The 57,671-nt window shown below is 30.8% G+C and carries 62 protein-coding genes and 1 other annotated feature (2 of these 63 cut by a window edge); of the genes, 12 read left to right on the forward strand and 50 right to left on the reverse strand.

Annotation, left to right across the window (positions count from 1 at the left end):
- The 6 genes from C661_RS0110245 to C661_RS0110270 all read right to left on the reverse strand — a co-directional run.
- Positions 1-154, reverse strand: partial view of a nucleotidyltransferase family protein gene (locus tag C661_RS0110245; RefSeq protein WP_017415220.1) — the start only. The gene continues 398 nt to the left of window position 1, outside the view; 154 of the gene's 552 nt are visible here — the first part of the coding sequence; it begins with the start codon at positions 152-154; its stop codon lies beyond the left edge, outside the window.
- A gap of 20 nt (positions 155-174) precedes the next feature.
- The gene (locus tag C661_RS0110250) at positions 175-858 is read right to left on the reverse strand and encodes a pseudouridine synthase (RefSeq protein WP_017415221.1); all 684 of its coding nucleotides are present in this window, start codon (positions 856-858) and stop codon (positions 175-177) included.
- Between the two features lie 177 nt (positions 859-1,035).
- The gene (locus C661_RS0110255) at positions 1,036-1,494 is read right to left on the reverse strand and encodes a PH domain-containing protein (RefSeq protein ID WP_017415222.1); all 459 of its coding nucleotides are present in this window, start codon (positions 1,492-1,494) and stop codon (positions 1,036-1,038) included.
- Positions 1,495-1,559: 65 nt separating this feature from the next.
- Positions 1,560-2,303: a YoaK family protein gene (locus C661_RS0110260; protein WP_017415223.1), complete on the reverse strand. Its 744-nt coding sequence runs from the start codon at positions 2,301-2,303 to the stop codon at positions 1,560-1,562.
- A 140-nt stretch (positions 2,304-2,443) separates the two neighbouring features.
- A complete protein-coding gene (locus C661_RS0110265) occupies positions 2,444-3,559 on the reverse strand; it encodes a helix-turn-helix domain-containing protein (RefSeq protein ID WP_017415224.1) in 1,116 nt (371 codons plus the stop codon).
- Positions 3,560-3,903: 344 nt separating this feature from the next.
- Positions 3,904-4,353: an Lrp/AsnC family transcriptional regulator gene (locus C661_RS0110270; RefSeq protein WP_017415225.1), complete on the reverse strand. Its 450-nt coding sequence runs from the start codon at positions 4,351-4,353 to the stop codon at positions 3,904-3,906.
- Between the two features lie 341 nt (positions 4,354-4,694).
- On the opposite strand from C661_RS0110270, the gene C661_RS0110275 reads away from it, so the two are divergent.
- Entirely contained in the window at positions 4,695-5,123 is a 429-nt protein-coding gene (locus C661_RS0110275) for a carboxymuconolactone decarboxylase family protein (protein ID WP_017415226.1), read from the forward strand.
- A gap of 104 nt (positions 5,124-5,227) precedes the next feature.
- Here the strand turns inward: C661_RS0110275 and C661_RS0110280 are convergent, their stop codons facing one another.
- Positions 5,228-5,497, reverse strand: a complete 270-nt coding sequence (locus C661_RS0110280) for a CD3324 family protein (protein ID WP_017415227.1) — start codon at positions 5,495-5,497, stop codon at positions 5,228-5,230.
- Positions 5,498-5,866: 369 nt separating this feature from the next.
- Here C661_RS0110280 and C661_RS0110290 point away from each other — a divergent pair, with 369 nt between their 5' ends.
- The gene (locus tag C661_RS0110290) at positions 5,867-6,250 is read left to right on the forward strand and encodes a L,D-transpeptidase (protein ID WP_017415229.1); all 384 of its coding nucleotides are present in this window, start codon (positions 5,867-5,869) and stop codon (positions 6,248-6,250) included.
- A gap of 123 nt (positions 6,251-6,373) precedes the next feature.
- Here C661_RS0110290 and C661_RS0110295 read toward each other — a convergent pair whose 3' ends face one another.
- From C661_RS0110295 to C661_RS0110370, 16 genes are all read right to left on the reverse strand, one after another.
- Entirely contained in the window at positions 6,374-6,997 is a 624-nt protein-coding gene (locus tag C661_RS0110295; protein ID WP_157785686.1) for a nucleoside/nucleotide kinase family protein, read from the reverse strand.
- Positions 6,998-7,099: 102 nt separating this feature from the next.
- The gene (locus C661_RS0110300) at positions 7,100-7,879 is read right to left on the reverse strand and encodes a DUF5694 domain-containing protein (RefSeq protein WP_017415231.1); all 780 of its coding nucleotides are present in this window, start codon (positions 7,877-7,879) and stop codon (positions 7,100-7,102) included.
- Between the two features lie 113 nt (positions 7,880-7,992).
- Entirely contained in the window at positions 7,993-8,322 is a 330-nt protein-coding gene (locus C661_RS0110305; RefSeq protein WP_017415232.1) for a hypothetical protein, read from the reverse strand.
- A gap of 188 nt (positions 8,323-8,510) precedes the next feature.
- The gene (locus C661_RS0110310; RefSeq protein ID WP_017415233.1) at positions 8,511-9,086 is read right to left on the reverse strand and encodes a P-loop nucleotide/nucleoside kinase family protein; all 576 of its coding nucleotides are present in this window, start codon (positions 9,084-9,086) and stop codon (positions 8,511-8,513) included.
- A 97-nt stretch (positions 9,087-9,183) separates the two neighbouring features.
- Positions 9,184-9,729, reverse strand: a complete 546-nt coding sequence (locus C661_RS0110315) for a GNAT family N-acetyltransferase (protein ID WP_017415234.1) — start codon at positions 9,727-9,729, stop codon at positions 9,184-9,186.
- A gap of 36 nt (positions 9,730-9,765) precedes the next feature.
- Entirely contained in the window at positions 9,766-10,236 is a 471-nt protein-coding gene (locus C661_RS0110320; protein WP_017415235.1) for a GNAT family N-acetyltransferase, read from the reverse strand.
- Positions 10,237-10,273: 37 nt separating this feature from the next.
- Positions 10,274-10,717, reverse strand: a complete 444-nt coding sequence (locus C661_RS0110325; protein ID WP_017415236.1) for a hypothetical protein — start codon at positions 10,715-10,717, stop codon at positions 10,274-10,276.
- Between the two features lie 288 nt (positions 10,718-11,005).
- Complete coding sequence (locus tag C661_RS0110330) at positions 11,006-11,905, reverse strand: AraC family transcriptional regulator (protein WP_017415237.1); 900 nt, start codon at positions 11,903-11,905, stop codon at positions 11,006-11,008.
- 110 nt (positions 11,906-12,015) lie between these two features.
- On the reverse strand, positions 12,016-12,480 hold the full coding sequence (locus tag C661_RS0110335; protein ID WP_017415238.1) for a GNAT family N-acetyltransferase: 465 nt from the start codon (positions 12,478-12,480) through the stop codon (positions 12,016-12,018).
- A gap of 11 nt (positions 12,481-12,491) precedes the next feature.
- Complete coding sequence (locus tag C661_RS0110340; protein WP_242825992.1) at positions 12,492-13,367, reverse strand: aminoglycoside 6-adenylyltransferase; 876 nt, start codon at positions 13,365-13,367, stop codon at positions 12,492-12,494.
- Complete coding sequence (locus C661_RS23955) at positions 13,364-13,561, reverse strand: hypothetical protein (RefSeq protein ID WP_192812658.1); 198 nt, start codon at positions 13,559-13,561, stop codon at positions 13,364-13,366. Before C661_RS23955 ends, C661_RS0110340 begins: the two co-directional genes overlap by 4 nt.
- 27 nt (positions 13,562-13,588) lie before the next feature.
- The gene (gene dnaN, locus C661_RS0110350; protein WP_017415241.1) at positions 13,589-14,683 is read right to left on the reverse strand and encodes a DNA polymerase III subunit beta; all 1,095 of its coding nucleotides are present in this window, start codon (positions 14,681-14,683) and stop codon (positions 13,589-13,591) included.
- Positions 14,684-14,999: 316 nt separating this feature from the next.
- Positions 15,000-15,497 (reverse strand): NUDIX hydrolase, encoded by a 498-nt coding sequence (locus C661_RS0110355; protein WP_017415242.1) that lies wholly within the window; start codon positions 15,495-15,497, stop codon positions 15,000-15,002.
- Positions 15,498-15,896: 399 nt separating this feature from the next.
- Complete coding sequence (locus tag C661_RS21675) at positions 15,897-16,229, reverse strand: NUDIX hydrolase (protein WP_017415243.1); 333 nt, start codon at positions 16,227-16,229, stop codon at positions 15,897-15,899.
- A gap of 82 nt (positions 16,230-16,311) precedes the next feature.
- Positions 16,312-17,091 (reverse strand): GNAT family N-acetyltransferase, encoded by a 780-nt coding sequence (locus C661_RS0110365; RefSeq protein WP_017415244.1) that lies wholly within the window; start codon positions 17,089-17,091, stop codon positions 16,312-16,314.
- A gap of 100 nt (positions 17,092-17,191) precedes the next feature.
- Entirely contained in the window at positions 17,192-18,247 is a 1,056-nt protein-coding gene (locus C661_RS0110370; RefSeq protein WP_017415245.1) for a DUF5700 domain-containing putative Zn-dependent protease, read from the reverse strand.
- A gap of 379 nt (positions 18,248-18,626) precedes the next feature.
- Positions 18,627-18,874: a binding site (T-box leader), on the forward strand.
- A 107-nt stretch (positions 18,875-18,981) separates the two neighbouring features.
- Here C661_RS0110370 and asnA point away from each other — a divergent pair.
- Positions 18,982-20,007, forward strand: coding sequence for an aspartate--ammonia ligase (asnA, locus tag C661_RS0110375; protein WP_017415246.1), 1,026 nt, complete (start codon positions 18,982-18,984; stop codon positions 20,005-20,007).
- A gap of 261 nt (positions 20,008-20,268) precedes the next feature.
- Here asnA and C661_RS0110380 read toward each other — a convergent pair whose 3' ends face one another.
- From C661_RS0110380 to C661_RS21695, 7 genes are all read right to left on the reverse strand, one after another.
- Entirely contained in the window at positions 20,269-20,739 is a 471-nt protein-coding gene (locus C661_RS0110380; protein ID WP_017415247.1) for a GNAT family N-acetyltransferase, read from the reverse strand.
- Between the two features lie 28 nt (positions 20,740-20,767).
- A complete protein-coding gene (locus C661_RS24490; protein WP_017415248.1) occupies positions 20,768-21,511 on the reverse strand; it encodes a MazG-like family protein in 744 nt (247 codons plus the stop codon).
- Between the two features lie 257 nt (positions 21,512-21,768).
- Positions 21,769-23,184 (reverse strand): histidine phosphatase family protein, encoded by a 1,416-nt coding sequence (locus tag C661_RS22745; protein WP_017415249.1) that lies wholly within the window; start codon positions 23,182-23,184, stop codon positions 21,769-21,771.
- 124 nt (positions 23,185-23,308) lie between these two features.
- Entirely contained in the window at positions 23,309-23,815 is a 507-nt protein-coding gene (locus tag C661_RS0110400; RefSeq protein ID WP_017415250.1) for a GNAT family N-acetyltransferase, read from the reverse strand.
- Between the two features lie 175 nt (positions 23,816-23,990).
- The gene (locus C661_RS0110405; RefSeq protein ID WP_017415251.1) at positions 23,991-24,464 is read right to left on the reverse strand and encodes a GNAT family N-acetyltransferase; all 474 of its coding nucleotides are present in this window, start codon (positions 24,462-24,464) and stop codon (positions 23,991-23,993) included.
- A gap of 40 nt (positions 24,465-24,504) precedes the next feature.
- Positions 24,505-25,065, reverse strand: coding sequence for a non-canonical purine NTP pyrophosphatase (locus C661_RS0110410; protein ID WP_017415252.1), 561 nt, complete (start codon positions 25,063-25,065; stop codon positions 24,505-24,507).
- A 54-nt stretch (positions 25,066-25,119) separates the two neighbouring features.
- Positions 25,120-25,599 carry an NUDIX hydrolase gene (locus C661_RS21695; RefSeq protein WP_017415253.1) on the reverse strand — a complete coding sequence of 160 codons (480 nt, stop codon included), beginning with the start codon at positions 25,597-25,599 and terminating at the stop codon, positions 25,120-25,122.
- 467 nt (positions 25,600-26,066) lie between these two features.
- Between C661_RS21695 and C661_RS0110420 the strand changes: the two genes are divergently transcribed.
- Both C661_RS0110420 and C661_RS0110425 read left to right on the forward strand, forming a co-directional pair.
- The gene (locus C661_RS0110420; protein WP_017415254.1) at positions 26,067-27,044 is read left to right on the forward strand and encodes a helix-turn-helix transcriptional regulator; all 978 of its coding nucleotides are present in this window, start codon (positions 26,067-26,069) and stop codon (positions 27,042-27,044) included.
- A 73-nt stretch (positions 27,045-27,117) separates the two neighbouring features.
- Positions 27,118-27,567: a GyrI-like domain-containing protein gene (locus C661_RS0110425; protein ID WP_017415255.1), complete on the forward strand. Its 450-nt coding sequence runs from the start codon at positions 27,118-27,120 to the stop codon at positions 27,565-27,567.
- A 43-nt stretch (positions 27,568-27,610) separates the two neighbouring features.
- On the opposite strand, the gene C661_RS0110430 is transcribed toward C661_RS0110425, so the two are convergent.
- Positions 27,611-29,113 carry a serine hydrolase domain-containing protein gene (locus C661_RS0110430; protein ID WP_017415256.1) on the reverse strand — a complete coding sequence of 501 codons (1,503 nt, stop codon included), beginning with the start codon at positions 29,111-29,113 and terminating at the stop codon, positions 27,611-27,613.
- A 590-nt stretch (positions 29,114-29,703) separates the two neighbouring features.
- Between C661_RS0110430 and C661_RS0110435 the strand changes: the two genes are divergently transcribed.
- Positions 29,704-30,153, forward strand: a complete 450-nt coding sequence (locus tag C661_RS0110435) for a staygreen family protein (RefSeq protein WP_017415257.1) — start codon at positions 29,704-29,706, stop codon at positions 30,151-30,153.
- A gap of 444 nt (positions 30,154-30,597) precedes the next feature.
- Here the strand turns inward: C661_RS0110435 and bioA are convergent, their stop codons facing one another.
- Genes bioA through C661_RS0110455 form a run of 4 tightly spaced genes read right to left on the reverse strand, consistent with a single transcriptional unit; the run spans position 30,598 to position 34,251 of the window.
- Positions 30,598-31,950, reverse strand: a complete 1,353-nt coding sequence (bioA, locus tag C661_RS0110440; protein ID WP_017415258.1) for an adenosylmethionine--8-amino-7-oxononanoate transaminase — start codon at positions 31,948-31,950, stop codon at positions 30,598-30,600.
- A gap of 16 nt (positions 31,951-31,966) precedes the next feature.
- The gene (gene bioD, locus C661_RS0110445) at positions 31,967-32,695 is read right to left on the reverse strand and encodes a dethiobiotin synthase (protein ID WP_017415259.1); all 729 of its coding nucleotides are present in this window, start codon (positions 32,693-32,695) and stop codon (positions 31,967-31,969) included.
- Complete coding sequence (gene bioB / locus C661_RS0110450; RefSeq protein ID WP_017415260.1) at positions 32,688-33,671, reverse strand: biotin synthase BioB; 984 nt, start codon at positions 33,669-33,671, stop codon at positions 32,688-32,690. Before bioB ends, bioD begins: the two co-directional genes overlap by 8 nt.
- A complete protein-coding gene (locus C661_RS0110455) occupies positions 33,655-34,251 on the reverse strand; it encodes a biotin transporter BioY (RefSeq protein ID WP_017415261.1) in 597 nt (198 codons plus the stop codon). The genes bioB and C661_RS0110455 overlap by 17 nt, the downstream gene beginning before the upstream one ends.
- Positions 34,252-34,569: 318 nt before the next feature.
- On the opposite strand from C661_RS0110455, the gene C661_RS21700 reads away from it, so the two are divergent.
- The 3 genes from C661_RS21700 (at position 34,570) to C661_RS0110470 (ending at position 37,112) form a co-directional block, all read left to right on the forward strand.
- Positions 34,570-35,187 (forward strand): DUF6143 family protein, encoded by a 618-nt coding sequence (locus C661_RS21700; protein ID WP_017415262.1) that lies wholly within the window; start codon positions 34,570-34,572, stop codon positions 35,185-35,187.
- Positions 35,174-35,743 carry a DUF6143 family protein gene (locus tag C661_RS0110465; RefSeq protein ID WP_017415263.1) on the forward strand — a complete coding sequence of 190 codons (570 nt, stop codon included), beginning with the start codon at positions 35,174-35,176 and terminating at the stop codon, positions 35,741-35,743. Before C661_RS21700 ends, C661_RS0110465 begins: the two co-directional genes overlap by 14 nt.
- Before the next feature lie 379 nt (positions 35,744-36,122).
- A complete protein-coding gene (locus C661_RS0110470) occupies positions 36,123-37,112 on the forward strand; it encodes a GNAT family N-acetyltransferase (RefSeq protein ID WP_017415264.1) in 990 nt (329 codons plus the stop codon).
- Between the two features lie 196 nt (positions 37,113-37,308).
- On the opposite strand, the gene C661_RS0110475 is transcribed toward C661_RS0110470, so the two are convergent.
- Together C661_RS0110475 and C661_RS0110480 are read right to left on the reverse strand one after the other, a co-directional pair.
- Positions 37,309-39,228, reverse strand: a complete 1,920-nt coding sequence (locus C661_RS0110475) for an ABC transporter permease (protein ID WP_017415265.1) — start codon at positions 39,226-39,228, stop codon at positions 37,309-37,311.
- The gene (locus C661_RS0110480; protein ID WP_017415266.1) at positions 39,215-39,982 is read right to left on the reverse strand and encodes an ABC transporter ATP-binding protein; all 768 of its coding nucleotides are present in this window, start codon (positions 39,980-39,982) and stop codon (positions 39,215-39,217) included. The genes C661_RS0110475 and C661_RS0110480 overlap by 14 nt, the downstream gene beginning before the upstream one ends.
- Positions 39,983-40,363: 381 nt before the next feature.
- Here C661_RS0110480 and C661_RS0110485 point away from each other — a divergent pair, with 381 nt between their 5' ends.
- Together C661_RS0110485 and C661_RS0110490 are read left to right on the forward strand one after the other, a co-directional pair.
- Positions 40,364-41,038: a response regulator transcription factor gene (locus tag C661_RS0110485; RefSeq protein ID WP_017415267.1), complete on the forward strand. Its 675-nt coding sequence runs from the start codon at positions 40,364-40,366 to the stop codon at positions 41,036-41,038.
- A 14-nt stretch (positions 41,039-41,052) separates the two neighbouring features.
- Entirely contained in the window at positions 41,053-42,057 is a 1,005-nt protein-coding gene (locus tag C661_RS0110490; RefSeq protein ID WP_017415268.1) for a sensor histidine kinase, read from the forward strand.
- 479 nt (positions 42,058-42,536) lie between these two features.
- Here C661_RS0110490 and C661_RS21705 read toward each other — a convergent pair whose 3' ends face one another.
- On the reverse strand, positions 42,537-44,486 hold the full coding sequence (locus tag C661_RS21705; protein ID WP_017415269.1) for a carbohydrate-binding domain-containing protein: 1,950 nt from the start codon (positions 44,484-44,486) through the stop codon (positions 42,537-42,539).
- Between the two features lie 297 nt (positions 44,487-44,783).
- Between C661_RS21705 and C661_RS0110505 the strand changes: the two genes are divergently transcribed.
- Positions 44,784-45,524 (forward strand): DUF4184 family protein, encoded by a 741-nt coding sequence (locus tag C661_RS0110505; protein ID WP_017415270.1) that lies wholly within the window; start codon positions 44,784-44,786, stop codon positions 45,522-45,524.
- A gap of 309 nt (positions 45,525-45,833) precedes the next feature.
- Here the strand turns inward: C661_RS0110505 and C661_RS0110510 are convergent, their stop codons facing one another.
- The 12 genes from C661_RS0110510 to uvrA form a co-directional block, all read right to left on the reverse strand.
- The gene (locus C661_RS0110510; RefSeq protein ID WP_017415271.1) at positions 45,834-46,739 is read right to left on the reverse strand and encodes a sensor histidine kinase; all 906 of its coding nucleotides are present in this window, start codon (positions 46,737-46,739) and stop codon (positions 45,834-45,836) included.
- 26 nt (positions 46,740-46,765) lie between these two features.
- The gene (locus C661_RS0110515; RefSeq protein ID WP_017415272.1) at positions 46,766-47,509 is read right to left on the reverse strand and encodes an ABC transporter permease; all 744 of its coding nucleotides are present in this window, start codon (positions 47,507-47,509) and stop codon (positions 46,766-46,768) included.
- A complete protein-coding gene (locus C661_RS0110520) occupies positions 47,502-48,425 on the reverse strand; it encodes an ABC transporter ATP-binding protein (RefSeq protein WP_017415273.1) in 924 nt (307 codons plus the stop codon). The genes C661_RS0110515 and C661_RS0110520 overlap by 8 nt, the downstream gene beginning before the upstream one ends.
- A gap of 12 nt (positions 48,426-48,437) precedes the next feature.
- The gene (locus C661_RS0110525; RefSeq protein ID WP_017415274.1) at positions 48,438-49,142 is read right to left on the reverse strand and encodes an ABC transporter permease; all 705 of its coding nucleotides are present in this window, start codon (positions 49,140-49,142) and stop codon (positions 48,438-48,440) included.
- A gap of 16 nt (positions 49,143-49,158) precedes the next feature.
- Positions 49,159-49,899: an ABC transporter permease gene (locus tag C661_RS0110530; protein ID WP_017415275.1), complete on the reverse strand. Its 741-nt coding sequence runs from the start codon at positions 49,897-49,899 to the stop codon at positions 49,159-49,161.
- Positions 49,900-49,903: 4 nt separating this feature from the next.
- Positions 49,904-50,803, reverse strand: coding sequence for an ABC transporter ATP-binding protein (locus tag C661_RS0110535; RefSeq protein WP_017415276.1), 900 nt, complete (start codon positions 50,801-50,803; stop codon positions 49,904-49,906).
- A 211-nt stretch (positions 50,804-51,014) separates the two neighbouring features.
- The gene (locus C661_RS0110540; RefSeq protein ID WP_017415277.1) at positions 51,015-51,710 is read right to left on the reverse strand and encodes a response regulator transcription factor; all 696 of its coding nucleotides are present in this window, start codon (positions 51,708-51,710) and stop codon (positions 51,015-51,017) included.
- Positions 51,711-52,039: 329 nt separating this feature from the next.
- Positions 52,040-52,825, reverse strand: coding sequence for an ECF transporter S component (locus C661_RS22750; RefSeq protein WP_017415278.1), 786 nt, complete (start codon positions 52,823-52,825; stop codon positions 52,040-52,042).
- 386 nt (positions 52,826-53,211) lie between these two features.
- Positions 53,212-54,570 (reverse strand): DUF6179 domain-containing protein, encoded by a 1,359-nt coding sequence (locus C661_RS0110550; RefSeq protein ID WP_017415279.1) that lies wholly within the window; start codon positions 54,568-54,570, stop codon positions 53,212-53,214.
- A complete protein-coding gene (locus C661_RS0110555) occupies positions 54,570-55,070 on the reverse strand; it encodes a DUF6323 family protein (protein WP_017415280.1) in 501 nt (166 codons plus the stop codon). The genes C661_RS0110550 and C661_RS0110555 overlap by 1 nt, the downstream gene beginning before the upstream one ends.
- Before the next feature lie 215 nt (positions 55,071-55,285).
- Positions 55,286-56,044, reverse strand: a complete 759-nt coding sequence (locus C661_RS0110560) for an N-acetyltransferase (RefSeq protein WP_017415281.1) — start codon at positions 56,042-56,044, stop codon at positions 55,286-55,288.
- A gap of 205 nt (positions 56,045-56,249) precedes the next feature.
- Positions 56,250-57,671, reverse strand: the 3' end of a protein-coding gene (uvrA, locus tag C661_RS0110565; protein WP_017415282.1) for an excinuclease ABC subunit UvrA. 1,446 nt of this gene lie beyond the right edge of the window; only the last 1,422 of its 2,868 coding nucleotides appear in the window; the start codon falls outside the window, past its right edge; the stop codon is at positions 56,250-56,252.

Consider the following 57,671-nt stretch of genomic DNA (forward strand, 5'->3'; position numbering starts at 1 on the left):
CTTTTTCAATGTCTTTTATGTGAACCATAATATCTATATCATTTGGTTTATCAACTAAGCCATAATGGTTTAATAAAATGGATGCTCCTACAGCCCAAGTAATGTTTTCTCCATTTAATTTGCTACCTATATAACTTAATGTATCTAATAACACTATGCAACACCTCTACTTATTTAATTATAACTTCTTAACTCACTTACTTCTTCTTCAGTTAGGTTTCGCCACTTACCTATTTCCAAATCTTGAAGCTCTACATTCATAATTCGAACCCTTTCTAAGTGGATAACCTCATATCCAAAAGCTTTTGTCATTCTCCTAATTTGTCTATTTAACCCTTGGGTAAGAATAATAGAAAAGGTATCTTTACTTATTCTTTTTACAATACAAGGCCTAGTTTTAACTCCTAAAATTTCAACACCTTCACTCATCCCATTTATGAAATTATCATGAAAAGGTTTATTTACAGTTACTATATATTCCTTTTCATGCCCATTATCAGATTCTAAAATTTTATTTCCAAGGTCTCCATCATTAGTCATTAATATTAACCCTTGCGATTCCTTATCTAGTCTTCCCACTGGAAATATATAGTCTGGATAACTCATAAAATCAATTATGTTATCTTTAACGTCCCTTGCTAAAGTGCATGTAATTCCTACTGGTTTATTTAAAACAATATAAACCTTCTCCTTTGGTTTAATAGGTTCATTGTCCAATAGAATGCTATCATATTCTTCTACCCATTGACCAGGTTCACAAAGCTGTCCGTTTACAATTATTCTTCCCTGTTTTATTATTCTATTGGCATCTTTCCTTGAACAAATTCCGTAATTACTAAGTAGTTTATTTATTCTCATATTTAAATTGTTATCCTTTCAACTCTTTGAACCTATAGAAGGCATCTTTTCCCATTATCTTTAACTGATATAGACTTTTTAGGTAACTCTGTACTTTATTCTTGTGTAAAGCCTTAAAGCAGCCAATATCACTCATATATAAATAAGTTCTAATTATAATTTCAATATTCCTATTTTTTACATAGGATCAAAGTCTATGTTTACTACTATACTAGGTAATTTTTCATTTAATAATTCAACTATCTTATCATAGTTCTCTTTTTCAAAGCAAAGATTATGATGAAATCCTTCTCCACTATATGAAACCTTTATGGTTTCGCCTTTATTTATGTTAATATTTCTTACCTTATTCCAAGAAATAAACTGTGCACCCCTATACATAGAAGCAAATCCCTTTAGAGTTATTCCTTCTTTTAAATAACCAGCTATAATTAAAACCACACTTAATATTCCCATAAAATAGTGTATTTGAATCTTTGCAAACCTGTAAGTAATATATAGTAACACACCAATACATATTAAAAGAAATATTTTATCAATGTTTTTTTTCTTAGCTCTTATTAATAATTCTTTAGTAATTTTAAAGTCCCTTACAATAATTGTAATAAATAAAATACTCAAAACCCAATTTAACATTAACTCACCCCTAAAACATAAAATTACTTCGCTACCTTTTTAAGTGCAAATACTTCTTATCGCTTTTAGTCACTTAACGCATTACTTCCAGTAGTGCTTCTTTTAACTTCACTTATGCTAAGTAAAGTAACAGCAAGAACTAACACAATAGCAGCACCCCATATTGCTTTAACACCCATATATGAGGTTGTTAATCCCCCTAGAAAAGCTCCTACTATAAAAGAAAAAATAATAGTAAAATACTCTAGTGCTTTTAAAGCTGATTTTTTATCTTTATTCACTACAGCAACATAAGCTGCTTGTGAGGCAAAATATAAATTTCCTGTGGACATGGTGGTGCTATATGGGTAAGCATGAAGTTTTCTAAAGGTAGCTACCTGAACAGAGGCTACAAAAGAAATAGTAACAGTTACAAAGCTATTAGGTACCGTATTGGGAACAAATCCTATGATAAAAAGTACTACTATCTCCAGTAATAAAATAGTTCTTACAGAATCCCTTATAAAAAACCTTGGTGGAGACTTCTTTATAGTCTCAGCAACCACTACCCCAGCTATAAATGCTAAAATAGGAGGCATATGAAGAAGTGCCTGAATCCATTGTCCCTTTGAAATCTCTATGCTCACTAGTACAATGTTTCCTGTTTGAGCATTAGCAAAAATTCCTCCCCTACCAACGTAAGTGTATGCATCCAAAAATCCTCCTACAATAGCTAGAAGTATTCCTAACCTAAGAGATTCTGTAGTTACTTTATTCATACTCATCTTTTCTTTAATCTTATTAGTTATTTTTATGTCTAAATTCTCCAATTTCAATCCCCCACATATTAGTATACTAATAAAATTATATCACTTTAGTAAAATATAAACTAACTACAAGAATAGCAATAAAAGCACTTCCTAGTAGAAATGCTTTTATCTTATAAATCTATTTATTGTTTTTATAGATTTTAACCACAACTTAAAGAGATTTTCTCTAAACTCTTCAACTCCTTAAGTATCTTAGTAAATTCTTCTTTATCGCTAATTAAATCAAATTCTTTTCCTTCAAGGATTTTAAACATATTCTCATACAAATTCATAGTTATTGTACGCTTACCTTGGGGAATCTCATTAAAGCACCAAATTGTAGAAAACTCCCTCCTCTTATTAATATCATTTCTTTTCATATCTTCTACCATGCGCTCAAGCATTTCAATTGCCTTAGAGGTTTCATTAAACTTTAAATAATTTATAGCATAATATAAATACTCATTGGATAATCCTATTACTGAATCTCCTTCCGGTGATAAAGCTTTTTTCACATTAAGAGCTAAGTTATGATATTTTTCTATAATATTTAAATCTTTTTTCTCCTCTTTCATGTAGGAATTTATAAGGCCTAAACAAATTAGAGAAATTTCATTAATATTCTTATATAAATTACTCTGTAATATTTCCCTTGCCTTTTTTAACTCCTTCTTTTCAATATAGATGTTTGTAAGTATTAAATTAGGATCAAGTTGGCTTTTTCTAATTTTATTTAAGCACTCTACGGCCTTATCCTCCTCTTCTACTGTTGGATATAATGCACCTAATTGGAATAGGGCTTGCTCACACAATTCTACGTTAGAACAATTTTTAGAAACATCTTCAAATAGTTCAATAGACTCGCCAATCATCTTCATACCCTGTTCTTCACTTGAACTTTTCCAAGAATACATAGTAAAGAGAAAGCCTATTCTTAGCTTTAAATAATAGCTATTAGGATATTTTGATAGATAACCCTTACTCTTATATATAGCCTCATCTAGCTTCCCACTACTAAATAATTTCTCACATTCACTAAACAAGTTCTTAACTTCATCTTCTGAAAGTTCAACTTTAAAATTTAAAAGGGTATCAATTGTAATATTAAAGAAGGTGGCTAAAACTGGCAGTAAAGTAATGTCAGGATAGGAAATTCCGCTTTCCCACTTTGATACCGCTGCTGTAGATACACCAATAAAGTTTGCAAGTTGATCTTGAGTAACTCCCTTTTCTTTTCTTAACCTGTAGATAACTTCTCCTACTAATAACTTTTCCATTTATTATCACTCCATAAATTTACTCTAGGATCCTATAGTTTTAGTATATATCACTTTAATCTATATACCAATGGACCCCTAGTTTAATACCATCCTTAAAACTTAACTAGTAGTTAAATTTAATTTGCAAAAATAAATGTATAGTATGTTACCTTATATGTCACTGCATTAATAGGAGGCATATTTTATCCAATATTATTTCAAGTTCCTATGTTTATAGTTTCTTGTTTCTTAATAACCTACGTTATTAGCTTTAAGTACTATAACAGGAAAATGTAAGAGTGTTTATCTAGATAATTATTAAAATTCACCTAGACAACTGACTTCAGTTTTCTAGGTGAATTTTATTTTTCTACGAACTTAACAATACTGTTGTTAATATCCACTTCAGAAAAAGCTACTATGGTTTGTGTTGTAGCATATTCAGAAACACTATTTATAAAATCTTCTATTTCATTTAGCTCACCAACTGATAACTTAACTAAAAAACACCCATCCCCAGCAATCCTATAACACCATTCACTTCTTTTATAATCCTTGATAAACCTCTTAAATCTTTCATAGCCTCCATTTTTCATGGTAACCTTGATTATGCAGTCTATAGATAATCCTAGCTTCTTTTTGTTTACTTTGATTGTGTATCCTTCAATTATGCCTTCATCCTCAAGTTTTCTAACCCGCTCAGTAACTGACGGTGGTGATAGGTTAATTCTTTTTGCTAACTCCCTTATAGATAATCTACTATCCTCTTGTAGTTCCTTCAAAATTAGCATATCAATTTCATCAAATTTCATTTGTAATTTATTCTCCTAAAATTTATTTTACTTGATATATTTATTTTTAAATTATATTCTACTTGAAATACAATATTATTTCCATAGCAACTATAATTTTATTATAGGTTAGCAAAATTAAGATTTGCCTTTTACATGAAACTGTATTGATTTTTTTAATTCTACAAAATATTTGTAGGATAATATGGTCTTAATTTTGAAGCCCATGGAAAAACTTTATAAGTTATACCGTTATAGTGACAATGTTCACTTAGAAGTTATGTTAACTATCTTTGAGTTAATTTTTATCGAAGTACTCTTAGAAAATTAATTATTCATATGTCTATTTAAGGAGGATTATCATGGCAAGAATAAATTATTCACAAGAAGGATTAACACCTTTTCAACAATTGTTAGGACATAATAAAAATATACTTGAAAATTGGTCAGCTTTAGAAGAATGTTTTTTTAAAAGTAACACCTTTAGCTCTCAGTTAAAAGAAGAGGTACGACGTACCCTTGCCTTTAATAATGGCTGTGAGTATTGTATGGCTAAGGGTAAGCCTTCAGACGGTATAACGGACTCTAAAATTATTATAGCTACTAAAATTGCAGATATAATTTCAAGAAGTTCTATTATCGATGATGAAGCCTTTCATTCATTAAAATCTCAATTTAGTGATGAAGAAATCTCTGAACTTCTAGCTTTTATATGTTTTATAACAGCTTCTCAAAAATTTGGAGCATCACTGGATTTGAAGCCAAGCTACCAACTTGAATTTTTAAAATAGTAACCTATGTAGCCTAGCCTTAGGTTATAAAAATGTTATAAACACTTCCATATTTTTCCTAACACAAAAAGCTACCACTCTAAATTTGAGTAGTAGCTTTCATCTTATGAACTTTTTTTATATACAATTCTCTTAATACTTTCAACTGAAAGATAATATTCTTCTGCTAAATCTTTAATCTTACATCCACTGCAATATTTATTGTATATATCTTCATTTCTCTTTCTTATATACTCACGATTACCTGAGCTCTCTCCCCACTTTTTTCGTGTATTTGGTGGAGATGGAATATAAATATATTCACCTTGAATATACTTTTGAATTTCCTTAATTAAATTATCAGGTAAAACACTTTCAACTTTTACATATTTCACAAAGCTCAGCTCCTTAAATCTTTATTTAAATTAAGGAAACAAAGCCCGTAAAGGTATTAATTTTACTTAGGCATTTTCAAAAACAAATAAATCAGTATCTTCATTTATTTTATTTATACTTAGAAATATGCTTTAGTAAGAGCGACTATATTACTTGTCTCTGTGCAAATTGCCGCCAAAAGTCATACCTACAGACTTTGCACAGAGTATTTTGAGTTGTTCCTTTACAGCTAATTCAAATCTCATTTTATCACCTCCAATAAATCTTATAGTAAATTATAAGAACAGCCTCCTACATATATGCATAAAATGTATTGATAATTGTCAAATATCAACATCTTTCTCAAATCAATACTAGGAGGTATTTTAATGCTAAAAAACTACCCTTACGAGTACTACTCAGAAGGCTTTCGAGCAGACTATCGAATAACTATTAAGCCAAACGAAAAGCGCCTTTATTTGATAAAAGACAATAAAATATTTAAATCCTACCCAATAGCTACTGGCAAACCCTCAACTCCTACTCCTATAGGCACCTTTAAAATTGAAAATGCAGCTATAAATCCTGGTGGCCCCTTTGGAGTGAGATGGCTAGGTCTAGATGCCCCCTATGGCGATTACGGAATACATGGAACTAACAACCCCTCTTCCATAGGGAAATCCGTATCTAACGGTTGTATTCGGATGTATAATAAAGATATTCTTGATTTAGTTAAATATGTATGGATAGGTACTGTTGTAAAAATAGTTTAATAATTATCCACACAAAATTCATGCTATTATTTACTTATAGGGAACAAAAGTTAATGCTTAACTATGGGTGAACCAGCAACTGTTCCCTTAATGAAATATGGTGATTCTACGGGTTTCAGCCCATTAGCAATTATTTATAACTAAATTGGCTGACCTTAGAGGTTCAAAGGTTTTATCATAGTACTCCTCAGCTGCCCAGTAACGTTCCTTATATTTCTCGATAACCTGACTAAGATCACCCTTATGATGACTTCTAATTATTTCTCTTTCAAATCTCACATCTCTTGGGCAATCTACAAAAATCATATAATCAAAGAAATCTCTCCAACATTTCCTTTGAAGATAAACTCCCTCAACAATTACTATACTTCTTGAAGCTATCTTATAGCTCCTCTCAGTTATCACATCTTTTTCCTTATTATAACAATTTAATTTTAACTCTACATCATTACTTTTAAGTGATTTAAACAAATGATCTCTAATATAAATTTCATTCCACTGTAAATAAAAAAGCTCGTACCATTGTTCATATCCTGTGCTATATCTTTGCTCTCTAGTAGTAATATAATCATCTATATGAAAAACTTGCACTGGGTATTTTTCTTTAAAATGCTTCACTAATTGCTCAGTTATGGAAGTCTTACCAGCACAACTATACCCATCAATACCAATTATATAATTTTCTTTTCTTTCTTCTATATTTTTAAAGACTAAAGCAATAATAAGTTCAACATTTTTATTTTCCATAATCATTAACCTTACCTTTAAATACTTATTTGCAATTATATCTACTAAGTTTATATATTCTCGAAGAATACATGAGCTTTAACTCTAAAAGAATCTTATTACTTAAAATAAATAATCCAAAGCTTCAACATAGTCTAAGTCAAGTGAATCCTTAATAAAGTCTCTTAAAAGTTTTAAGTGACCTGCACCATATAGCACTAATATACGGTCTTCTTCTTTAGAAATACTTTTTAAGTTAGAAAAAATATGTAAATTTCTTTTGTACCATGAAGCTACAAAATCTACTCCTACTGAATCCTCACCTACTCCAATTTCATTAAAGGGTAAAAATGAAGTTGAGTGTTGAAGCTCATTGGTTTCTTTATCATTGAAAAATCTAAATATCTTTTCTATACTAGCTGATTCGTTGAACGTGCTGTAGAACGCATTTGCAAACCTCATATATGAATCTTCTAACTTTTTATATGCTACATCATCTTCTTTTGCCTTTTCAAACACCTTAGGCTGAGACCATCCATCAAAATAATCAATACAATTTATATAGTTTATTCTATTATATTTCCCTAAATCAAAAGCAAATTTTATACGCTCATCCGTAGATTCAGTAATATTATAATCTGCTCCTTTTATTTTATATTCACCTAATTTTCCATTTAAATCTAATGTAGGATCTTCTAAAAACTCTTGAAAAATCTTATTATATTTTTCCTCTTCACTAGGTCTCAATTCAACACATAACTTATTTGGTTGAAATTCTGATATTTTATTTATAATTTCAGATAATTCTTTTTGCCTATTTTCATTTTGAATCTTAATAATATCAGTACCTTCTTTAGTTTCAAAGTGAAATGTACCTAGAATCATGATCTTAGGATTACTCATAATTATCTCCTTTACAACTTATTTAATGTGCTTTATAAATTTCATTTTTATACTTTACCGTAATATGAAATTTAAGATTAGCTGCTCTTTAAAATAAAGTTAACTAATATAATTTATTCATAACTTTCTTTAAATATTGTTTTAAACAATTCACAGGGAATCTGTTGTTTATGAAAAACTTGCAACATACCTTTTGGTGTTATCTTATATTCTTCCAATTCATTTTCATGTAAAACAGCAGCTTTTGCTTGAATATTAATATGATCTTTAAATGGAATAAGTCGAACAACATTATTCTCTATATAAAATGATGGCAATTTAGCCCATAATTTCTCTTCAATATTCTGAGAAGTACTTGCATAAATAAGCTTATATAGCTCGTAGAACCTTTGCTTGGTTTCCTCTTCAAATTTCTCTAAATAATTATATATCTCTTCTTCCATATTTTATTCTCCATTTCTACAAATGCATCTTTAACTACACTTTGTATAAATAATCTATATTTGAAAATTGTTTATGGCACTACAATAGCCCTTACCTCTATGTTCTTCACTATAAATCTGACAACCTATTTCATAACCTACGCTCTCCAAATCCTTTGAAGAATTTGATTATCCCTCAGAGTGCAAGTTTAAAATTTATATAAATCTAGGGTATTCTTAACCCTTTCATAGATTTCTTCAAAATTAACTGCCTTAAAATCTGTAGTATCAATATCTATAGTTATGCTATTTTCTATATTTAGCTTAAACTCTCTATTGTTTATATTTTTATTATATTCCTCAAAGCTTTCTACCGGTCTAATATGCCCTATATGTCTTTCACCTGAATTATTTCTATCTATGAATCTTTCGTAAAGGATATGAGCTTCACAATAACAAAATAATTGAATTACTTTATATGGATGCCTTTTTTTTATATCTAAGAAAGATTTTGTTGAATACCTATTATCAAAGTTACCTTCTACAATAAAGGGTTTTCCTGTTTGTAAAAGTTTTTCAGTAAATAAATAGGTAAGATCAAAGCTTGCACCTCCAAGCTTAAGTCCCCATTCTTCGTCTCGTATTCCTATAGTATCAAAAAGTAATTCTTTAATCTCATCCTTATTAATTACTGGTAAATTAAATCTTTCAGCTAAATCCTTACTCAAGGTAGTTTTTCCAGCAGCTGGAGCCCCTGAAACTATAATCATTAAATTTTCTTTCATAAATCTCATCTCCATAGCTAAAACACTAAACTATTTTGTATTTAACTTCTTCCCTTCTACACGTAGTTATTTAATCACTGTTCCAAGCTATAATTATTTATTTTAATACATCTTCTATATTTATTCGCCATACCATATGGTCCTCACCTTCACCCCAAAAATCTTTTAAATGATACTCAGGATTTCCAAACTTACTTATCCATATTTTCTGTGCACTTTTATAACCACTGTCAAAGCAAAATTCCTCTATTCCTTTTCTATGAAGTTCTTTAAATATTGCATTTAGCATTCTGTTCCCAACACCTTGCTTTTGGTATTCAGGATGAACAAACACTGTTCCTATTTCGACTACAGCCTTTAATTTTCCCTTTGTGCAGGTATCTATTAGTTCATTGGAAGGTCCATATTCAATTGATCCAACTATTTTCTCTCCCACTTTTGCTATAAGAAAAAACCTGTCCTTACCATGGCTTTCCATATCCTGATTTAAACATCTTCTCTTATCAATAATTTCATTTTCAAAGACATCTACTAATTCTAAAATCCCATTTCTCTCAAAAGTATCTCTAAGCACAATTTCAAAGAATTTATTGATTTCTTCTATATCTTCAATCCTCGGTCTGCTTATTTCTATATTTTTCATAGGTATCACTCCTTGTCCAAAATTCAATACAATGCATTAAAATTCCTTTCTGTAAAACACAATGGTTAATTTTTCATTAACTATTTTTGTTTCTCCTGTTTTTATATAGCCCAGCTTTTCATATAAGTAGCAATTTCCCTTTTCTTGCAATATGGTATCCAATCTCCATTCCATAGCCTCACTATGCAAGGTCTCAATTAATTTAAAAACCTTTTGAGCTATGCCCTTACCTTGGTATTCTGGTAATACAAATATAGGGCTAACACGGTAAATCATATTTTCAACCTTTACTACTCTAATTGCTCCGACAGTAACCTTGTCCATATTAATAAGGTAATAATCACTCTGTTCTTCATTAATCCTTCTAATTACCTTTTCTATTGATTCATTTCCTGGGTTAGTTTTATAGTCCTCATATTTCTCTAATAAACTTTCAAAAGCTTTAACTTGCATTTCATGAATAATCTGTGCATCTTCTAATCCTGCTTTTCTTAAACATACCTCCATTAAATTCTTCTCCTTAAATATTCATTCTAACCTTTGTTTAAACTTCTTTTTTCATTTCTTTGTAAAGTCTTATTACTATATTTGTTGGAAATAATCCTTTTTCAAATAAAACAACACTTGCTAATGCGGCTTGGACTAATCCGATAATAAAAAATAAAACATGCAAAAGAGCCACTGCTCTTAGCATTATACATTGAACTATTATCCAAATCATCAAAGTCCCACCAAAAACACCACTTATGTAACCTCGAAATTTTGATTTACTGTAAAGTGCCAAAGTACTTAAAATATTACCAAGCCCTATAATAGCAAACAAAATAATTCCAGGTATTAAATAATTAGTAAATGGGGAATTTTTTAGTGGTTCAAGTGGCATGCCCAAAGGCTCTAATGGGTTAATAATTGCTGCTAATCCTCCAGCCATGGCACCAATTCCAACAAACAAATGTAAGCCAAATAATAACCGATACACTAATTTCATACTTATTCTCCTTAGATGACTAATAATTTTTTTCATGGATTTTATAATTTTGCTTTAGTTAAAGGCTAGAGTTTTATAATAAATCTTCTAAACTCTAGCCTTTATATTGCTCCTATGTTGGTTACCCTAAAATCTTTAGTGATGGATTAAATACATTATGCCTTGAAACCCCACAATATTACTTTCATAGAGAATATCACACTTGTGAGAATCATCGAATTCAATTTTAATATGCTAATATTTTACCATAAATTGTTTATATATTCCATATTTTTATATTTTGCAACCCTACTTTTGTTTGTTTACAGGAACCCATATTTCACAGGTATAGTTATCCTCATTTGTATTTCCTGGTGGATAAACCTCAATTTCATAGTTTGCTGACCTCTCATATCCAGATGAAGGAAGCCATTCTGTTGTTATTCTTGTCCAAACGGCATCAATTGGATGTTCTTTACTACTTAAGCTACCTCTCACAGTAAAAACTGCCCATTTGCTCGCTGGTATAGTATAACTTTGCAAATCTGTTACAACATTTTCATCTACTTCAGCACCAATAGCCATTAATGTTTCTCCATTTTCTAGTGTCTGAGTAAAACCCATCTGCCACATAGGGCTGCGATAAAGTTTGTAATCACATGCTAGTTTCCTATCAATGCCTCCATTCAAAAATTCATTCCATAGCTCCCATGCTTCACCTGAAGATTCCTTCCAATCGTTAGCTGTAGCGTTTGCGGACTGCCTCTTTATTTGTCTAACAAGCCCCACTAAATTTATCCCTTTCTTTTCTTCAATACGATATTCCATCTCAACATCTCCTTTTATTGAAATATGAAAAGTGATGGGCGGATAGGCCTTAAGTTTTACCCCTAAAGTGCGCGCTCCCTTTGGAGTTATTCCGTGCATTTCAACGAAGGCACGAGTAAAAGCATCCGGTGAATTATATCCATACTTCAAAGCTACATCAATTACTTTTGTGTCACTGCTCTGAAGTTCTAGTGCCGCAAGGGTTAATCTCCTGCGACGGATATATTCCGCTAAAGATATACCAATAATATAAGAAAAAACACGTCCAAACTGATGCATGGAACAACAAGCAATTTTTGACACCTCATCATACATGATATCATCAGTTAAATGTCCTTCAATATAATCCACAGTCGCTGTCATTCTTTGAACCCATTCCATAGCCTCATCCTCCTTTCATATTAAGTTTAACAAAGGTAATGTTAAGATACCCTGCATTTTAGGTACAAATCTGCAGGATTTTTGCTCTTGCATGTTACCTAACTTGGGCTCTATTTTTCAACTTGTTCTAAAATTATTCTCCTTTTATAAAAGCCATGTCTTTCATAAAACTCCAATACATTCTCATTTCCTTCTGCTACACCAATTATTTTTGTTTTAACCTTATTATCATCTAACCATTGTAATGCCCTAGTCATTAGCTTATCCCCTATACCATATTTACGATATACCTTATCTACAAACAAGGAATCAATTTCTCCAGTTAAATCTACATTAATTGTGCTAATACAGTATCCAATAAATTCATTCTTATCCTTATATTTAATTAAATCAATTTTAACTTGCATATTTTCATCATTTATAAACTTACTTTTTCTAACTTCAAAATTTAAGCTGCTAAACTTATGTGAAAAATGTTTTGAATTTTCTCCATGATGTCTATTTAAATTTTCCCATAAGGGCTTTACAAAATCTAATAGTTCCCTGCTCCCAGTTATAAATTCTAAGTTTTCCATGACTAATCCCCCTAAACAAAGCAGTTGCTTTTTACTTTTAATAAGTACTCTATCATATTTTCATCTTCAACTTTATTGTATTTGTATCCAAGATCTTCCCCCACATCTAACGCAATAATTCTAAATAGTTCACAACCATTAAATATTGCAGCCCAAAAGTTTTCATAATTGCTATCCGTATATGTTTTTGAATACATTTCATAAAGTTCTTTAGTAAGATACTTTTTATAATACTTACCCTGCTTTCCTGGTGACACAGAAAAGTTTGTGTTTGTTCCAATGTGCCAATCTAACATTTTTTCAATCATATTTCTTACGATTACATTATACATCCACATAGCATACGGCAGCTCATCTCTTGCAATTCCTTTTGCTACATTATTTAAACACCACCAAAATTCATTACAACTACAAATATATTGTAGCTCTGTAGGTTTTTTCACCCAGTAATCTTCATCCGTTGGCGCCTGTGTTTTAGGTAAACAATTATCCTTATCTAAAAGTGGCAAAGTAAGTTTATCCTCTAAATAGTCCTCTAACATTTCTTCTTTAGTTTTTATTCCTAAGTCAATTCTATTTTCATCTTTGAATAGCATTAACCAGGTGTATGACTGATGAAATTTATGTTTTCTTCCATAAGCTACATCAAATAAATCTGGTTCCTGCATTACAGCTATATCTCCAAACACAGAAATCCAATTCTTATCTTCTAAAAAGGACTTAGTTTCCGTTACCACATAGACAATATCGTAATCCTGATAAATATCCTTTTCTACTTTAGGGTTTGTCCTAGACCCTCCCATGTAAACTGCTCTAATACGTTCATCTTCTCTAGCCACCTTTAGTATTAAATCCATGATTTCCTTTTCACTTCTCAAAATCCTCACCCCATTAGCTTTATTCCTTTGAGCCTTAATTTACTATCTACTTCCTGAATAGCTCCTCTCATCCAATCATCATTTTTTATAGCCATTATCAATACAAAAATACATATTCTTATAAATACTTCTTGATATAAATATTTATTCATGTATTGTTGTATTCTTATCTTTATAAGAAGATAAGAATATATAGTATTCATCCGGGTTTCAGATGCATTAATCAAAAACTACATTCTCACTGGTGATATTAAATATGTAGAGTTCTCATTATTTCTTTCAGTAATTACAAAAACAGATAGGCTAGATGTAAACTTAAGCATAACTTCCTCATCTTCTATAGCATTTAATGCATCTAATATATATTTTGAATTTGCTTTTACCTGTAAAGGTAGCCCCTGCAATAATACATCTATCTCTCCTTTTATATCTCCTATTTGTGAACTGGACGTAATATACATCTTGTCCTCCTTCATATCTAATATAACTGAACTAAAGCTCCCCTCTCTCCCAATTATTGATGCCCTTTCTAAGTTGTCAATTAAGATTTGTTTATTCATCGCAACTTTTAAAGTATATTCATTTGGTATAAAAGTTTCATATTTCCCAAACTCTCCATCTAATAGTGTGGATATTACTCTTGTTTTACCAATATTAAATAATATTTGATTTGAAGTAAATGTAATTTTAACCTCAGTATCTTGAACTTCACTAATTTTAGCTACTTCGTTTAGTGTGCGTCCAGGTATTACAACACTAATAATTCCTTTATTTTCATTTAGGTAATGACATATAGCCGCTCTTATACCATCTAATGCCACCATATTAAGTTCATTATCTTTTAAATCGAAAAGAACTCCTGAATATATAGGTCTTAGTCCGCTTTGATCTGTTGCGAAGGTAGTTCCCTTAATCATCCTTTTTATAGCCTTCTGTGGTATAGATACTTTAATGTCTTCTTTAATTTCAGGCATCTTCGGAAAACTGTCTTCATCTTGATAAACTAAATTTATTATATTTTTATCACAAATAATTTTAATATTTCTATCACTGACAGTACTTATTTCTATTGGTGCATCAGGTAACTTTCTTACTATATCTCCTAACAATCTAGACTCTACTACAATGCTGCCTTCCTCATAAACCTCTGCTTTAACTTCAGTTTCTAGATATAAATTCTTATCTCCTCCTGCAATCAACAGATAATCCTTTTTTGCTTTTATTAAAATTCCTTGCAGTGTTGTAAATCCACTTTTTAAATAAATAACTCTCTGAGCTTCTTGTATCCCCTTAAAAAACTCATCTTTATTAATAGTAAATTTCATTCCTTTAACCCCCATAATTAATTATGTATAAATCTATCATCTGCTTTTCAACTAGTATTGTTTTCGCAATATTTTTATAACTCGTCTTTTCATTTTACCATATGTTTACTGTGAAAATATACCTTTAATCCTCTTCCTGAATAAAATATAAGACAAAGCCTAACCCAAAAATTATATTAAAATAAGCCATTCCAAAGTAAAAGGATATGCTTTTGCACATCCTTTTACTTTCGCTATTTACAAAGCACATCAATTAGTAATTCTCTGAAGGAAACAAATTAAAATTCCTTTTGAAAGCCTCTACAAAGTTAAACTTCTAATTTAATTTTTCTCTTAGATATTTTTTTAAAGCATTGATATGCATTGGATAAAAGGAATCTTCATTTTCTTCTATGATAGTTTTAAGCTCTTCAAGTGAAATCCACCTTAGATTTATTGATTCATCAGAGTTCTCTAGTAATTCTCCTGTGGCTTTACATATAAAAGTCTGGAGCATTATAGAGTAGGCACCACTTAAATTTTGTGAAGAATAAAATGGATTAAAACTCATTACTTTATATCCATTACATTGAGTAACAATAGCCTCTTCTTCTCCCTGTATCTCTGTTAATTTTAATCCAGTTTCTTCCCATACTTCTCTACGTAAACTATCAAAAATATTCTCGTATTCTCTTATTTTTCCTGCTGGAATTTCAATTAATCCATTATCTTCAGAGTGCTCTTCCTTACACCTTTCTTGAATTAAAACATACAAAACTCCATTAATTTCTTTCTCAATAATTGCTCCTACAGCTGGTTTTGCAAAAACCTCCATCATATTCCCTCCCTTAAAATATAGTTCTTTAAAATTTTCATAGTCCATTCTTATACTCTATGTTTATTAGTGAATTCTACAACTTTTTTAATATTTAATCTTCAGTTTAAAAGTGCACCTAACAACAGTGCCTTATTGCCCTGGAAAACTTCAGGGTTTACTCCAAATATCTACTTGCTTAGACTATTAATTACCACAACTTCAGCTTTTAATATAAGAAATTTAGCAATTCTAATTTCTAGATACTATTCTTATAAGCTAATAAATCCTGCAATAATTTTTCAGTAAGCTCTCCTCTTAAATCTTCTATTCTCGGTAGATTTTCTTTCGAAAAAAATAACATTTCATCAGTTTCTGAATTCTCAATAAACTCCCCACTTCCTAATTGGGCTGTAAATACTATCCAAACAAGCCTAAATCATCTCGTGTATAAACCTTAAATAGATTTAAGTTATCTATTGCATACCCTGTTTCCTCAAAAAACTCTCGCTTTGCTGCATCTTCTAGGGTTTCACCTAAATCCCGATACCCTCCAGGAAAAGTTACCTTTCCCTTTTCATTGCCCTTTAATCTAACCATTACAAATTCTTTTTTACTATTATAACAAGCCACAACTACAGCAACATTTACCCAATTGTCCCAATCAGTAAAGCCACAATTACATTTCTTTATAACTTGTTTATCTTCTAAATGTTCCTTTAATAGAGCTCCACAATCTGGACAAAACTTCATTTTTTATCCTCCAATTTTCTATACTCTTTATACGGTTGCCTACCTTAACCTAATATACAAGCTTTTTCTGTTTCTACAAAGTTTACTCACCAGCAATTTTCATTGCATCTTCGATATCAATTGCACCTATCTCTACCCATGCGGTTTTGTATCCACAACTGATTGCATTATTTTTTGATGCTATATTTGACCAAGCTGTACAGTAATAGGGTACTTTTCCTCTCCTAATGACTTCATCTGTTAAAATCTTAGTAAGTGTTTTAGCAACTCCCTGTTTTCTAAACTCTGGCAATACATCAATACCCACTTGCCACATGTTTTCGCAGTCATTGCTTGCTGCTGCTACCCCTGCTATTCTTCCATCAATATATCCAACCACAGCTAACACATCTTTTTTATCACCGTCACTATTATAAGTCAAAGCCATATGAAACCTTTCATCTTCATACAAAGAAGGTATTTCATCCTCAGACAGCATCTTTACTTCTATATCTTTATTAACTAAAATCTGTTTTTCAACATCTGGAAGAAAACACTCAGCTATAAAACATACCATTTTGCTGTACTTTTCAAGTTCTCTATTTAAAAGAATTAATTCAGGAGTATCAAAAGCTCTAAATCCTGGATATTTATTTAGAAACTTTTCCATAAAATCCTTTATACTCTCATCTACTGTTGCAACTACCCCTTCACCATAGTATGCAAGTCCACAAAATAACCTCTTTTTATAACACTTTTTACTTCCCTTATTTAATTTAGATATTACAACCCTATCCTTATTGCTTAAAAAATAATCAACAGAACAATTAAAGTCTATAGCTGATTGTTCCATTGCAACTCTTCGTATACCTTCGTTATTCATCTCTCTTATACTTCCTTTATAAAATTTATAAATTAAACCCCTTCAAACCCAAACTTTTTTTATGAGGATTATATGCTGTTTACTTTATATTTTTTTCTTCCTACACTTCTGGTATTAACAAGTCATTTCTGCCTATATTACTTAGCGCCTTGTTGTAATAACTTAAAAATAGTGATGGATTTTTTAATATTTCATATAATTTTTCTTTTCCATAAGTATCATGAATTAATCCCCATATTTCAGCCCCTACAAAATAACTTAAGCTTTGTCCAAGATCATCTGGCTCATTATCTTTAACTCTATTTGTTCTTGTGCCCATCCAATATTTTATGAACATTTGAACTAATTCTTCTTGAGTTTTAAATTTTCCACTTCTAATATCTTGAATATCTGATAAGAACTTTTCATATATTGCTTTGAATTCTTCCATGAAGTAGGCATAAGACTTTTCATCTACACCTATATTTGCTCTTTCATTATATATATTAGTTGTCAGTAATCCCTTGTAATTGTTACAATACTTAATTGCTAATCCTTCTCCTGAAAATAAGGAATAAAAGGTTTCATCTATAGTAAATGCTGATTCATCTAAATTAGAACTAAGTATTCTATACCCTACATGATGATATTCATGGGCAATCGTGCTAAGTAAAATTTCTTCATTAAAATCTTTAAAGAACTCAATCACATCATAATGAGAATAATTATTATAAAACCATCCCAGTGACGGTCCTAATCCTATAGAAAAAATCAAATCTATTTCATTAAAATCAATATCTTCAGGTAAACCTTTTTTAGTTTTCTCAAGAGCAGCTCTTACCTTTTCAACAGAGATACTTTCTATCAGGGGCATTAATGCCTTATACTTATCAATATTTTTTAGTAAATACTGAAAGCTTGCCAATCTTTCTCTTAGTCGTATGTTATTAATATCTGTATAGTTCAAACTATTTAAATTAGTAAAAAAATCTATAAATTCTTCTTTTGAGAATCCTCCTCTAGGTCCCCCCGAAGCGTTGTAACGTTCTAATTCAACTAAGTAATCCTCATGATTTAAAATACCCCTTAATTCTTCTTCAATATTCTCCCCAGCTATGTACTTTTCACAGATGTCTAACATTGGTCTTATTGTGCTTGTGTTAATTTTTATATTCATTTTTGCCTCCCCTAGGTATACCCTATTATAAAATATTAGTAATTGGTTTTAAGTATTTATGACTAGTTACAAAATATTTTTACATTTCCCTCTCTACTTTACCATATATTCACTGTAATAATATACCTATAACTTTCTTACCCTAATAAACTTAGCGAAAGCCTAATTTCTATATTACAATATGATAATGTTATATCTATAAAAAAGGACGTGATTTTAACACATCATTTTATGATAATAAGATCACGCCCTTCATCATCTTTTATTTCATAATTTGATTTTTAGAATAAATGAAGCTTTTGAAAATTAAACTTTCAAAATTTTATAAAAACATGTTGACTAGTTTCCTAGATAGAATTATAATGGTTAATAACTTAAAGCAAAAACTATGATGAGAAGAGTAATTACAAGAAGATTTTTAGAGAGTCGGGGATGGTGGAATCCTGACATGATGATTGTAATGAAGAACATCTCGGAGTTTCTAACCAAAATCCTTCTGGAGAGTAGGCTTAGACGGAGCCAAACCGTTATAGATTGGACAGTATCGAAGCATTATTCCGTACTGATTGAGAAGAGCATTTTGCTAATTTGGGTGGTACCGCGGAAGTTTAGTCTTTCGTCCCTTACAGGGATGAAAGGCTTTTTTATTTGCCTATTTTACTAAATTATTAAAATAATTTCATCAGTACATCTATACTTCATACTACATTATTTAATTGAAAGGAAGGATTGTCATGGAACAAACTTACAAAACATTATTAGCAGTACCCTCAGGCTATAAAACTAAACTTAACATTAGAGAGACAGAGATAGCCATAAAGAAGTTGAAGGACTATTTTGAAACAAGACTTGCAAAGGAACTTAATCTTACTAGAGTATCTGCCCCACTTTTCGTTAGAAAGGATACTGGTATAAATGACAATCTTAATGGTGTGGAAAGACCTGTAGCATTTGATTCAAAGTTTATTAAAGACTATGACTTTGAAATAGTCCAGTCCTTAGCTAAATGGAAGAGAATAGCTCTAAAAAGATATGGATTTCAAACTGGTGAAGGCCTTTATACTGACATGAATGCTATAAGAAGGGATGAGGACCTGGATAATCTTCACTCAATGTATGTTGACCAGTGGGATTGGGAAAGAGTCATTGATAAGAATGAGAGAAACGAGGAAGTCTTAAAGAGTATAGTCCAAAGGATATACAGGGTTTTCAAGGATAGTGAAGAGTATATATGCAACTTTTACCCTCATATAGATAAAATACTTCCACAGGAGATTTATATTATCACATCACAGGAACTTGAGGATAAATATCCAAGCTTTACGTCAAAGGAAAGAGAAAATGCTATTGCTAAGGAAAAGGGCTCAGTATTTATTATGAAAATCGGCGGCACATTAAAATCAGGAGAGAAACATGATGGAAGATCCCCTGATTACGATGATTGGGAACTGAATGGAGATATAATCTTCTGGTACCCAATACTTGATAAGGCTGTTGAGCTTTCTTCAATGGGTATAAGGGTTGATAAAGAAGCACTCATAAAACAACTTGAAATTGCGGGATGTGAAGATCGCAAGGAACTAGAGTATCATAAGCTACTGTTTCAAGGTAGCCTTCCATATACTGTAGGTGGAGGAATAGGCCAATCAAGAATATGTATGTTCTTTTTAAGAAAAGCACATATAGGTGAAGTTCAAGCTGCAATGTGGCCAGAGGATATGATCCTAGAGTGTGAAAAGTCAGATATATTACTTTTATAGAAATTAACTTAATAAAAATCAAAAATATAATTACTAAACATTCCATTTTGCAATATATTTTTTTTATTGCAAAATGGAATATTTGGTTAATTAGAGCGTGCATTCAATATTCTTAGATAATTTGTAGTACTAATATGCATTATATTTAGCTCTATAGAACAAACATTATTATCAATGATGCTCTAAATTCTTTTTATCCATATTTTTAAATTCATAATCTATATCTTAAATCAGTAATATAATAATCATCACTACTAACCTTTAATAATCCTCTCTAATCACTAACTCCATAATATCATTTTCTCCCTTAAAGCCTGCTCTTTCGTAAAATTGAACTGCTTCCTTACTTGGCCAAACAATTAATATTTCTAAGTCACAGTCAACTGCCCATAGTTTAACCTGTTCCATTAATTGTTTTCCAATGCCTTTATTTCTGTAATGTGGCCTTGTATAAACATTTGTAACATAGCCGTACTCGTCAATTAAGCACTGTGGCTTTGGTACCTTTCTAATTTTCCGAACAAAAATTTGGGATACAATTGTGTTACTGTCTTCAGCTATCCAGTAAACCCATTCTCCTTTATTCAGTCCATCCTTTAAGAAGAGGATGCACTGTTCTAAAAATGCCTCTTTTGAAATTTCTGTAGAAACCTCATAGCTTTCATGTTGAAAGTCCCATCTAATTTCTGCAAGCTCTTTTAGATCCTTTTCTACTGCTTGTCTGTATATCATCCCAATCCCTCCATAAAAATACTAGTTGCTAACCTTCACTGATTCTAGTGGTTACACCATTGATATCTTTGTATATGCGATTCTTATTTTTTGCTACCTTGTTTAAGATTTCTTCCTTTAAATCATAGCCTAAGATTTCGGCAATTCCATATAAGTAAATTGCAACATCAGCCAATTCCTCACCAACTGTAGGTAACTTTTTTATATAAGCCTCAAAGGCTTCTGCAAGTTCTCCATTAGTTAAGCAAAACTCTAATTCAACATTAGTAATGTTGAACCCCTTTTGCACCTTATTATCAAATATGTCCTTTTGTATGTTACTAAACCTATCAATAGCTTCAACATTCATTTTTTTACTTTTGTATTCTTCTGCTTTTTTTAACAAGTGTGGCTGGATAAGAGGATATGTTAAATTTTCAGGCATGTTATCAAATAATTTAATTTTATCAATTTCGAATTCTGGCAATTTACCCAGGTGATGAATTTTCGAGTAAAATAATTGCCCATAGGACTCCCCTTCTCCCTTATCTACAGAGTAAATACATATTGGTATCATAGAAAAATCCTTTGCCCCTGTTTCTTCAATGAGTTCTCTTGGTGCAGTAACACATATATTTTCTTTTTCTTCTCTATGTCCCCCTGGAATTTCCCAAGTTTCTCTATCCTTATGCTTTACAAATACCCATTTATCTTTATATTCTGCTGCAATAACAGCAAATTTAAGTTTATCTTCTTCCACTGAATTTAAATCATAAAAATTTACTTTTAACATTTGTTTTTCTCCCTTATTTATAAATTATATATCTATATCATTTATTGAATAATGAACAAGTTCATTTTATAATGCAAATTTAGAAGCATATTTAAAATGGTTCTAAAGCAAGTTACTTAAGTCTAAGAACTGCAAGCTGTTTATACTCCCCTTATAGAAGAAGGCACACTTAAACCTTCCAAAATATCATTACCTTACATAGTCTGTAAATTTAAATTGTTTATTACATACTGCTGTTATTTACTAAGCCTTATTGCTTATGAACAGTTTAATTCCAACAAATTTCTTATGTTTTTCTCTAAAGTTCCATCATTAATAGACTTTTGTGCCTCCTCTGCCCATTTAGGAAATGTATCCTTTTTATAAGCACTTATCAAGGTTATTAGCGAAGTAGTCACATCATCAACAGCTTTCTCTCTCTGACTATAACCACCATACTCATCCATAAATGCATCTTTTGCAGCTTCTGATAAGGAAACTGTTACATTTCTAATATCATTATATCTAGTTCCAACTCCTAGAAAATTATAATCAAACATTAAGGCTTCTTTCTTATCTTTTCTCACCACAAGGTTTGTCCAATAAAAATCATTGTAATTTATAGTTTCTTCTAAGCCTGTTACTATGTTTAAAAATAAACTCCAGTTGTCTTCGATTAAATTCCATAGGCTATTATCTTTAGTATTAGATTTGTTTTTCACAACCTCTATATCTTCTCTAGTAATACAATCTATTTCTCTATAAAACCTTTCATTATCCTTAATAGGTCTTTCTAAACCTTTCTCATGGAGCTTCTTATACCACTTTGCAATAGCCCTTGCCAATTCAGAATCTGATAAGTCCTCTTCCCTTCCTAGTCTATAATCCTGACTTTTATCAATATCCTCAAGAAGTATACTATTAGCAGTACCTCCAAACACTTTAATTGTTGGCACTGCAAGGTGTTTTAGCAAATCATAATTACTTATTTCTCTTTTATAATCATGGTTTAAAAAGTACTTTAGAACAAAATTCTCATTTTTATATCTAACTTTATATAAATAAATTCCATCTTTATTTCGAATTTCTTCAAGAGCCATACACTCCTTATTTTCTAACCCTAAAACTTCTAGTTCTTTATAAAGATTTTCTTTAAGGCACATGGAGTATTCGTGATAATCACAGTTCCTAAGAACATATTTCGCAAATTCCTCATCAGTAGAATTATTAAAGTATCTATTAATAACCTTAGATACATAACCGTGAGTGACTAGGAGCACATTTTTGTTATGTAAATACTTGCACTGAATTCTATTTAGCGCCTTGTACACTCTTTCCTTTACTTCTTCTAAAGTTTCTGCACCCTTAGGTGAATTAGCTTCCCACATGTGGGGATATTTAGCTTTAGCTTCCTCTCTTGTTAGTCCTTCATAAACCCCTACATATTTTTCAACGAATTCCTCCATTTCTATAATTGGTACTTGTAATTCCCTACTAATAATTTCAGCTGTTTCCTTTGCCCTTTTTAAAGTAGAAGAAATTATGATATCTATAGACATATCCTTAAGCTTTGCTGCTGTTATCTTTGCCTGTTCTAATCCCTTTTTATTTAAACTTACATCTACTCTTCCAGTATATCTACCCTCTACATTAAATTCTGTTTCCCCGTGTCTAACTACTATGAGCTTTCCCATAACTTTACCCCCATTTGTAACTTCTACACACTCCCGATGTACAGATTTCTTAGTTTAAATTCACTAACTATTAAAAGCTTTCTATAAGCAAACAGTAATATTTGTACAAACATTAAAGTCTTTATTACTTTATATCCTCAATTGTTTTATGGAATATTTCTGCCAATGAACCATCATCAATTTCATATATCTCACTAGATACAAAACCGTTTTTAAGCAGTATCTTCTTAGATCCAATATTATTAGGATCTGCTATTGCTGTAACTTTTTTTATACTTTTTACCCCACTTGCCATACTTACCAAAGTTTCTGCAATACTACATCCATATCCTTTTCCCCAATAATCAGTAAGTAATAAATACTCAATTTCTACTTCTGTTACATCCTCATTTGCTACAATAGCACCTAATCCAATAAAATCCTTGTTACTGCCTTCAAACACCTTAAATTGACCTAAGTCTTTACTCTTTTCATTAATACTTAATACTTTTTCATAATATTTTTTAGCTTCTTCCAAAGTGAATACTCTTCCAAAGTTCATGGTCATAATCTTTTCATTAGAAACTAACTTAAAAAAATACTCAAAGTCATCTTCACTAGAAAATTTTTCAAAATACATTTGGTTATTCATTTTATATCTCTCTTTCTTATATATAATTTAACTTCTATTATCATCAAAATAAACTTGTATAGCTTAAAATTGTGCTAAACATTATCTATAATTTTTAACAGATTAACAGTTACTCACTTTAGACGGAATAGGCTAAATTAGATTTTATAGATAAATCTTATTTTACAAGTATCATTTATTCATTAATTGTTTTTCTAAAACCATAAAAACCCCTATAATTGAGCTTTTCATAATAAGTGTGAGAAGAACTTGACCCTAAAAGCTCAACTCTAGTTTTTGGGTACTGCTGATGTGCTAGTTTTAGTAGTGCTTCTCCTATCCCTAAACCTCGATGACTTTTATGTATTAATAATTCACATACATAAAGGGTAACGTAGCAATCTGTTATTCCCCTTATATATCCAATAACTTCTTCATCAATACAAGCAACTATACTAACATTGGAGTTCTCCCAAGCCCTCTTAGTATCTTCATAGTTTTCAACCAAATTAGTCCATCCTTCTTCCGAATTCAACTTATTAATTTGCTGAAAGTCTTCTTCTCTATATTTCCTTAATCTAATGGTGATGTTCTTATATTCATCACTACAAAATTTCTTTATTTCAATGTCTTGTTTTAAGTTATCCATTTCTAAACACTTACTTTTCATACCTTCAATACTCCTAATAGAATTTTTAATGACTTTTCTTTTATCTATTTAAAATGTACTCCTTGAATTTACTCATTATCTCTCCACTACTCCAATAAGCTAGCATTTGCTCCTCAGGAATTTCTGATATAGGTACACTGAAACCTTGTGGTATGAAGAGCCTATCAATTGGTGTCCCAGGCTTTGTACTAGGCTCTATTGCCAACTCTCCTACATAAGATCCAGTAAAAACAATAGGCTCTTCATTTGGAGAGCAGTATGCCAAGCAATCCTGAATAATAATCCTACGATTTGTTTTTCCTTTCATTAAGTTCATATAATCTTCTGCTGAAAAACATTGATTTATAAACTTAATGAAAGGTCCTGGAAAGCCATTTAAAGCTTCTATAAAAAAACCTGCATCTGTTACTATAACTGGTTTTCCTAGCTTTTCACTAGCCCAACTAGCAGAATATTTAGCAACCTCTTCTACACTTTTGCTTTGAATTTCTGGTGTATCCAATTTCTTTTGCAAAAGAGTAATTCCTGTGTTTACAAAAGTTTCAGTGCCAACATTAAATTTAATTTCATTTCCTGTAACATAAACTAAAACCTTGTCCATATTTTATTAACTCCTTTTTCTTATTAGATGCTCTCGTAAAAGTAAGCTATACTGCTAAAGAAACTCCTCTGAATGAATCTGATATGGATTACGAGAAAACACAACATAGGCAACTTTTTTCTCACTACTTAGCATATGCCTTACCTTATCTCTAGTAAATTCTTCATTAATTACAGCTAATATCTCATCCTTACGAAACCAATTTACCTCAAGGCTCTCTTCACTAGTTGTTAACTCCCCTGAAATAGCCTTGCCAGTAAATCCAAAACTTACAATACTTCCAATAAGAGTAACCCCATCTGGTTGAATTCTCTTGGTTATATTAGAATGTACTGCCTTTAACTCACCTACTTCAATATCTATTCCTGTTTCTTCTTTGATTTCTCTTTTTAAGGCATCTGTAAGTCCTTCACCTGGTTCAACTTGTCCCCCTGGAATTTCCCAACCTCTCTCTGGGCTTTTTATAAGAAGAACTTTCCCTTCATTATTCTCTATTAAGCCACCCACTGATACTATATGTACTGGATAATTCATAATTACCTCCATAAATTCACTTATATTTTTCTCAATATTGTTTACTAATTATTTTACCATATAATTACTATAATAATATATCTCCTACCATATAATTGTTCGCAATATTCTAATTAGGTTTTTCTAAAGTATTGTAGTGCATCTAAAAACAATCACATTTCTTTCCACATGAAGTTAAAGTTTAAAGATGCATAATTGCAGAAATCCCTTCAATTAATTCCTGTAATTCCCTATAATGATTATAAGTACTATTTCTTTATACTTGTACGTACAAAAGTATTAATATGTGCTGTTTATAATTTAAACTTCTTAATGTTTTAAAACTATAGGCTTGCTTAATGAAACGTTAATTTGGTAATTTCACAAAACCTAAAGCGAATCAATATAGGGATGATTTATGATTTAAATGTTTATTCTAGTTCCTTATACATTTGTTATTATTTAAATTTAGATAAGGGTGTGTTTTTATGCGACTTCATAGACTTATAGGTATTATAATGCTTCTTGATTCTCGTGGAATAATGAAGGCTGTAAATTTAGCTAAAATTTTAGAAACCTCTGAAAGAACCATTTATAGAGATATTGACATACTCTGTGAGTCTGGACTTCCTATTATGTCAATTCCTGGCCCTAATGGCGGCTACTCTTTCATGGAGGGGTATAAAATTAATTCATCTGCTGAGGGATTAAAAAGTGATGATGTTTTTACTATTCTACTTTCAACCATGGGTATTAGTCCTGAAAAAAATACTGAAACCTCTGCACAGCTTAAAAATGCGGTTATAAAACTTGAGAACAGTTTATCTGAAGAACATAAGCAGGAAATTCTTAAGGCAAAGGAACGTTTTTTTGTTGATTCTTCTCCTTGGTGGGGCAAAATAGTAGAAGATGAAAATATAGATATCATAAAAAAAGCTATACTAGATTTAAAAAAGCTAAAAATTAATTATAAGAAATATGGTGGACAGCTTTCTCAAAGAATAATAAGACCCTATGGTGCAGTGAGAAAAAATTCTCAGTGGTATGTAGCAGCCTTTTGTGAGAAAAAAAATGAAATTAGAGTTTTTAAATGTAGTAGAATTGATTCTATTGAAATTCTTTCTGAAGGCTTCATCATGGATGAAAACTTTTCTCTTGAAGAATTTTGGGAAGGCAGTAAAGAACAATTTGTAAAAAAAGCTGCTTCTCATACACCGACTATTATATATCCTGTTGAAGTTAAACTCCTTGAAGAAAACATAAAACTCCTTGATGGCTTTAATATAACTTCTTCATTTAAAAAAGAAGATAACTGGATTCTTACTATTGATATGATTAGTTTTACAACAGCTTGCAACGTGATTTTTCCTATGAGTGATAAAATAGAGGTTTTTGAACCGCTAGCACTTAGAAACTTTATATTAGAAAAAAGTGCCAAAATTTTAAATTTATATAAATGCAAATAAATCCCTGACATAATGTTGGCAAGGATTACTTGTTATAATTAATACATAGAATCAATGAAGGGAGTTAATAATCATGAATGGAAAAATTATAATTACAAAGGAATTTAAGGCTGTAGGTTTAAGTTACTTTGGAAACAATGCTAATGGAGAAATCCCAGCACTTTGGCAGGTATTTAATGCTCGCTATGGTGACATTAAGCAGAAGAGTGAATCAATGCTTTGCTATGGTATCTGTGATAGTGATATGGATTCAGAAGGTAATTTCCACTACTCAGCTTGCGTAGAAGTAGATTCCTTTGCTGCTGTGCCTGAAGGTATGGTTACTAAAGTTGTTCCAGGAGGTAAATATCTTGTATATACTTATAGTGGTGCGATAAAAGATCTTGGAGAGTTTTATGAAAACATATTCTCAAAGTGGCTTCCTGCTTCACAATGTGAAATGGATTATAGACCTCAACTAGAAGTTTATGACGAGAGATTTATGAACAATGGAGAGTTTGACATATATATTCCTATTAAGTAGTATTAAAAAAACTATTTTGATGAGGTCACTAAAAAAGTGACCTCTACCTTTCTTTTTTCTTTCTTTTCTTATCTTTCGGGAATAGTCCACTAATAAATAAAACTATTAACCACACTAAGATTGTAATAGCAATATTTTTAACGCCACCTTGAAGTTTAAGTGTATTTGCCTGAAATAAAATAAAATATGTTATTCCAGCTAAGAAAAATCGAATAAATAGCCTTATAAATAATACTAATAAGAACTTGTTTTCTCTTTTACAAATGAATATTCTTGTGCCTCGCTTTATTCCTACAATAACTATGGAAGTATACATTATAAGTGCAGCACCCAACAACACTGCTATACCTAAATTTGTATTTCTATATCTCTCAATAGCATTGTTTTCTGTAGTCAGTGTATTAGTTTGATATTCTAACCAATAATTATAAACATCTTGCCTTAAATCTATCCCATTATCACTATTTGTAAATATAACTATTCCATCCTTCTTTTCAGGAATAAGTGCATAAACAGCATGCCATCCTCTATTGTCTCCACTATGATACAAAAGTTCACTACCATTAGGTAATTTCTTAACAAAAACTCCAAGTGCAGAATCTGCCATCACTGGTCTGCGTATTAACTCTATTGTTTCACTTTTTAAAATATTACTCTCAGTGGAACCTCTCCCCTCCATGGTAGCTATCATAAACTTTAAAAAATCTGTAACAGTAGTTTTAAGTCCCGCCGCAGCTTTCTCAGTAAAATTATAGTTTGGAATTTCTTGATTAAAATATCCATATGCTTTAGACATATTATCATCTAGAAAATTATTTCTAAATGTACTATTATTCATTTTTAATGGTGTTAATATTTCCTTTTCCATATATTCTTCAAAGGACTCTCCTGTTACTTCTTCAATAATTAACTGTAGCAGAGTATATCCTCCACCAGAATATCTAAATTCACTTCCAGGCTTTATAGTTATTTCTAAAGGCTCCTTAATAAATCCCTTTGCTGATAATGATTCTTCTATGGTTGGTACTTTTTTATCCGGCAAAGTCCCTAAATATCCATGCACTGTTAATCCCGCTGTATGGCTCAGTAGCCCTTTGATAGTTGCCTCATCCTTAATGAACTTTGACTCAGGTAACTGCCATCGCTTCATATATTTCTGTACAGGATCCTCAAGTGATAGTTTACCTTCCTCCACTAATTTCATAATTCCCCAAGCTGTTAAACTTTTTGATATTGATGCCGCTTGAAACACTGTATCCTCACTTACTGATTTATTTTTTTTCCTGTTTTCTAATCCATAATTTAATATGTATTTAACTTGTCCATCCTCAATTAACCCTATAGCTGTTCCTGCCACTCCATAATGTTTTTGTAGTTCTGGAACGGATTGATCTAGCTTGTTTTTAAACTCTTCTATACTTATCACACTTGAAATTTTACTTGATGCAATAGCAGTATTATTACTATTCAGAAAACTAAATGATATAGCTAAACTTAGAGTTGCTATGATTAATTTACCTAATATACTCTTATAATATACTCTCATTAGATTTTCTCCCTATTTTCCTATGTTTTTTATTTAACTTTTTATTTTAAGGATCTACATTACTTGCATATGGAACTGTCTTGGTTCCATTATGACTTACCACATATAAGTTAAGTGTTAAACTCTACTGTTACAACACCCTATATTAAGTGAATCATATTAACCTTACTATAAGTGCAGTAAGTTTAAATTAACCACATCTAATCTCTTCATTTTATCACTCCCTTTTCTTAACTAATATCTATAGTATAAATTAAGAAAAATGGGTGAACCATCGAAGTATATAACGTTTGTATAACAGTTTTGTAATATTTAGATTAAAAAAAGATTACAGTTTAGCAGTGAATAATCAGAGCAATAATAACTTCACGCTGTATGCCTTTTAAAATTAAGTTAATAAATCTCCTCTTCGCCATAGTTACTTTTTTTAATTTCACAACATATTATTTATATATTTTAAAGTTATAAGCAAGTATTAGTTTAACTACTCATTAAACCATGCTTTTTATAGGCCTTAAGGAAATGTGAACTTCAGTCCACCCTATTTCATATACTGTTTGTAATAGAAATCCTATACAGGAGTGAATTATATGAGAAAATTAAATCCTGAAAAACTACTTGTGGAATTTACACAAGGTGTTACTGAAACTGAGCCAATTATTCCTAGACGTTATACCCTTACTCATTCTGACTCAACTGCAGAACTTTTTCTAACAGTTGGCGAAAATTTTGCTTTTAACAAAATAAATTCTATAAGGGACGAAGTTCTTGGGGAGTGGATAAAAAAAGGACCAAGCTATTATTATCACGCATACTTACTGGTAGACGGTGAGTCTGTCATAACCAATGTTGCTATAAGAGATGCTATATTTAGAAGAGAATTACCTCTGGCCCTACAAGCTATTAGATATGGTGACCAGAAATTTTTTAATGCCCATAGAGAACTTGATAGTGTTCCAATAATAGTATTTTTTCAATCTAGTCTTCCTAAATATAATAAAGTAGAAAATTGGGGTACCTTTTCAGACTATATTGTTTGACTTTTTAAGACTTACTAAATCAAATTATATTTTATTAGGCATCTGAAAATAAATAACAAGTCAAAAATGTGAAGGAAATTTTGTGTTCACAAGCTTGCTTGTGCCGACAAAGAGATAGGTTCCTTAGATAGTGGAGCTATCTAAGGGTTCTGTTTACGCAGTATAACTCAAAATAGACGAGCATACTGACTCATCTATTTTTTAAAGATGCCTTAACTTAACTTAAGAACAAAGGACACATGCAAAACCACTGTTTGTGCTTTATGCATATGTCCTATCTCTTTTGAAATTCAATGTTGTATATACGTAGAAACTCAAGGTATTTCGTTATATATATGTTCTAATAAAATTTCTACATTTATAATTAAGATTTTATTCAAATCAACTTCTATCAAGATGAATATTCAATATTGAAACATATATACTTCTAGTTTTATAAAATTATTATTTATATTGACCAAAATATTCCTCTATGCTATCAAAACAGGTATTTACCATGAACTTTATTTCCTCTTCATTAATAACATATGGTGGTATAAAATAAAGCACATTTCCAATTGGTCTTAATATTAGTCCCTTTTTCAGTGCAATCTTATAAATCTCGTAACCTACTCTCATGTGTCCATCATAGAGCTCTTTAGAAAACTTATCTTTAACTATTTCTATTGCTGTTATCATTCCTATACTTCTTATATCCCCAATATGTTTTGAATGCTTCGTCTTTTCTAAGGTAAGTTTTTTAATTAACTCACCTTTTTTTCTATTACTCTCTATAATATTCTCTTCTTCAAATATCTTTAAGTTCTCTAAGGCAATAGCACATCCTAAGGCATTTCCTGCATAAGTATGGCTATGAAGAAATGCCTTTCCCTCTTTATAATCTCCATAAAAGCAGTTATATACTTCCTCCCTTGTTAAAACCACAGACATAGGCATATATCCAGCAGAAAGTCCCTTTGAAATGCACATAAAGTCAGGGCTTATTCCAGCATGATTGCAAGCAAACATTTCCCCAGTTCTGCCAAAGCCCACTGCAATCTCATCTGCAATAAGATGCACTCCGTATTTGTCGCAAAATTCACGGAGCTTCCCTAAATAAATGGGTGAGTAAATCTTCATCCCTGCTGCACCCTGTACCATAGGCTCAACTACAACTGCACATATGTCCTCATGATTTTTTACTAAGCACTTTTCCATGGCCTTAAAACACTCTGCATTACAGGTTTCCCTATTAAAGTTATATTCACATCTGTAACAATCTGGCCCCTTTACTCTTATGGTATCTAATAGTAAGGGTTTATATATCATATTAAATTGATCTATATCACATACAGACAATGCACCTAAAGTTTCTCCATGATATGCATCACTTAAAGCTACAAACCTTTTCTTTTTACTATTTCCCTTTTGAGCATGATAGTGGAAACTCATTTTTAAAGCTATCTCCACCGCTGAGGATCCATTGTCAGAAAAAAATACCTTAGTAAGCTTCTCTGGTGTTATACTTACAAGCTTTTCTGATAACTCTATAGCAGGTTTATTTGAAAAGTTTGCAAATATAACATGTTCAATATTATCTATTTGCTTTTTTATTGCTTCATTAATTCTTTTATTACTATGTCCAAGAGTATTTGTCCACCAAGACGATATACAGTCTAAATATTTATTTCCATGAATATCGTAAAGCCAAACCCCTTCACCCTTTTCTATAACTATGGGCTTAAGTTCTTCATAGTCTTTCATTTGTCCACAGGGATGCCATATATATTTCAAATCCTTTTTAACATAATCCTTCATATTCACACCTCAACCTTTATTTTAATTCTTCCATACATTCTAGTACTTTACCAAGGCTAAAGGCCTTTTCAGCATTTGTTTTTATAGTTTCAATCATGTTGTCCTCTAAATTATCAATAGTTTTAAGTTTTCCTATTATAGGTATCTTAGTAAGTTTTTCTATGATTTTAATATTATCATCACAAAGCAGCTGTTCCTCGTAATTGTTTATTATAATTCCTTTGATTTTAATTCCTAAACCCTGTATATTTCTTACTGTTAGTACTGTATGGTTTATTGTTCCAAGGCCAGCTCTTGCAACAATAATAACCTCTATTCCTAAATCTTTAATAAGATTTTCAAGGGTATATACCCCTCTTTCATCATCTATTAGTGGGCATACTATCCCCCCACTACCTTCAGCAATTATAAAATCATATTTTTCCTTTAAGTAATTATATTTCTCTTTAACTATATTTAAATCTATAGGGTTATTTTCTAGCTTTGCTGCAAGGTGTGGTGATACTGCTGCCTTATACACAAAGGGGGTAATATTTTCATAGGCTTCATCTAGATTGCTCACTTCACTTACAACCTTGGTGTCACCAGGAATAAGCTTGCCCCTTACTTCTAAGGCACCACTTAATGCTGCTTTAAAATAAGTAGCATTATATCCATTACTTCTAAGCAAATGCATGAGTCCAGCAGTTACAATAGTTTTCCCTACATCAGTATCTGTTCCTACTATAAATACACCCTTAGCCATTTTTTCTAACCTCTAGATTTAATTCATCTATGAGTTTCTTATCATCACATATTTTATTTCCTGATGTTGTAAGATAATTTCCTGTAATTGTAGCATTTGCCCCTGCGTTAAAACAGTTCTTGCCATATTCATCAATTAGATTTCTTCCTCCTGCAAGCCTTATGAAAGCTTTTGGATTAACAAATCTAAAGATAGCAATAGTTTTTAATATATCCTCTTGACTTAATCTTTCTGCATTTTCTAGCGGTGTTCCCTGAACTGGGCTTAATACATTTATAGGAATAGATTTAACCTGTAGCTCTCTTAACTGAAAGGCTAACTTCACTCTATGCTCTAAGGTTTCCCCCATGCCGATAATTCCTCCTGAGCACACATCCATACCAGCCTTTTTAGCTACATTGATAGTGTTTATTCTTTCATCATAGCTATGGGTTGTGCAAATTTTTTTATAATAGTCTCTACTGGTTTCCAAATTATGATGGTACATAGTTATCCCAGCTTCTCTTAGTTTTATCAGCTCTTCATAATCTAATATTCCTAGGGATGCACATAAATCTATTTTTATCTCCTTATTTAAATCTTCATAGATTTCTATAACCTTCTGAAAATCCTCTCCTGTAACTCCTCTGCCACTGGTAACAAGAGAAAATCTATTCACTCCCTCATTTTCATTTTCTTTGGCTAACTCTAAAGCTGCTTCTTTTGAAACTAAATCATATACTTCTGCATTAGTTTTATAGTGAGCCGATTGAGCACAAAACTTACAATCCTCAGAACAATGTCCTGATTTTGCATTCATAATTGTGCATAAATCAACTTCCTTGCCCATAAAAGTTTTCCTTATGTTATTAGCACTATTGCATAATTCCAATATATGTTCTTTATCTTCAAGCCCTGCTAATTTCATAGCCTCTTCAAAGGTTATACTATCTCCTTCTAAAGTTTTTTTCTCCATTTTTTTAATAAAGTCTCTCATGTTGTACTCCTTCTTTATCGTTTTTATAAACCCTATATCCACTTCTGTTTAATACAGGTAATACTTTTATTGATATATAAGCTGTAAATATTACTAGTAAAAGATCTCCAGCTACACAAACTACGAAGCCATAAAAAAATGCAAAGTATAAAGAAATATTCTTTCCTAGATAGAAGTTATAGCTAATATATAAATATATAACGCCAAACAAGTATACAAAAAATAGGCCTGCTATGGTCATAAATATTGCCTTAATAAAAGTTAGTTCTTTAAGGCTCTCTCTTATTTTACCTATAACATAAGCTGCTACAATAAATCCTATGAGATATCCAAAGGTAGGCTTAAAAATATAACTAAAGCCACCACCTTCTGTAAACACAGGTACACCCAAAAGCCCAATTGCTACATAAACAATTTGTGACATAGCTCCTAATTTTGATCCTAAAATCACACCTGCTAAAGCACAAAAAAGAAATTGAAGGGTAAAGGGTACATAGGGTATTGGTATTTTAATAAAGGCCCCAACTGCTGTTAATGCAGCAAACATGGCTACTAAAATCAAATCTCTTGTATTTTTCAATTAATACACCTCTCTAACAATATTTACCTTACTTTATCAATATATTAAATCTAGTCGCTATTGTCAACCATAAATTTTTACTAGGTTTACAATGCTTTTTAAAATCTGTTCCTGAATTAGCTCAAAACTTTATACATTCTTAAGTATGAAAATTTGTTGATATTAAGAATTAACTTGATGCTTATAGTATGTTAACCTTGTCTATCTTTTGAGGAGAAACAGCTTAGGTGAGAACTGGTTCTACACAAACTTCTAGGACTTTACATATTATGTAACTAGGAAGAGATTCTTCCTAAAATAAAGCTTTTTAATGGAGATGTGATTAAAATAGAAGGATGTAATAATTATAATAACTCAATTACTTTGCCTAATCCTATAACTCAAGTGGCTGATTTGCCCTATGATCTATATTTATCACTTCAAGGAAAATACTTTGTAGGTTATGCAGATGATTTAGAGTTCGGTAATGGAAGAATTGCATGGGCTGGATTAATAAATCCCATTAATTCAGGAGTTAATCTTTTTGTTCAGGTTTGGACTGTTACAAATATTGGTTCATCACCCTTAATTGCAAAAGTTTGGTTTAATACAATTCCACCTGGAATTCCTACAGAATCAGAATTAGTTACACCTGCAAATACAGCGCTTTGCCCATTACCAGTACCAAAAATAAAACTGCTTCAAGCAAGTAATGTCATTGGAGAACCTGTTGGTGGCAACAATGTATTTGTACAAAGAGTAATTCCAGAAGTTACAATTGCTAGTGATGAACAAGGTAAGTTTATTATCCCTCCTGGGGGCTCCTTTGTTATTACTTTATCCAATAATGAAGAACCGAGTGAAGTTGGCATGGGACGAATAGCTTTTGGCTGGAGTGAAGAATCTGTTGTTAAAAACAAAAAAAGTAGGAGATGTTTAGAGAATGAATTGCTGTAATAGCTATAATAATTCTATTGTTTTGCCAAATCCAATTACCCAAGTAGCTTCCATGCCTTATGATCTTTATTTATCACTTCAAGGAAAATATTTTTTAGGCTCTACAAGTAATTTAGAGTTTGGTAATGGTAGGAGTGCATGGGCAGCATTGTACAACCCCATTAATTCTGGCGTCAATTTGTTTGTTTATTCTTGGCAGGTTTCCAATACTGGTCCATCACCAATAAGGGCTCAAATATGGTTTAATAGTAATCCCCCAGGCCAACCAACAATGGTTTCAACTGTAGTTCCTGGTAATACAGCTCTTTGTCCTCCACCCAAAACTAAAATATTATTATTTCAAGCAAGTAATGTTATTGGTGAACCTGTAGGTGGAGTGAAAGCCTTTGTTAGAAGAGCTCAGTCCGAAGTTACAATAGGGGATGTGGAAGTTGGAAAGTTTATTTTCCCTCCTGGGGGATCATTTATAATATTCCTATCCAATCCCGAAGCTCCTAATGAGCCTGCTAGCGCTACAGTCAATTTCTCATGGTGGGAAGAAAAGATAAATTGCTAGTATGCTAAAATAAAAATTTCTGCATTACCTTACAAAGCTTCCAGGGAATCGATGTAGTTTCACTTGAATTGAAACCTTACCTTGGTTCCCTGTTTAGATATGCCTTGTCTAATGTATGTATTTTAAGCTGTAAAGTTCATTCCTATGTGACTAACATGACTTTTTATTGGACAGATATTGGATTTTAGTATTAGTTACTATTTTTAGGGAGCTTTTATAATCTAAAGCCTTACAGCTTTTTCTGTACTTTTAAATAATAACTATAAGTTTTACTATTTAAACTTCTGGTAATCACTAACTTTTAGCCTTTTAACCTAATAATTAATGATATAATTTATATTGGGGAAAACCTGAGGGAATTTTAAAGGGGGTAAATCTTATGTATAAAATCTATGAAATTAATCCAAATAATTTAACAGAAAATGAAATTAAAAATCTATATTCAATAAATGTAGCTTTAGAGAACAAATATAACTTTCTACATCGTTTAAATAATGTTGATGACTATAAAAATTTATTTTTGTCATCCTTTACTAATATTGATACCCAACTGCTTCTTATAGAAAAAGATTCTAAAGCATGTGGAATTTTAACATTAATTAAAACTTTTGATTGGAATGGTAATGAACAGCATAAGTTAACAATCTCTTTATGTGATATAGTAACTGATGAAACTTTAGTAAGTTTTATTGGCGAAGTAATTAAGAATAAGCTAGATAAGTACAATGAACTTTCAGTAGTTACTTACAATAATGAGCTTCAACAAACAATAGAAAAACATACTTATAAGGTAGCTTTACGAGGTAATTATTATACTTTAAATAAGAGTGATATTGATATATCTTCGCTAAGTAAATACATAGCAGAACAAGAAATAAAAAACTCAGATTTATCTATTAGATTTACAGATATTATTTCTGAGAATTTAATTGAAGAGTATTGTAATTTATTTATGGAAACTATGGAAGACATGACAGATGTTAAGGAAGATGGTTATGTTCAATATGTTATAACTCCTGAAAAGCAAAGGCAAATTAATGAATCTAATAAGAAAAGGAATCTTTCTCATTTTTGCTATATGATTTTTAACTCAAATAATGAGCTGGTTGCTAAATCAAATGTATCTGTAAACAACAATGATTCTCGCTTTCCTTACCAATTTATGATTGGGGTTAAGAGACCTTACAGAGGAAGAAACCTCGGAAAGTGGCTTTATGCTTCCATGTATAAAAAATTATTTGAAACCGTTAATTTTGAAAAAGCCCTTGTATGTCATCATCCTGACAATATACCTGCTATAAATGTTAGCAAATGGATTGGCTATAAATTTAACTATTTAGAGACAACTTATAATTTGTATAGACACTAAATAGCCTAATTTTTTTATAAACTTATTTATACCTCTCTAAAAAACAGTAATAACAGTAGTGAAAATAGTGAAAAGCTATTGTATAATTCATAAAAACCTAAGATAGTAACAAAGCCATAGATAAGCTAGAAATAACTTATTTATGGCTTTATTTGCTATTAAATTTGTAAATATGCCCTTTATAACAGAGGTATTCTTACCTTGATAACATATCATTTGCATACTTTAAAGTTATAAAGTAATACATAAAATATCCTACATAATAAACTCCTAGAGTTATAAGAATTGGTATTAAAATTGGGCTTTGTATAATCTTTTGAGCAATAGACATTGCAAATAAATTATGCACTGTTCCAACTATTACAGGACATATAAATACAAGTCTCAGCTGTTTTGCTAACATTTTTTTAATGTCTTTATTACTAGCTCCTAGCTTTTTAAGCATTATATATCTTTCCTTATCATCATATATTCCTGCAAGCTGTTTAAAAAGAATTATGCTTCCTGTGCAAAGCAAAAATACAATTGATAAGAATATGCCAATAAATAGCAGTAATCCATAAACTTGCATAAGATTCTTATACTCTATAATATTGGATGTAAAGTTAAATGGATGGGTAAATTTAATATTATCTTCCACTAACTTTTCTATAGTTCTAGCCATTTCTAGCGCCTTATGTTTATTATCAATATCAATTACTCTTAATTTATATAAATTCTCTTGATTTTTCAGCTCATTAAATATCTTATCTTTAACAACTACTAGGTTATAAGTAGAATCCATATTTAATATTAATTCACTATATTCCTTATTTACATTGAAAATTTTATTATCCTCTTTTAGCTCTATTGGCTTATTTTCCAATGTCTCATAAAACATATTTTCAACTTTTTCTTTTATATAATAAATATCGGTATCCTTTTTTAGCTCAGAATACTCTTTGCCTTCATATTCCATTATATTTTGAAAATCACTTTCTTTTATAAGGTGTGTAAATGTTTCCCTTTGCTCACTTGTTTTATTCTTCTTATTAACTAATTCTAAACTAGCATCTTTATAAATTAGTTCTATTGTTTTGTCAAATTTAACACTATGATAGACTCTATTTTTATCTAGTAAAGTATTAAGTTCCTTATTAACCTTCTCATTTTCAGCATTAATGTTATAGGTAAACTTATAATTTTCCCTAATATTCCTATCTATATCATAATAAAGATATACAGTATAGCCTAACATAGTAACGCTAGTTGCTATTAGTATAGCAATTGTGGCTAGTATTTTTGAATTGCTTGATATCTTGTAACTAACTTCCGAATAAGCTATTAAGTTTCTACCTTTATAGTAGAATCCTTTGTTTTTCTTTATAATATTTACTATAAGTGATATTGCAGAGGAGAAAAATAAAAATGTACCAGGTACTATCAGTAATAAAATAGCAAATGCCAGCGTATTTTCCTCAAATAGCAGCTGACTTGTAGCAAGCATGTATGCCATTACAATTAATACTATTCCAATTAATCCTTTTATAGCAAAGTTCTTTTTATTACCTGTTATTTCTGTTTCATCTTTAAATAAGTCTATAATCTTCTTTTTTCTTATCATCATATTATTTCTAATGCCAATTGCAATAAATATAATTGAGAAAGTAATTATGGTTTGCAAAACAACCTTTAAGCTTAGACTCATCTTCACCACAAGAATCTCTCCCATGAGTTTTACTAAAATCATAGTTATTATTTTAGTAAATACAAACCCTAGGATTATCCCTAAGACTATAGCAAAAGATCCTATTATAAAGCTTTCATAAATAAATATTCTTCCTATGTGTTTTTTCCTCATACCAAGTAAACTATAAGTTCCAATTTCCTCTTTACGTCTATTTACAAAAAAGAAGTTTGAGTAGTAGATAAACATAAATGAAAATAATGCTAAAACTATGGAGGCTGCATTTATGCTCACCTTGAGATTTTTACTCAAGGCAGCTAAAGCTTCATTATATTGAATAGATTTAAAACTAAAAAATATAAATACACTAAATACTATGGACACAAAGTACATAATATAATTAGGTGCACTATTCTTTACATTCTTCAGTGATACATTAAATAAGTTCATTTCTATCACACCCTCCAAGTAAAGCTACTGTATCTAAAATCTTATGGTAGAACTCTTTATTACTTTCTCCTTTAACTAATTCTGCAAATATGATTCCATCTTTAATAAATAATATTCTATGACAAAAACTAGCACTTGTTGCATCGTGAGTAACCATAAGAATTGTAGACTTTCTTTCAGCATTTAGTTTTGAAAAAGCTTCTAGTAAGTTTCTAGCAGCCTTTGAATCCAATGCTCCTGTAGGTTCATCTGCAAGTATTAGTGCTGGATTAGTTACAATAGCTCTACAAACAGCACCTCTTTGCTTTTCTCCACCGGATACTTCATAAGGATATTTCTCTAAGATTTTCTTTATATCAAGAGCTTCAGCTACTTCTTCAACCCTTTTTTCAATTATAGATGGTTTTTCATTTTTTAGTGATAATGGTAACATTATATTTTCCTTTATGCTAAGTGTGTCTAACAAGTTTGAGTTTTGAAACACAAAGCCTAAGTTATCACGCCTAAAGTCTGCTATTTTATCTTCATTTAATTTGCTTAAGTCTTTATTATTGATAATTACTTTTCCTGACGTTGGTGCATCTATTGTTGATATAATATTTAGCAATGTGGACTTACCTGCTCCTGATGATCCCATTATTCCTACAAACTCGCCTTTTTCAATACTAAAGCTAACGCACTTCAACGCTTCATACTTTGTTCCTCTTTTTCCATATTCCTTTTTAACATTTTCCACAGTTAATATATTTCCCATAATATCCTCCTAGGTTTGTAACTTATAAACCTATTATATAAACTCCTAAGTACTTTATCGATGTGATTACATAACATAAATATAACACTTTTGTAATATATCTATATATTTTTCTTTTTTAATTTCTATAATTCTAAAATAGTGTTATAATTCACCTGAATACAATACCAGTTTATAATTTTAACAAAATTTTGAAAAGCTTATGCTCTTTATATAAATCCTTTTGCTACAGAAAACCAGTGTTTTATATTGGTTTTTAATTAATCTACTTATGGGATTAATTTCTAAATAAAACTTGTTTACTGCTTAATAGAATTCAAATATTTGTTAAATGCTATAACGTAGTAAACTCTTTTTAAATATATGCTTGGAGGTATCTAAATGTTTAAGATAATGATAATTGAAGATGATGTAACCTTAAAAAATGAAATTAGTGAGGAGCTCACAAAGTGGGGTCATTCTATCTATAAAATAAATAACCTAGAAAATATAATGGAGGAGTTTAACACCTTTAATCCTCAGCTAGTTCTATTAGATATCAATCTCCCATTTTATGATGGTTTTCATTGGTGCAATGAAATAAGAAAAGTTTCTAAAGTGCCCATAATATTCATATCTTCAAGAAGCACTAATCTAGATATAATAATGGGAGTTAATTTAGGTGCAGATGATTATATACAAAAGCCCTTTTCAATAGATGTGCTAATTGCAAAAATTAATGCAATCTTAAGAAGAACTTATAACTTTAGTGAAGTTTCTTCTGATAAAATTACCCATAATGAAGTAACCTTGTATTTATCTACTGCCATCCTTTCATTTGAAAACCACTCTATAGAGTTAAGTAAAAATGAGCTTAAAATACTCCATGAATTGATGAAAAATAAAGGTAGAATTGTAAGTCGTGATAAGCTTATGAAGAAACTTTGGGATAATGATTGGTATGTAGATGATAGTACATTGACTGTAAATATAAATAGACTAAGAGGAAAATTAAAGGAAATTGGACTTGGTAGTTTTATAGAAACTAAGAGAGGTTTAGGCTACATAATAATGTAGTATAAGGTGGCTACATGAAATTTATAGATTTTCTTAAAGATAAAGTTGGACTACTTATTTTTAATTTCTCTTTTTTAATTTTTATTTCTTTAGTTATTATTTTTTCTCCCTTGCAGCAAATTTACTTTGATACCATATTATATATATTCCTTACAAATTTAATATTTTTAAGCCTTTATTTAAGCATTAGTTATTATAAGAAAAATAGGTTTTTAAACTCATTAAAGGAAGATATTAATGTCAGTAGACTTACCCAAACTGATTTATTTAAACTAACTAACGAAGAAAAGCTATATATTGACTACCTAAAAAACTTTCAACAACAATGGGAGGATTCTGTAAATGAAATTCAAAGTAAATCTCAAACCAATTCAGAAATCATGGATATGTGGGTACATGATATAAAGATTCCTATATCTATATTAAAACTTATAATTGAAAGAAATGAAGATCCCTCTTGTGAAGAACTTTTAGACAAAATGGACAATGAAATTATGAGAATTGAAAATTCTGTAGAAAGAGTACTTTACTTATCAAGACTAGAAGATTTCCATAATGATTTTCTTATTCATGAAGTGCAAATAGAAAAGCTACTAAGAGAAGTTATTAGACGATACTCCAAATATTTTATTTCAAAAAAAATAAAATTCACTCTAGAAAATGTTAATTATACTTGTTTATCTGATAAGAAGTGGCTTTTATTTATATTTGATCAACTAATAAATAATGCCCTAAAGTATACTGAAACTGGTGGCTCAATATCTATAACTGGTGTAAAAAATAGCACTTCTATTATAATAACTATAAGGGATACTGGCTGTGGAATAAAAAAAGAAGATTTAAATAGAATCTTTAATAAAGGCTTCACTGGAAATAACGGTAGGAATAATACAAAATCTACGGGACTCGGCCTCTACCTAGTAAAAGAGCTATGTGCAAAACTTGAGCATCATATACATGTAACCTCACTCTACAATGAGCATACAGAATTTAATATTGTATTAAAAAATAATATTTGACATAAAGATGTTAAAAAAAGAACTAGTATGAGCTTCCTTAAAGTTTTTACACAGTCACAAATAGCTTGTCCTTGATTTGTGTAAGAATTTTATCCTTGCTACTAGTTCTTTTTAATATTGCTTTTTTCCTCATTACTATAATCCTTTTCTGTAAATTATCTTTACTTTTAACTGATCAACTTTTTATTTTTTCATTAAACTATCCTTATACCATTTCAAAGTTTTCTTCATTACATCCAGCAAATAGTACTAGTATTATCACCTTTATTACTTCAATAAATTTTTTCATAAAAATCAGCTCCTTTGATATATCTTATGAACTAATTATAATCCCTTAATGGATTATTTGATATATCATAACTCTTACATCTTTCTTACAATTTCGTAATAAAGGTGTATTATAAATTTAAGAAATGTAATTACCCCATATAAAGAGTCCTTTGCAATGAGCTCTCTATATGGGGCACTTTATATGAATTCTATGGTCTTGTCTTTGGTGGCCCTCCAGCTCCTGGATTTCCTTTGCCTCCAGGATTTCCACTTTTTCCAGTAGTAACTCCTGATTCATTTAACCAAGTTATGCTATTTGTAATAGTGAAGCTTACTACCTGAGTTCCATTCTTGTACTCGCCATCCTTATAAAGTCCATCTGATAAGGTTCCTGTTGAGGTTCCCCCTGAGTAAATAATGTATTCTTCCCCCTTTTTTAAATCTTGGGAGGAAATAACTACTGTACCATAGTCCTTTTTAGGGGCAAGAGTTGCTATGATATTGCCTTTGCTATCTTTCACAGCAAATAGAGTTCCTGCTTTTTGAATTGTTGAAAAACTCATAGCAACGGAATTTTGATTTGACGACTCAGAAGGTCCTTGAACCATTCCAGAGCTTCCAGCTGACACTAAAATTCCGCCCGTAACTACAAACTCTCCATCATAGTCAAGTGCTCCATTATTGTTAGCAGTTGGTCCACTTACTACAACTGTACCTCCTGACATATAAATTGATCCGTTGGCATCTAATCCATCTCCATTAGAGTCAACTGATATATAACCTCCAGTTATATTAAGTTTATTATTACCTGAGGAGCTTAGATTATTTTGTCCTGGGCGCCCATTTACAGAAGAACCATCAGCTCCTCCTCCTATATTGATACCGTCATCACTAGCTATAACATGAGTTTCTCCGCCTTCAAAGGTTATAAGTGTGCTCTCTATTCCTTCATAACTTTTTGTTATATTAATTTTACCATCCTTAATTTCTATGCTAGAATCTGCATGTATGCCATCGTCTCCAGATGTTATAGTGAAATCTCCAGCTAATATATTAATGCTACTATTTGAATGTAATGAGTCATCTGCAGAATCTATATTAAAGCTCCCTCCACCTATGGAGATATTTGAAGTAGCTTTAACTCCTTTAGAGCTTTGTCCCTCTGTTTGGGCAGTTTTTGTGGATGTGTTGCTCTCTTGTTTTGTCCTTGAGTTAGGTCCTTCTGCCTTAATTTTTTCAGGAGCACTTGTGCTACCACCTCCAGTTGTAATAGTATATTTTCCATCTTCTATAAGCATTGAAGTTTCTGCTTGAATTCCATCACTCCCTGCTTTTATATCAAAGTTTCCTCCTTGAATAGCTATAAACCCCTTTGAAGCTTCAGTATTATTTGTAGACTTTAATCCATCTCCACCAGCTTCTATTTTAATATTTCCTTCTTTAACTATTACCATGTCTTTTCCTAATATGCCATCATCTTTTGCGTAGATGTTTATTTTTCCTCCTGTAATTTTTAAATCATCTTTACTTGTTACTCCATTGTTATAGTTACCATTGACTGTTAGGCTTCCAGTCCCATTTATGATTAGATTAGCTTTACTAAAAATTGCTGCATTGGGCTCATCTGATGAATCTTCCAAAACATAGTTTTCCCCATCTTTTATAATGTTTTCGGTACCCTCTGGTAAAGCAATTATAGCTTTGTTTGCCTTTTTAACAAATATTGGCGAACTATTTGAATTATTGATCTCGGCCCCATTTAGTACTAGTTTAACAGTGCCCTCATCCTTTAAATCAATAATTACTTGTCCATTATCTAACTTACCATTAAAAACATATACACCTGCTGTGTTTATTGTAATTTTACTACCCTCTATTGTAACCCCAGCTCCATTTAGGGTGGCCCTATTCCCATCAAGTTGTACATAGTTTGGATTTTCACTTTTCCAGTCAGTGTAATAATCATCTTTATCATAGGAAATCATATCTTTTGTGACAATGAAGTTAGTTTTGCTCTCACCGCTAGTTGTAGAAATTTCCTTTGTACCTTCTTGTGATGGTTTATTCGCCTCTGTTGCTGCATTTTTACCACAACCAGATAAAACTGCTGTGCTTAAAAGTATAGCCATAAATGATGCTCTTATTTTTTTCCTATTCATAATTTCATTCTCCTTTATATATCATCTTGTAGAATTCTGCATCAAATCTTCTTTCTTTACTTGTGTTACTTTTATTTTATAGAGGCAACCTTAAACAAACCTTAAATAGAATATGGTTTCATTTATAGATAGTATTAGTGTCCCAAAATTCATTATATGTTATAATACTAATAGTCTTTATTAACCCATATATTGTCAAACACCTTCATCAATATATAATTCGTTGAAAGAAGTTGTTTTGCATCTTCTTCAAATTATAAGAGTTATAATTTCAAAAATACTTTTAAGGAGGACAATATGCCTTTTACATTATCTCATCCAGCAGCTGTAATATTTTCACAAAATAAGTTATTAAACTTAGGTGGCTTAATTTTAGGTTCCATGGCCCCTGATTTTATCTACTTTATACTCTTTAGTCCTAGCAGTAATACAGGACATACCCTTTGGGGATTTTTATTTTTAAACTTACCTCTTTGCTTTTTGCTAAATTTCTTATTCTACAACTACATCCAAGATATTTTATTTTTGACTTTACCTGGTTCAATGTCAAAGTATTATGTATATCTAAAAAATAGAAAAAATAAAATTAATAGCATAAAATCCTTTGTGGTCTTTACCTACTCTTGTATAATTGGGATGCTAACTCATGTGTTTTGGGATGGATTTACCCATAGCTCAGGATTTTTTGTAAATCATATAACTTTTCTCAGAAACAAGATAGCCTTATTTCATTATAAGGTTCCAATATATAAACTGCTTCAACATGGCAGTAGTGTCATAGGATTTTTCATATTATTTATTTTCATTTTTAGTATTAGAGATAAAAATTCTAGCACAATAAATTTATCTATAAACAAATTTAACCTATGGATTTCTATTTTATTAATTCAAGGAGTTATATTAGGGGCTAGTTTCCTATTTTCAATATTTTTTCAAGGTTATTTTGGCATTGGTCGCCTTGTAGTTACTTTAATTAATGGATTATTCTTAGGTTATTTAATTACTGGAATATTGTATAGAAATCGCTGTACTTCTTAGCTAAATTAAGAGGTTAGGCTTTAATGCTTTCCTTACATCTTTCTAATAAAGGTTTCTTAAAAATTTAAGGGTTAAATTCTACAAGCTAGAATTTAACCCTTATTATAATTATTTAGTACTCTTGATTACTATTTTATTGGACGCTTAGCTTAGATTTATAGGGAACCAGAGTTAAAACTTAACTTGTACATGAGTCCTACACTGGTTCCCTTAAGGCTTTTGGGACATGAATTTCATTCATGATGAATAAATTAAAACTTCACCAAGAAAGCCTATAACTTATGAAACTTGTAGAATTTAAAACCTAAATTAACTGTTAATAAGTCTAAATTCACAATAAATATTAAACATATTTCCCTCAATATGGCAGTTTATACTCCCACCCATTTTTTCTACTAAACCCTTAGCTATAGCAAGTCCAAGACCTGTTCCTTTTCCTGACCGTGTCTTGTCAGCCATGTAAAATCTATCAAAGATATTTTCCACATCCTGTTGGGTCAAATTTGTAAAAGTGTTACTAATTTTAAGTATCATATTATTTTTTTCAACCTGAAGAGAAATGTCTATAACATCCTTTGCATATTTTATTGCATTGCTTAGCAGGTTATCAATTATCCGTTCTACAGATTTCTTCTCTCCTATGATATACAAGTTTTCACTTGGTATATTTATACTTGGGTTAATATTTCTCCCCATAAAATCTGCATATCTATCTAAAACAACCTGCTCTAGTACTTTATTTATATTTAATTTTTCCATGTTTAACTCATAATCTAAGGAATCAATTAAAGATAGTTCATAAAAATCATTAAGTAAAATCTCCAAGGACTTTGCCCTATGCTCAGCAACTTCTAGGTATTCAGCTTTTTCTTCATCACTAATATCCTCTAACTTTAAAAATTGAATATACCCAATAATTGATGTTAAAGGAGTCCTTAAATCATGAGACATATTGGCAATAGTTTGCCTTAAATCATTTTCAACTTTTACCCTATTAGCTTCACTTTGTAGCTTTATTTCTATAGTTTCATTGATTTTCTCTGCTAACTTTTCTATACTTTTGTTTAAAAGTCCTATGGTAATTCTTTTATTTGTTTTTGTTTCATTAATATGTGCAAGCTGATTTGTTAAGCTCTTAACTTGGCTTTCCATATAAAACAATCTAAATCCAAGAAAAAACACTGTCACTAATAAGACTACAACTAAATATGCCATTTGTCCTTCTACCTCTCAGTATCTTCTTATTTTATATCTGCTTTCTTAAATGTATGATTACCTATAACTATACACAAAGCTATAGTTAATAAGGATATAGCAAGAATTTGTAATACTTCATTAATTCCTGATTGTTTTGCAGCAATAACATAGGGCTGTGATACTGCAAACTTTTCATATATCCACCTTATTGAAGAATTTCGAACAGCCATAAAGCTTATAATCCTATAAGCAAAGTCCATCCCTACTACTATCCCTATAGTAAGATTCATATTTTTTGTGGCAAAAGCAATCAAAACATTAGTACTAGCTATAGCACCCTGAGCGATAGCTGTAAACAGAAGCATTCCTAGTAAAGATAAGAAAGCTCCAAAGGTAAATACCTCTCCATAGCCCCGTTTTATTGTTGCTATAAGGAAAACTACTAAAGGTGGGATAAAATTAAAGGCAAGAATACTGAAATAATAAGCTATGGACTTAGTTAAAAATATATGGCTCCTTTTGTGTCCATAGGATATTAAATTTTTTATATAGCCAGAGGTGAATTCTGTGGCTATATAATCTGCTGCAAAAACTCCTCCAATTATATTTGAAGCTAAGCTACTTTGCATAAAAAGCATATACATTAAAGCATCTTTTCCCCCATTAACTTTTAAGCTCAGGGAAAGGGAATAAATCACAAGGGCTTGGAGCAGTGATAAAAATATAAAAAAGTAAAATAGCTTTGACTTTCTTAGTTTATAAAACTCAATTTTAAGTAAGTTAAACACTCTGTTCTCCCCCTACTATCTTACTAAAGTATGCTTCTAGGTCCTCTCCTCTTGGCATAATTTCCTTAACTTTTATTCCTGCTTTAACAAGAACTTCTGTAACTAATTCTGTTTCATCTAAATAATCATATAAGTTAATAATATCATTGGGCAAAACATTATAGCACAAAGTTCCTAGCTCCTTATTTATTACAACTGCTGCACTGGCAGCATTATCTACCTTAATATGAACATATTTTTTACATTTACTGTTTAGTTCCTCAAGGGATAGCTCCTCTATAATTTTACCTTTATGAATTACTCCAAATCTAGTTGCTAAATGATGAATTTCTCCTAGTATATGACTAGAAATAAGAATAGTTATTCCGTATTCTCTATTTAACCTTTTAAGTAGTTCCCTTAGTTCTATAACTTTAATCGGGTCAAGTCCATTAATAGGTTCATCTAAAATTATAAGTTCAGGATCTCCAAGCAGTGCCATTGCTATAGATAATCGTTGCTTTCCACCTAAAGATAAGGTTTTTACCTTTTTATTCTTTTCACCTATTAATTCCAATGATTTGAGTAGTTTTTCAATGGCTAAATCTCCTGGTATTCCTTTTTGTAATCTATTAATATGCATATTTTCATATACAGTTTTATTGTCATAAAGAGCTGGTGCTTCTACAACAGCACCAACTCTTCTTCTTGCATATTGAAGTTTATTATGCTCACTTTCTCCAAAGAGCTCAATAGTCCCTTCCTCCGCAATGGAAAGTCCAGTTATTATTCTAAGTAAGGTGCTCTTCCCAGCTCCATTTAAGCCTATGAGTCCATATATTTCACCTTTTTTTATTGTCATATTAACATTATCTAAAACCTTTAAGTTTTTATATTTTTTTGAAATACCAGTTAACCTTAATATATTATTATCCATAAATTTATCCTTTTACATATTTTTTCTATTAATTATAACACATGCTACAGTTAAAAATAAGCTTCCACACATAAGCATAATTATAGTCTCTTTAGCAGTATAGCTACCTATAGAAAATCCTGTGTTTGCAATATAAAAAGGCAAATTTACTATAATTTGTTTTACTGTTTCACTTCTGTCAGATTCTAAGGCTTGCTTAAAGAGTACTAAAATCAGATCAAAATAGAGTACATAGGTTACAATTCCAGTAACAATAAAATTTGAACTTACAATGGAAATTAATAGTATAAAAGAACCTAAAGTAAAAGCATAAATTAAAAAAGTTTCTAAATTAACTAACAGTAACTCTGCTTTAATCCCACCAACAATGCAATTCAAAAGTTCATACCATACATAGCATATTAAGGAGGTTATTAAAAAACTTATAAGCTTAGAAAACACTATTTCATTTCTAGTAAAAATTCCTGTAAAAACAACTTTATCTGTTTTATTTGTAAACTCTTGAGTTAAGGAAAAACTACAAATAACCAAAATTATATATGGAGCCAACTGTAAGAAGGTCATTGGAACCACAGAAAGCTCCGATTCTTGAAGAGTTTTTATGAGAAAATAACTAAGGAAGGATAATGCAGTTAATCCAGTTAAAGAAAACATTATATCCCTTATGAACTTTTTTCTTTTAAGCTCCAAGGTTATTACTTTTAAAGCTCTATCCACTTTTCTCACCCCCTGATTATTTAATTTCTCTTTTACTAATTACAAAGAAAGATATTATAAGAAAACCTACAGCCCATAAGAAATTTATTATCACACTTTCTAAGGTAATTATCCCCTGAGACATAGCTACCACATTATAAAATGGTGTTTTCATGTATGAAGAAAAGGTTTCTACAAGTTCTGGCTTGGTAGTTGTTAAAACAACTATAGCAGCAGTGTAAAAGTTCACCATGCTTAAAAATAAAATATAAAATAATATGGATTTTTTATCATTAAATTTTAAGGAAACTATTAAAAGCATAAGACTTCCCATGGCAAGAGTTATAGAAATATAAGAAATAAATAATTGTAGATGATTAAAGGTTAAAAAACTTGAAAACCCAATTTTATTAAATAAAACCACTGTGGCTAAAACATTATTTATTTCTGCAAATATATAAAAAACAATTCCTAGTAGAATTAAAGAGATTGCTTTTGAAACCATTATTTCTACTCTGCTATATATCCCTGTAAAAATAGTTTTTGTTGTATTCCATCTTATATCATTCCTTAAGATAGATACTGATGCGTATAATATTATCACATATAAAAATCTTGAAAATTCAAAACCATATTCATTAAGTCCATATTTGGGTGGATGGACAAAAAGAATCCAAAGCATTGAATAACCATAGGCTGCAATAAGCCCTATTAGCATTTCCTTAGACTTTACTACATTTTTTACATTTAAATAAGATATTTTTGCCAACTTATCCATTTTCCTATTCCCCCATAGTTTTTAAATATTTCTCTTCCAAGGACTCTTTTACTTCATGCACACTTCTAAGTGGTATATCAGCCTTACTAATACTTAATATTAAATCTTCTAGCTCTTTAGTATCAACTCTTGCTTGAAGTTCCTCTTTAGATGTAACTTGATGACTTATATTTTTAGAGTTAAAGAACTGTTCTAACTTATCTAACTTGCTAGTTACAAAAGCTACCTTTGATGAGGATTTTTCTTCCTGCTCCAAGTTTTCTACCTTAATAATTTCTCCCTTTTGTATGAACACTACCTTATCACACATAAGTTCAATTTCTGAAAGAATGTGGCTTGAGATTAGAACCGCAGTATTTTTTTCCTTTGCTATGTGCTTTATAAACTTTCTAAGCTGTGGAACTATAGCAGGGTCCAATCCATTGGTTGGTTCATCTAGGATTAAAACTGGTGGATAGGTTAGCACCGCTTGTGCGACTCCAAGTCTTTGCTTCATTCCTAAAGAATATTGCTTTACCTTTTTCTTTACATAATCTTCAATACCTAAACTTTTAACTATTTCATTAATTTCACTTTTATCCTTTAAACCTGATATCTCTGCAAAGAATAGTAAATTTTCATAACCAGTGAGTTCTGGATAAAATCCTGGCACTTCAATTACGCAACCAATTTCCTTTGTTTTTAAGTGTTTTCTATCCTCTATATTTCTATTATCTATGAAAACTTGGCCATGATATTTTGGAATAAGTCCTGTGATAATCTTCATCAAGGTAGTTTTCCCTGCTCCATTTGGTCCAACAAGTCCAATAATTTCTCCTTGATTTATTGATAAATCAACACCATTTAACACCCTTTGCTTTCCATAAAACTTAGTAACATTATTAACCTTTAAAATTTCACTCATAAATAATCTCCTCCAAAATTCAACAATCTTATTTTTCTTTTTTCCATTACGGAATAGCTTAAACTAAGAATAAAAACATTTCTTATTGTTAAGAAGTTTTTATTTAAACTCTTCTTATTTCAAAATAATATCTCTTTGTTTTCTCTTATGAGATTATTGTATAAAGTGAAATATAAAAAAACTTAAAGGAATCCTTAAGAAAACCTTAAGTTTATCCTTTAAGTTTATAACCCATCCCCCATATAGTCTCTATGTACTCTTCCTTGGGATTCGCCTTTTGTAGTTTATTTCTTAAATTACTCATATGAACATTTACTGTATTTTCATCACTTAGATATTCCTCTTCCCATACACTTTCAAAGATGTTTGCCTTGCTAAATACCTTCTTAGGATATGTTAAAAGTAGCTCTAGTATATTATATTCCCTTGCAGTTAGATTCAAGGTTATGTCATTTACTTTAACTTCTTTAGTTTCCTTGTTCAGTATTATATCCTTGTAAGTTAAAATTTGAGCTGCTGGAACATGATTGCTGAATTCCATGTATCTTCTAATATTTGCCTCAATTCTTGCAGAAAGTTCTTCAATATCAAAAGGTTTAGTAATGTAATCATCTGCTCCCAGCCTAAAGAGTTCAAGTTTTACCTCTTTATCAAGTTTTGCTGAAATCACCATAACTGGCATGGTCTTAGTTTTTCTTATATTTTTTATTAACTCTTCTCCTGACATTCCAGGTAGCATTAAATCCATTAACACTAAGTGAAAGTTATTACTTTGCAAATATATCATAGCCTCTGTGCCAGAAAATGCTTGTACTACCTCATATCCACTTTTTTTCATAAGGGTTGCTACCAGTTTATTAATGTTGTTATCATCTTCCACTATTAAAATTTTAATTTGTTCTTTCATAATTAATCCCTTCATTATTTTCTTTATGGTATTACATATACATATTATACCATAATTTATGCACATTAAAGTTATATACAAAAGCTACTCAGCCAGAAATCCTATTAGAAGTTTTCCTGCTGAGTAGCTTTAAGGCATCTTCAAAAATAAATAAATCAGTCTGCTCGTCTATTTTGTGCTATACTGCGTCAACAGAACACTTTGATAACCCCACTATCTGCGGAACCTATTTCCTTGTCTGCACAAGCCTGCTTGTGAACACAAAATAGACTTCACATCTTTGACTTGTTATTTATTTTCAGATGCCTGATTTATGGATAAATTATATTTTAGGCTTCAATTTTTATATTGGATCTCGTAACTACTCTTGAAAGTGGCACATATAAAATTACAGCCACAACTATTGAGAAGGTTCCATTAATTAGTGTAGCAGGAAGACTTACTGCTGAAGTTAATACTGCTGGATAAAAACCGCTACCAGCAACTAATAGATTAAATACTCCAAATAAGAATTCTCCTACTAAGTTAAATACTATACCTGACACTGCTCCCATTATTGCGTACTGAATATCAACCGAGTATTTCTTAGCTGATATTGCTGCTGCGCCTAAAGAAATTCCGAGTATAAGTGAAAAAATATATAAAACTGGATTAATAACTAATTTCTTTTTAATACCTACAACGGCAATTTCATTACCATTGATTGTAGAAGTTGTAAGTAGAAGTACCCCTACTACTATAAATGCTACAGAAGCGATAAAAAGCCACTTTACCGGTGATTTTGCTTCAGCCTTTCTGCCCTTTGACGCCACCTTACCAGTAATTATCCCTATACCAAACTTAAGAATAAAAGTTTTAGGAGCACTTGAGCCATAACCATTCATAATATCAAATAAGCCCATGCCTATTGACCCTGAAGCCCCTCCAACTACTCCATTGAAAAGCAATGCTGCTAGAATTACAAACATATTACCCATGTGTAAAAATGGCTTTCCTACTGGCGATGGAATAGGAATTTTAAAGTAAAGAGCTACATAGCAAAGTGCAGCAAACAATCCTATAAAAACTATTGATCGTGTTGAAATTTTATTTTCCTTTGAATGTACCGTATTCATGTTAATCCCCCTAAATGTATAATTGCTATTTTGTATCGGTACACATATCATTGCACCTGTACACTTCGCCCATATTATAAAGCCTTCTTTCCAATATATCAATATATTTACAGGGATTTTCAGTTAATTTTTTGTGAAATTCTAAAATATTCTGTAGGTCATAATTTCAACCAATCTATTTACTAGTTATTTTTCAAATTTATACATTAGTACTTAATAAACATGTCCTGTAATTCTAGGCAAATTATTTTTCGTAGATATACCACTCGCAAATATCATCCCCCAAAAGATGTGATTTTCTAACTTCACATACAATGTTTTCATTAACCCCTTTCACTAGCTAGGGATCTACACTGCAATGAAGTCTACACATTACTTCTTCTAATCTAAAACTCAATATTCTTAGCTAAAGCTACTATATTTTCTCGTTCTACAGCTTTCAATCCCTCAAAATACTCTTTAAATTTTATCTTCCATTCCTTTTCATTTTCTATCATGTAATCAGTCTTAAATTCTTCGTCATTATAAATATTTTTTGCAATTAAGGCCATCTCAAAAGTATCTAGTGCTTTAAAAATATCTATATATTCATCCTCAAATATACAATCTGCTCCCAGCACATCTAATAAATCCTCTAAGCTATGAATTTCTTCTCTAATAAGCCTTGTTTTAGCTTCTGTGTTACTACAAGCTCTAATTTCTTCAGTTATCTCTCTAAACTTACTATTATCTAACATCTTACCATCTTCATACTTAATTAAATTTTCACTTTTTTTACTTAAGGTAATAAATACCCTATCTAGGGTATTATTCTCCATATTTTTTCTTACTTCTGGTATGACTTCAGAGATCACCTTATTTATATACTCAATGAGTTTTTTATCCTTAATAAAAAATTCATGACAAAGCTTTTCTACTGCATCCGAAAATAGTCTTTCTAGTTCTATTGTAGATAGATCTTCAATAATACTCTTCAGATATTCTCTATTCCACATAGTTATATCTAAGGTGTTCCCCTTATTCCCAACTAAAATGCATCCTAAGTAGTTAGTAAGAACTAGCTTGAAAATATTTATCAGCATATGCTTTGAGTTATTGCAAAAGCCTTCTAGTAAAGCTTCAATCTCTAAAACATCAAAGTATTCACAGAATTTATTTTCAAGAACTAACTTATTTAAATAATCTTCTATATATTCAATTCCAACTAAATGTATTTCCTCAATAGCTAAGGGGTAATCTATAGAACCTGGAGTTTCATGACTTGCAAATCTTCTATCATACTTTTCAAAGAATAGTGGTACTCCATAATCAATGGTGTCAATATAAGCATAGTTTTCAGTTCTTATTTTAGTTTTATTTATAATTTCAAGTAATCCCTTGCACTTATCCACTTTTTCTTGTAGTACTTTCTCTCCTTCAGCAAACAACAATTTCATATCTTTATTCTTTATTAAATCTATACTTTCTTTTATGCTTTTCTGATTTTTTAAAGATAGTCCTAAGGTGTAGTAAATAGATAAAATAAGTTGCTCTGCTACTTCCTCTCTAACAGAAGAACTTGTGCCTTTTGTAAAATAATCAACAATTTCCGTCATAACACTTAATAATTGGAGTTGAATCTTTTGAATATCACTGAAATCTAACAATCCATTGGAATAGGCAGCTTGCAACAGCGATTGGAAATAATGCTCTTTGCTTATTAATCCTTCTATAATATCCTCTTTGTTAATAATACGTTTTTTCATCACCACTCTTCCTCTACCTCCTCATCCCCATCACCATCCATATAATCATCTACATTTAAGTAATCCTTCACTCCATACTTCACATTATGGGCTACTTTATCTAAGTACCTATATCTAAGTAAATCTAAATCCCCTTGGCATTTATTATCAAAATACTCCTTCATAAATTCAATTAATTCATCATCACTTATTTTTTCCAAGGTTTCATTTTTAAAATAATAAAAGTTTTCTATGAGTTCATTAATTATTTCTACATAGTTTGATTGTAAAATATAAGGTGAATCACAAAAGGTTGATATAACTTTTGTGATTATTCCTCCTCCAAATTCAACTCTACCCGTTGAGCTTAAGGAATGATTTCTTGTTTCCACAATTGCTTTTACATCTTGCTCAGAAAGTTTTAATCCATATTCTAAAGTCTCTTCGTTAATTTGCTCTATTTCAGAAAGTATTTGATTAACTGCTATAGAATTTGGAATAACCATAAAATAATTTTTCACAAATTAACCTCCTAAATTTCAAGACCTTCTATTGACATTTGTATTTGTATGTGTTATAGTTATTATGTATAGGTTTGCTTTAATGCCATTATGCTATTATATAATAGTATCATTCTCCTTATTTTGAGTCAATGATATTTTTATGCTTTTTTAAATTGAACGTTAAAAACCCTGGACTTAGTTGTCCAGGGTTTTATTACTATAAAATCTATAAACTATAAATTATTTTCATCAAGAAATTTAGTGAACTTCTTTTCAGTAAGAATTTCATTGGTTACAAAATTGCCATTAAAGAACAAACTATATGTTGTAAATGGCGATGGAGCATTTTGAGCCTGTTCTTTGCATGTGTACTTTTCCACCTTTAACTCTAATTCTCTGTTCTCTGCTATTTCTTTTATTTTACTCACATATTTTTCTGTGTAGGGGCATTGATTAGTATAGTATAAAGTTAACTCTTTTTCTTCTATTTTACCTTCTTTAGCACAGTCCTTAAATTTAGGTATAATCTCACCCTCATTGAATGGAAAGTATAAAAGTTCATAGTAGGGAGTCGCAGTATCTGCCACTTTGAAGCCCTTATATTTTAGATATTTTCCCTCACTCAAAAATGGCATTTTAGTTTTAGATGATAAAACAACTATGCCTCTTTTACCTTTTTCCTTGCTATCTTTGATGCACTCATCTAAAAGTAAATTTGAAATACCTTTTCCTTTATACTGCCCAGACACCCAAAAACAATTTATAACCATATACCCATTTGCTTCAAAAGGGTACCAAGCATTTTCAGCGGGTATATATTCAATAAAAACTTTACCCCTTACATTTAGCTTCTTGAAAACCAACCCATTGTTTAACTGTTCTTTCATCCAAGCTTTCTTAGACGCAACACAATTTTCCCCTTTTTTATCAGAGACTACACAACATATATGTTCTTTGTCAATGTTATTTTCTGTTACACTTATAATCTCCATAATATCCTCCTGTAGCACTTTTTATACTAAATTAAACTTAAGCTAATTAAATACCTATGATTTAGATATACTTAATTATATTCGCAGCAAGCTGCTTAGGTCTAATAACTTTGGAAGCATATTTAGATTGCCACCAAAGTTATTTGCCTAGACTGAGCAATTTCCACTTGTATAAGCTGATAGACCTGAAGCTTCCAAAATATTGTTAAAGTACACTCTTTAGAAATTCCCCTGTATAAGAGCCCTTCATCTTTGACACTTGTTCTGGAGTTCCCTCAGCAACAACACATCCTCCACCACTACCACCTTCAGGCCCCATGTCAATGATATAGTCTGCTGATTTTATCACGTCCAAATGATGCTCAATTACAAGGACTGTATGTCCCTGGTCAACAAGTCTTCCTAAACAATCTATTAACTTTTGAATATCTGAAAGATGAAGTCCTGTAGTTGGCTCATCTAATATATAAAGGTTCTGTGCCCCTCGCTTTATTTTTGAAAGCTCGTAAGCAAGCTTAACTCTTTGAGCTTCCCCACCAGATAGTGTTGTTGAACTTTGTCCAAGTCTCATGTAACCAAGCCCAAGTTCATTTACAATTTCTAGTTTATGTTTTAAATATCTATTATCACTAAAGAAGCTAAGAGCCTCTTCAACTGTCATTTCTAATACATCTGCTATGGTTTTTCCCATATATTTAATTTCAAGCCCTTCATCTGAAAAACGCATTCCCTTACACACTGGACAAACAGTTTCAATGTCTGCCATGAACTGAAGGTTTGTCACCATTATTCCGTCTCCAGCACAATGCTCACATCTTGTTCCATTGGCATGGGTTAAACTAAAGTCTATCTCTTTATACCCTCTTGCAATAGCCTCAGGTTGCTGTGCAAAAATCTTACGTATTTTATCATAAAGGCCTATATAAGTTGCTGGATTAGACTTACTATTTCTACCAATGGGACTTTGATCAATATTTATTACATTGTTTAAAAGTTCAGCTCCAAAAACAAAATCATGTTCTCCAGAAACAATCCTCGCTCCTGTTTTATTAACCTTAAGCTGCTTATAAAGTATCTCATTAATCAGTGAACTCTTACCTGAGCCAGATACGCCTGTTACACAAATAAACACTCCCAGTGGTATATCAATATCCACATTTTTTAAATTATTTTCTCTTGCACCTTGTATGGATAAAAAATCATCTCCAAGCATTCTTCTCCTCTTGGGTACAGCTATCTCAGCCTTACCAGATAGATACCTTCCTGTTATTGACTTGGGTTCACTGATTATATCTTCAAGAGTACCAACTGCAACTATATTACCCCCATGAACCCCAGGTCCAGGACCAATTTCAATGATATGATCCGCACTCTTAATAGTATCTACATCATGCTCTACAACAATGACGGTATTCCCTATATCCCTAAGTTTCTTCATTGTATCTATAACCTTCATAGAATCACGTGGATGAAGCCCGATACTTGGTTCATCCATTACATAAAGCATCCCCATAAGCTCGCTGCTAATTTGTGTGGACATTTTAATTCTCTGCATCTCACCACCAGAAATACTATCACTTCTTCTTCCAAGGTTTATATAATGAAGCCCTATGTCTACTAACAACTT

The organism is Clostridium tunisiense TJ, from assembly GCF_000300195.1.
Taxonomy (GTDB): Bacteria; Bacillota; Clostridia; order Clostridiales; family Clostridiaceae; genus Clostridium_J; species Clostridium_J tunisiense.

Excerpts from the sequence above, each read along its gene's own strand:
- C661_RS0110300 (WP_017415231.1), bottom strand. The coding sequence starts at position 7,879 with ATGAGTAATCCTAAGATCATGATTCTAGGTACATTTCACTTTGAAACT.
- C661_RS0110250 (WP_017415221.1), bottom strand. The coding sequence starts at position 858 with ATGAGAATAAATAAACTACTTAGTAATTACGGAATTTGTTCAAGGAAA.
- dnaN (WP_017415241.1), bottom strand. The coding sequence starts at position 14,683 with ATGAAATTTACTATTAATAAAGATGAGTTTTTTAAGGGGATACAAGAA.
- C661_RS0110490 (WP_017415268.1), top strand. The coding sequence starts at position 41,053 with ATGAAATTTATAGATTTTCTTAAAGATAAAGTTGGACTACTTATTTTT.
- C661_RS0110270 (WP_017415225.1), bottom strand. The coding sequence starts at position 4,353 with ATGAAATTTGATGAAATTGATATGCTAATTTTGAAGGAACTACAAGAG.
- C661_RS0110425 (WP_017415255.1), top strand. The coding sequence starts at position 27,118 with ATGAATGGAAAAATTATAATTACAAAGGAATTTAAGGCTGTAGGTTTA.
- C661_RS0110330 (WP_017415237.1), bottom strand. The coding sequence starts at position 11,905 with ATGGAATGGGTTCAAAGAATGACAGCGACTGTGGATTATATTGAAGGA.
- C661_RS0110430 (WP_017415256.1), bottom strand. The coding sequence starts at position 29,113 with ATGAGAGTATATTATAAGAGTATATTAGGTAAATTAATCATAGCAACT.
- C661_RS0110320 (WP_017415235.1), bottom strand. The coding sequence starts at position 10,236 with ATGGAGGTATGTTTAAGAAAAGCAGGATTAGAAGATGCACAGATTATT.
- C661_RS0110535 (WP_017415276.1), bottom strand. The coding sequence starts at position 50,803 with ATGAGTGAAATTTTAAAGGTTAATAATGTTACTAAGTTTTATGGAAAG.
- C661_RS0110380 (WP_017415247.1), bottom strand. The coding sequence starts at position 20,739 with ATGATATACAGACAAGCAGTAGAAAAGGATCTAAAAGAGCTTGCAGAA.
- C661_RS0110310 (WP_017415233.1), bottom strand. The coding sequence starts at position 9,086 with ATGAAAGAAAATTTAATGATTATAGTTTCAGGGGCTCCAGCTGCTGGA.
- C661_RS0110470 (WP_017415264.1), top strand. The coding sequence starts at position 36,123 with ATGTATAAAATCTATGAAATTAATCCAAATAATTTAACAGAAAATGAA.
- C661_RS21675 (WP_017415243.1), bottom strand. The coding sequence starts at position 16,229 with ATGAAGTTTTGTCCAGATTGTGGAGCTCTATTAAAGGAACATTTAGAA.
- C661_RS0110315 (WP_017415234.1), bottom strand. The coding sequence starts at position 9,729 with ATGAAAAATATAGAAATAAGCAGACCGAGGATTGAAGATATAGAAGAA.
- C661_RS0110550 (WP_017415279.1), bottom strand. The coding sequence starts at position 54,570 with ATGAAAAAACGTATTATTAACAAAGAGGATATTATAGAAGGATTAATA.
- C661_RS0110370 (WP_017415245.1), bottom strand. The coding sequence starts at position 18,247 with ATGAATATAAAAATTAACACAAGCACAATAAGACCAATGTTAGACATC.
- bioA (WP_017415258.1), bottom strand. The coding sequence starts at position 31,950 with ATGAAGGATTATGTTAAAAAGGATTTGAAATATATATGGCATCCCTGT.
- C661_RS24490 (WP_017415248.1), bottom strand. The coding sequence starts at position 21,511 with ATGTTAAAAGTAAATTTTTATGATTTAAATTCAGTGGAAGAAGATAAA.
- C661_RS0110290 (WP_017415229.1), top strand. The coding sequence starts at position 5,867 with ATGCTAAAAAACTACCCTTACGAGTACTACTCAGAAGGCTTTCGAGCA.
- C661_RS0110305 (WP_017415232.1), bottom strand. The coding sequence starts at position 8,322 with ATGGAAGAAGAGATATATAATTATTTAGAGAAATTTGAAGAGGAAACC.
- C661_RS0110475 (WP_017415265.1), bottom strand. The coding sequence starts at position 39,228 with ATGAACTTATTTAATGTATCACTGAAGAATGTAAAGAATAGTGCACCT.
- C661_RS0110420 (WP_017415254.1), top strand. The coding sequence starts at position 26,067 with ATGCGACTTCATAGACTTATAGGTATTATAATGCTTCTTGATTCTCGT.
- C661_RS23955 (WP_192812658.1), bottom strand. The coding sequence starts at position 13,561 with ATGAATACTATATATTCTTATCTTCTTATAAAGATAAGAATACAACAA.
- C661_RS0110480 (WP_017415266.1), bottom strand. The coding sequence starts at position 39,982 with ATGGGAAATATATTAACTGTGGAAAATGTTAAAAAGGAATATGGAAAA.
- C661_RS0110275 (WP_017415226.1), top strand. The coding sequence starts at position 4,695 with ATGGCAAGAATAAATTATTCACAAGAAGGATTAACACCTTTTCAACAA.
- C661_RS0110435 (WP_017415257.1), top strand. The coding sequence starts at position 29,704 with ATGAGAAAATTAAATCCTGAAAAACTACTTGTGGAATTTACACAAGGT.
- C661_RS0110335 (WP_017415238.1), bottom strand. The coding sequence starts at position 12,480 with ATGGAAAACTTAGAATTTATAACTGGGAGCAGGGAACTATTAGATTTT.
- C661_RS0110505 (WP_017415270.1), top strand. The coding sequence starts at position 44,784 with ATGCCTTTTACATTATCTCATCCAGCAGCTGTAATATTTTCACAAAAT.
- C661_RS0110530 (WP_017415275.1), bottom strand. The coding sequence starts at position 49,899 with ATGGATAAGTTGGCAAAAATATCTTATTTAAATGTAAAAAATGTAGTA.
- C661_RS0110355 (WP_017415242.1), bottom strand. The coding sequence starts at position 15,497 with ATGGAGGTTTTTGCAAAACCAGCTGTAGGAGCAATTATTGAGAAAGAA.
- C661_RS0110365 (WP_017415244.1), bottom strand. The coding sequence starts at position 17,091 with ATGAATAACGAAGGTATACGAAGAGTTGCAATGGAACAATCAGCTATA.
- C661_RS0110295 (WP_157785686.1), bottom strand. The coding sequence starts at position 6,997 with ATGGAAAATAAAAATGTTGAACTTATTATTGCTTTAGTCTTTAAAAAT.
- C661_RS0110410 (WP_017415252.1), bottom strand. The coding sequence starts at position 25,065 with ATGGACAAGGTTTTAGTTTATGTTACAGGAAATGAAATTAAATTTAAT.
- C661_RS0110540 (WP_017415277.1), bottom strand. The coding sequence starts at position 51,710 with ATGAAAGAACAAATTAAAATTTTAATAGTGGAAGATGATAACAACATT.
- C661_RS21705 (WP_017415269.1), bottom strand. The coding sequence starts at position 44,486 with ATGAATAGGAAAAAAATAAGAGCATCATTTATGGCTATACTTTTAAGC.
- C661_RS0110255 (WP_017415222.1), bottom strand. The coding sequence starts at position 1,494 with ATGTTAAATTGGGTTTTGAGTATTTTATTTATTACAATTATTGTAAGG.
- C661_RS22745 (WP_017415249.1), bottom strand. The coding sequence starts at position 23,184 with ATGGGAAAGCTCATAGTAGTTAGACACGGGGAAACAGAATTTAATGTA.
- C661_RS0110485 (WP_017415267.1), top strand. The coding sequence starts at position 40,364 with ATGTTTAAGATAATGATAATTGAAGATGATGTAACCTTAAAAAATGAA.
- C661_RS0110465 (WP_017415263.1), top strand. The coding sequence starts at position 35,174 with ATGAATTGCTGTAATAGCTATAATAATTCTATTGTTTTGCCAAATCCA.
- bioD (WP_017415259.1), bottom strand. The coding sequence starts at position 32,695 with ATGGCTAAGGGTGTATTTATAGTAGGAACAGATACTGATGTAGGGAAA.
- C661_RS0110560 (WP_017415281.1), bottom strand. The coding sequence starts at position 56,044 with ATGGAGATTATAAGTGTAACAGAAAATAACATTGACAAAGAACATATA.
- C661_RS0110520 (WP_017415273.1), bottom strand. The coding sequence starts at position 48,425 with ATGGATAATAATATATTAAGGTTAACTGGTATTTCAAAAAAATATAAA.
- bioB (WP_017415260.1), bottom strand. The coding sequence starts at position 33,671 with ATGAGAGACTTTATTAAAAAAATGGAGAAAAAAACTTTAGAAGGAGAT.
- C661_RS0110400 (WP_017415250.1), bottom strand. The coding sequence starts at position 23,815 with ATGAATAACCAAATGTATTTTGAAAAATTTTCTAGTGAAGATGACTTT.
- C661_RS0110325 (WP_017415236.1), bottom strand. The coding sequence starts at position 10,717 with ATGAAATTAGTGTATCGGTTATTATTTGGCTTACATTTGTTTGTTGGA.
- C661_RS0110510 (WP_017415271.1), bottom strand. The coding sequence starts at position 46,739 with ATGGCATATTTAGTTGTAGTCTTATTAGTGACAGTGTTTTTTCTTGGA.
- asnA (WP_017415246.1), top strand. The coding sequence starts at position 18,982 with ATGGAACAAACTTACAAAACATTATTAGCAGTACCCTCAGGCTATAAA.
- C661_RS0110265 (WP_017415224.1), bottom strand. The coding sequence starts at position 3,559 with ATGGAAAAGTTATTAGTAGGAGAAGTTATCTACAGGTTAAGAAAAGAA.
- C661_RS21695 (WP_017415253.1), bottom strand. The coding sequence starts at position 25,599 with ATGAATTATCCAGTACATATAGTATCAGTGGGTGGCTTAATAGAGAAT.
- C661_RS22750 (WP_017415278.1), bottom strand. The coding sequence starts at position 52,825 with ATGAATACGGTACATTCAAAGGAAAATAAAATTTCAACACGATCAATA.
- C661_RS0110405 (WP_017415251.1), bottom strand. The coding sequence starts at position 24,464 with ATGAAAAGTAAGTGTTTAGAAATGGATAACTTAAAACAAGACATTGAA.